We start from the raw sequence: 57671 nt of genomic DNA on the forward strand, positions 1-57671 counted from the left end.
GTATCTCTCCGCCGTCGATTTCACCGGCTCCAAATATCGATTTCATAAGTTCTGTCCGACCCGAGCCGACCATTCCGAAGAACCCTACTATTTCTCCCTTTTTCACTTCAAAAGAAATATCCTTCAAGCCCAGTTTCACTGAATTGAGATTGGATACTCTAAGAACTTTCTCTTCTGCTTTGTACTCCTGTTTTGGGTATTGATCAGTTAAATCCCTGTGCGTCATCAACTTGATCAGGCTTCTTGTAGAAAGTTCCGAAGAAGCATAAGTCCCTTCGTAGTGGCCGTTTCTGAGAACAGTGATTCGATCGCATAGATTAAATACTTCGTCGAGATGATGAGAAACGAAGATCACGCTGATACCGACCTTTTTGAGATTCCTGAGAATCTTGAAAAGGTTGTCCGTATCACTCTGAGTTATGGAGGCAGTCGGCTCATCAAGCACCAGCACCTTTGAATTCATGCTAAGGGCCCTGAGAATCTCTACCATCTTCTGCTTGGCTACACTGAGAGTTCCGACTGGGACGCGAAGGGGAACTTCAATTCCGAATTCTTCACATAGTTCTTTAGTGTCGGATCTTGTCTTCTTCCCCTTAAGCACAGATAGCTTGGACGGCTCCCGCCCAAGCCAGATGTTCTCCTCCGAAGTGAAGTAAGGATCAAGAACTGTATCCTGATAGACAACTCCAATTCCCCTCCTCAAGGCGTCGGATGGGCTGCTCAATCGCACAGGTTCTCCAAAAATTCTCATTTCTCCGGAACTCTGCTGAAAGACACCCGCTAGTACGTTAATGAGGGTAGACTTCCCTGCCCCGTTTTCACCAACAAGTCCATGAATCTCGCCTTCTTCGAGAGCAAAGTCAATATTGTCAAGAGCGACGACCCCGGGGAATTCCTTCCTGATCGAGATCATCTCAACAATCTTCATTACTTTCTCCCGAAATGCTTTGAGTGAGCTTCTTCCGCATTGACCCCTTCATTTACAACTTCCTTCAGTGCCAACAGCATTTCAACGGGTTTTTCATGCTGCCAGACATTTCTCCCCATGTCAACCCCAAGAGCCCCAGCCTTTACCGCATTTTCGGCGATCTTCAGGACGTCTAGAACTGAATCCATCTTCGGACCTCCTGCAATAACTATCGGAACTCCTGCGCTCGCTTCCACTACCTTCTCGAAATTCTCATCACAGTAGTAGGTCTTGATGATGTCTGCGCCCATTTCTGCCGCTACTCTTACGGCCAACGCAAGGTATCTGGGATCTGTCTTCCTTTCTCTATCCTTGCCAATCGCTGTTACAGCTAGAACCGGAAGCCCGTAGGTCTCACATTCATCACAAAGAAGCGAAAGCTCCCTAATTGTCGAGTGTTCATTCGGAGTTCCAACATAGATGGAAGTAGCAACGGCGTCTGCCGAAAGTCTTAGAGCTTCCGTCACGGTGGTGGTAATGCTTTCCCTAGTAAGATCTTCACCTACAATGGTTGCCGCACCACTTATCCTGAGAACTATTCCTACATGTCCATCGGGAACGTAGCAATTCTGCAGGATTCCCTTATTAAGCATGATGGAATCAGTATATGGCGTTAGTTTTTTCAGAACTTCGCCCGGTCTCTCAATACCCTGCATTGGGCCAAGGGCCATTCCGTGATCTAGCGCTAACATGATCGATTTTCCAGACTTGTTGAAAATCCTAGATAGTCTGTTTTTCTTGCCAAACAACTCACTCACCAACCTTTATTCCGACTTTTATTGATCTGCCTTCGACAGCATCATTGAAGGCTTCCTCAAAATCCGAGAACTCGTAGATTCTATTTGTGAAAGGTGTTAGAAGGAGCTGACCGCTATTCATTAGCGAAGTTGCGGCCGCGAAGTCTTTTGGCGCGAAGCCCGTGGTTCCAGTCATTCTAATTCCGTTGTAATGTATTATGTTGGGATCGAAAGATGCCTTTATCCCTTTTGGATAGCCGCCGAACAAAACGATATTGCCGAACAGCTTGACCATCGGTAGGTATCTATCTATCAGTTCTGGAATTGGTGCTGTAAGAACAATTGAGTTGAACTTACCCGAAGCTTCAAGGGAGGTGGAAAAACCCATCTCTTCCGCGAACTTCAGTCTGTCTTCTCTTGTATCGACTATCTTTACGATCTGACCGTAGATGTCTCTCAGAGCCGTTGCATTTAGCATTCCCATGATACCTGCACCTACGACTAGAACAGATTCCCCCGGCTGAAGCTTCATGTTTCTGCACGAAGTCAACGCGCAGGCCATCGGTTCGGCGAGAGCAGCTTCCTTAATTTGCGATTCAGATACTTTCCAAACACCTTTCCTCGCATAACTCATGTCTACGGAAAGATATTCAGTCATAGCGCCGTTACTTGGAAAACTCCTATTTCTACAACCCTCGGGATTCCCGCCAATGCACTGTTCACATTCCCCACAGTTTACGAAAGGAGCCACCGCAACACATTCTCCGACTTCGAAACCCTCCACCTTCGATCCAACTTCCACAATCCTTCCCGAGCATTCGTGACCGAGAATAGTAGGAGGTTTTATCATAGGATGGCCCTGTTTGAAGGTCTTTATATCAGTAGAACAAATGAATGAATACATAATCTTCACAAGGATTCCGTCTTCCCCGATCTTTGGCTTCTCGACGTCTCTGATTGAGAGCTTTCCAATTCCTTCGTACATCACTGCTTTCATACACAAACCTCCTGTTAGGCAACCAGTCTCTGGGCAGTCCTGATGTCAGTAAATAATGTAGTTATATATCCCCTGGAGAGAGCAGCGCGGATTCCGTCGGCTTTATGCTCTCCAGCGCTTAAACATATCTTTTCAGGCACTTTCAGCAATTCGTAGAAGGGTATACCCAGTAAGATATCTTCGATATTTCTACAGATGATATCTCCGTCCTTGTTTAGAAATCTCGAAACGATATCGCCCACCGCGTGCTTTCGAACAAGCTCGAGGATGATTTCTCCGGGAAGGTTTGAATCCAGTACCGCAGACATACCGGCGGGGGCACCCAAACCAAAGATCACGGCTTCAAGATGAGCCCATTCATTCACGACATTCTGAACTGACCCCACTTGAGTCATCATATTAAGCTGTTCGGCATTGTTGACGATTGCCGGAGCGGAAAGAAATACCGGTGTCGCACCCAGAGAGTTCGCCATCTTCTCAACAATATTGTTGATCTGATATGTTTTTTCCGACTGACCAAGACCTCCGAGAAGAGGAATGATCTTCGTATCGGGAAGCTGCCCCAATTTGTTAGGAAGACTCATTACTGCCTCATAAACAGTGGTTCCCCAGCCTAGGCCAACGGATTTCTTCCCTTCGATTATTTTCAAGATGTTGTTTTGAAAGGATAGTGAAATTCTCTGTTTGATTTCCTTTTCTGTTCCTTCTACAGATGCAACGATATGTGCTTCTCTAATTGAGAATTTTCTGCAGAGCTCTTCCTCGAGTGCGCTAAGGTCAAATGAGTCCGGTTCTACGAGTTCGATCTTTACCATTCCAAGTTTCCTGGCACTTGTAAGCAGTCTAGAGACCTTTGACCGAGAAATCCCAAGTTCCGAGGCGATTTGCTCCTGGTTCATCTCATTAACATAGTACATTTCTGCGGCTCTGTAAGCGAGACTAACTTCATCTGTCTTCATCTCCTTACCTCCGTTTGAATACCTCTCTTGCTCTCTTGACGAAGCTGGGCCTATCCGTATCCAAATAAAGGTTTCTTCCAATGGCTGCACCTGCAGCTCCCGCGGCCGCTGCTTCCTCAAGAGAGGCGAAAAAGTCCTTGGTCTTTTCACCACCGGCTATGATTACTGGAACGGGACAGGATTTGATTACATACTCATAATCATCCGTGATGTTTGTTTTCACTATATTCGCACCAAGTTCGGCTCCTATTCTTGAGATATCTGCAATCACTTTCTTGGAGAAATACTCCTCTTTCCTGTATGGCAGCATCTCTGCAATCACAGGAATTCCATATCTTCGATACTCCCAAATCGCTTTGCTAAGACCGTGCAATGCCTCGGAATCACATTTCTGGCCTACAATTCCCATGACAATTACTCCGTCTGCTCCCATTCGAAGCGCCTCCTCGGGTTCCAGAAAATACTTTGTATTTTCAATATCGCCGGAAAGCGCCGAACCGGCATGAGTAACTCTCACTATAAGAGACTTACGACAGTCGAATTCATCAACGAGAGAGGCTATCCCGGGATTGAGAATGATACCGTCCACATCCAGCTTCTCAACCTCCCGAACATAACTTTCTATGTCTTCCAGCCCTTCAGGCACACCTGCAAATTGCCCGTGATCAGCCGCTGCAAGAATGAACGATTCGCCACATAGCAATCTATTCAGTCTTCTCTTCAGTCCGTTCACCAAAACTCCTCCACTTCTTTGCACAAACGTGCATCACGTTTTCTCACTTCAAACAATGCTATCACTTTTGCATTATAAAAGTCAACTCAGCAATTCAAAGATAGGAAATGCTCCGCAGAAGGCGAGACGATTAATAACGAACTGGTTTAGGTGACGCCCGAAACGGTATTCTCTTCTCTCAAGGCAGCGGACGCGTATGGAAGTACCGCTTGCAGGAATAGGGACAAGTTTACACCTCATTAAGCCAAAGTCGCCGGGCCCATAAATCAGCCCGGTTTCAGCTATGAAATAGTAGAATTGACGTTGGAAATTGATGTGGTGGAGAGATGAAAATGGATTACAGAATGCGGAGATATGAGAATGAAGAGGATTATTGGAAGCTGAGAGAGTTCCTTAGGAAAGTTTTTAGGGCCAACGGACTGCGCGAGTACTCCTGGCATGTTGCTAGACTCGACTACTGGCGTTGGCATGTGATGGAGAACTGTTTGAAAGTCTATTCACTGAATGAGCATATAATATTTTGGGAAGACGGCAATAAGAAGATTGTAGCGGCCGTCAACTGTGAGGGGTTCGGCGAGGTCCATTCTCAGGTGCATCCGTCTTTTGACTGCGAAGAGCTGGAAGAAGAGATGCTTGAAGTCTCGGAGAAGCATCTTTTTAGTGAGAAAGACGGAGTTAAGAGACTCTTGGTGTTCGCCGATTCTCAGGACAGAAGAAGGATAGAGATTTTGAAGAGAAGAGGTTATTCGCAAGTAGCTTGGCCAGAACATCAGCATCGACGAGACTTGAAAGGTCAACTTGCAGAAGTCTCGATCTCTAAAGGTTTCGAGATACGCTCTCTTGGAAATCCAGAAGAACTACCTTCCAGAAGCTGGGCCTCCTGGAGGGCCTTTCATCCTTCCGAGCCGGACGAAGAGTACGAGGGCTGGGAATGGTATCTCAATATCCAGAAACAACCCCTGTACAGGAGAGATTTAGATATTGTCGCAGTTGCTCCCGGTGGCGAGATAGCCGGCTTCTGCACAATATGGTATGATGACGTCACCAGAACCGGATATTATGAGCCGGTTGGGGTTGTACCGGAGTACCACAGGAGAGGTCTGGGAAAGGCAATGTTAACTGAAGGACTCCTCAGGTTAAAGAGAATGGGTGCGGTGAGAGCATTTGTTGGCGGATATTCAGAGGCAGCAAATGCACTTTATGACTCGGCAGTCTCGACGATCTGCGACTTAAACGTACCCTGGTTGAAAGTGTTATAAGACTTCACCACTGCAATACTCTTTATTTCCTGCCAATATTCTAGAGGACTCTAAAACAGGTAATGTACTTCTTTGCCTACAATCAAGTCTGGATGTATAATAATAATCCAAAACGGTTGCTGCATTAACTCACATAGTAGAAAGCAGCCAGTATAGTGAAGGAGGAGAGGTTAGATGCCTGAAAGAAGAAAGGTTCTGTCGCTTGTTCTGCTTATTCTGGTAGCTTTTTCGAGTGCGCTGTTTTCCGCTGCTGGCAAGTCTGTCCATAGCCTTGTCATAATGGGTACAACAGACATGCATCAATACATAATGCCCTATGACTACATGGGGGACAAGCCGAATGAAAGTATAGGTCTTGCAAAGGTTTTCACGCTAATTGAAAAGTTTAGGAGTGACAATCCGAACACTCTGCTCTTCGACACAGGTGACTTCATTCAGGGAAGCCTTGTCGGAGATTACGAGGCCGATGTGAATCCTCTTAAGGGATTCGACTTCCAGACCATCGTTCGCGCCTACAACTACATAGGATATGACGCAGTCTCTGTCGGAAATCACGATGTTACTGACTTTGGCCTGGAATTTTTTGAACGAGCGAAAAGCAATTCGGTTTTTCCCTGGGTGTCATCAAACATAAGGCTTGCAGATGATCCCAAGGGATTCTTGACCGACCCATACGTAATTCTCGACCGAGAAGTTGACGGAATCCCGATCAAGATCGGTGTGATCGGGTTCACGCCGCCACAGATTATGAGCTGGGGAAGACGTCATCTTGAAGGCAACGTCTTCACACAGGCCATTGTCGAACAAGCAGAAAAGTACATTCCTATCCTCAGAGATCAGGCAGATCTCGTAATTGCAGTTGCCCACACGGGAATCTCCACAGATGAAATAACCAGTTATGACGCTCAGGAGAACGCCGCCTATTATCTCGCTCAGATCGAAGGTATTGACGCAATGATTCTTGGTCACCAACATTCTCATTTTCCGGGTGATTTCGCAGACATCGAGAGCATCGATAACGACAAAGGCCTAATCTTCGGTGTTCCTACTGTACTTCCGGGTTCTTGGGGTTCACACTTAGGTGTAATAAGTCTCGACCTCGCCTATGACTGGAATACGGGAGAGTGGGAAGTGTTAGATGGTTCGGCAGCTCTTGTTCCAGTAGACGCCGATGTCGAAACCCATCCGCTTCTGGCTGAACTCGTTTGGCCGAAGCACGAAGCGACGATTGAGTATGTAAGAACTCCCATCGGCTGGACCGATACAGAGATAACGTCTTACTTCTCAAGAATAATGGACAATCCTGTCACTCAGATCATAAACGAAGCTCAAATGTGGTGGGCGGAGCGTGAATTTGCCGGTTCCGAATATGAATGGCTCCCAATTCTCAGCGCCGCTGCTCCATTCATTGCCGGCAGACAGGGACCATCGTATTTTACGCACGTACAGGGCGATATTTCTATCGGATCGATCACTGATATCTACATATATCCAAATACCGTCTATGTTGCAAAGCTAAACGGTGAGCAGATAAAAGACTGGCTAGAGGCGGCCGCAAGCAACTTCAATCAGATTGATCCGTTGTCTACAGAGCCGCAGCATATAGTCAACTACGATTTTAGGGAATACAACTTTGACGTAATCGAGGGAATTGATTATGTTTACGACATAACCAGACCTGCTGGCCAGCGCCTGATTTCTGCGACCTTTGAAGGCAATCCGCTTGATGAATCAATGGAATTCTTGGTAGTGACAAACAACTACAGAGGGAGCGGAGGAGGAAATTTCCCACATGTGGCAGACAACGTAATTCTAGCGACAACCGAGATAAATCGTGAAGCCATAATCAAGTACATACAGTATATAGGTGAAGTTGATCCAGTTCCAACAAACAACTGGAAAATCCTGCCGATTGACACGACCGGGCCGCTTCTCTACCGTTCTTCTCCCGAAGGCGTAGGATACATCGAGAGGAATGCAATCCGAGGAATAGATTTCCTTGAAGTTGATGAGGCAGGATGGGGAGTCTACAAAGTAGATCTGGTAGAACTCGCTGAATACATTGAAGAAGCAGCGCTGCAGGAAGTCAATTAGCTTGCTTTCTGAATGAAGGGCCCCGAAAGGGGCCCTTCTTATTGTATTACCGCTGCATTTGGTTTGGAATTATTCGCAGTCGGGCGGTTCTAGGTTTCTGCTAGAGAGATGCTTACCAACTCCGAAAGAAAGTAGTTCTTGTCCTGCTCGTCGGTAATGAGATCGGCCGCTTCTCTTGCTAGTTTAATAAACTCATCCGTAGCGTCGCGTTTCCCTGCGATCATGTAGGCTCTTGCAACGGCTTCATACCCAAAGGCAAGATCGAAACCGCTTATCGCGTTGTCGGTGCAATATTTCAGCGATAGCTCTCCGTGATACAATGCCGACTCGGCCATGTTGAGCAAAGAGTAAACTCTGGACACCTGCCACTCACCCCTTGCAAATTCGATCGGGGTACCCACTACTCCCCAGTGGAAGCGAGACGCATGAGAGGCATGTATCATAAGAAGGTCATCTTCTGCGGTTCTTTCTTTCTTATCTATTAGGTCCCATGTGAGGTTGAAGTTTTCTATCGCTTGCTTTTTGTGCCATTCCTGCTCCGTAAGCTTTTCAGAATCCATAGATAACCATCCTTTCCGGGGTAGTTTTGCCTTCCTCCCGCGTGCCAATTCTATCACTGGAAAAAAGGTTAGCAATGAGCCGCAGCAACTCACGAAGAATTAAGAGTACCTAAAGAAGCTGTATTTTTATCGATACCCATTCGGCGAATCTGAACCATTATTGTGCAAGAGAAATATCCCAAGGGTGATTCGCATTGCTCCAATATTGAACAACGCGGTATACTTAATCCCGTTCTGTACTCAATCCCCCAAAAAATCGATTCATGAGAAATATAGCTCTATTCAGAGCTAATCAAAGCGATTTCAAACTGATCCAGTAGACTATTTTTCAAGCATTGCATCACGATCCACCCATTGAGAATAACAGTTCAAGAGCATCTACGATTCTTTCCGCCTTATAAACAACTATCAGTTGTACTCCGGTTTCCTCCGAGAGCGCGGAGAAATACTCACTCGGCCCTTCCGGCGATACCAGGATTATGTAGTCGGCTTTGGGCATAAGCAAGTCGAATGACTGCCTCGGATCGTTGTCTGGAGAAGTGAAGCCTCCTTCAATGTGAATGGCTACAACAGGAACTCCTCGCTTCTTGGCAATTGATATTAGGTCCTCAATTCTGGAAATCTCCTGCCCTACATCGATTTCCTCAACACCGCATACGGTATATAGATCTCCCTCGACCATGGCACCAGGGGCAATAATGAGAGTTCCGGGCGCATTTTCCGAATCGAGTCTCTCGGTAAAGTCTTCGGGTTTCAACTGAAGAATGTTTTCGTAATCAATTCCGTGCATTTCACAGACTATAGCGAGAACATCTGATGCTGCACCGTCGCCTATCGCCGTTGCAATAATCGGGGGCTTTGCAATGGGTTCAAGATTCGCTGCAGAAAGTGGCGATATAAGAAACGCAACAAGTATGGCTGTAAATAGCATCGATATTTTTGGTTTCATGGATTCCCCTCCAAAGATTTAAGAGTTCTGACCAGATGAATCTTAAAAACTCTTGCTTCCAATATCTACAACAGGATTCTTAATATGACTAATTTTATCAAATTTAATCATTCTTTGCATGAGCCCCCCTTCTTTCTGGGTCTCCGCAATGTTCGTCTTCTCCAAAGATTCTCTGCACATTTATTCTAGAGAGTTTCTTAGTCTTCTCTAAGAAAAACGGAAAATTATATAATGGAAACAAGTTTTGTCGGATTTATTTGACGATGTTGGGAGGTCTATATGATATGAAGAGTTTGATAGCATTATTGGCATTAGTCTTACTTGCGACGGCACCAGTCTCTGCTCTTGAGAAGAGCTCGGATTACTACACCACACAGAACGAAACAAAGTCTAAAATGGAATTCACAGTTACATTCGATGAGGCCAAAAACACAATCCGGATGTACTATCCTCAAATTAATGCGGATGAGCTGTTTTATGAGTTCATTGAAGAAAGAGACATTCAAAGAAGGATCGTGGATGGCTCCGAGATGTTCTTCACGGGCTTCGAAAGCAATCTCTTCTACAGAGATCTCGATCTGGTGGAGCAGAATCCAGAATGGGCAGATCACTTCACAGAAGCCGTAAGATTCGTTCTTTCAGAATATGGACGGGAGAGACAGGCAGGCTTTGCGGAGTTCAAGCAACCATGGAGCGCTTTCTTCGATCCTCGGGAGTTTCTGGTCGAATACTCGATCGAGGTTCCCAGGTTAGATCTTCCAGATGAAGGCGATCTAAAGATCTGGCTTCCCCTTCCGCTGAACAGGTTAGGGCAGGATATGATAGAGATAATAGACATAGTCCCGGCCGAAAGCGTTGTTGGCTTTCCCAGAATCGATGGGGAGATTGCTTATATGCTTCTTTCTTTTGAGCTTGTCTCTCTAGAGGAAGATCTAAACATAAAGGTGTTATTTTCTTTCAGGCATTTCAGGCAGGAATTCGACATCGATCCTTCGCAAATCGGAGACTATGACTGGGAAAGCCCTCTATACATAGAAAATACCCTATCTACCGAATCCATATACTACAATGAAGAGATGAAAGATCTTGCCGGAAGGATCATCGGAGAAGAGAAAAACGCTTATCTTCAGGCCAGACTCCTTTACGATTATGTAGTCGAGAACATTTTCTACAGTCTAATTGCCCACGCCTCTCTAGAGGCTGAAGGTATTCCCGAAAGCCTCTTTGCTATGGAACACGGATATGGAGATTGCGGAATGCAGTCTATGTTCTTTGCAGCTTTATGCAGGTCTATTGGAATACCGGCGAGAACACCCGGGGGTTTTCAGCTCTTTTCCGGACAGCTCGGCACTCACTTCTGGGCTGAGTTCTATCTCCCGAATTACGGCTGGATTCCAGTAGATACGTCAGTCGGACAGGGTGTAATGTACTCTGTCGGAGTAACTGAGGAAGAAAGCAGAATCTATAAGGATTTCTACTTCGGGAACCTCGATCCACTGAGAATGGTAGTTCAAAATTCAGTCGACATGATGCCAGAAGAAAGGCCGAAGGACATTCAGCCTCTGGAGAAGGTAATGCAGTTCCCGTTTGTGGAGAGCGAATTCGGAAACGAAAACCTTGAACTTAGCGATCTGATAACCGACAGTTTCACGATCAGGGCTCTACCGCTGAGATAAAACCTCCAACGCCTTGAAATGGTATTCTGATATTATGGACCTAGACTAGATAAAAGTCTAATGCCCGTTGGACATAAGGAAAGAGGTGGAGATTGTGAAAAAGGGAGTTTTTCTCTCTGTTATCGGAGCGGCAATGATTATAGCTGGTTTGTTCCTGCCGATAGTACGTTTCCCTGGAGGAGGCGAAGCAACCTTTTTCAACGGCGGAGATCTATATGGCGCACTAACACTGGCAATTGCTATCTTTGCAGGTATCATGGGAATCGTGAAAGTGAGATCGATGGTCTTTCTTTCCGGCCTTGCTTCGATTGGCATTGTAGTAGCGAGGCTGATTACAGTGATTAAGGACCTTCCCGATGAGAACTCCTTGAGAACTCAATTCAAAGAGCTTATCCAGAGCAATGTTCCCGGTAGCTCTGGGGAGGAAATAGCAAATATAATAGGCGGACCGCAACTTCACTGGCTTGGGTGGACAATCCTATTTGCAGGAGGAGTTGTGGTTCTTTTCGCCGCCTTTGTCTCTTCAAAAGAGTGAAAGGCAAATCTCCTGCCGGATTGGGAGTTTTAGAGTGCAATAATATGACCCTCACAACATAAGTGAAAGTTTGTTGCGAGCTGACCATCAAAGCGTTCTAGAAACAAGGGCAAACGAAGAATATTCAAGACAGGCATTTCTATTTGACGATATTTGCTTGTACAACACTGAGCATTTCGATTTTTAGAATCGATTGGAGGGATCCGATGATTCGAACGGACAAGTGCCCAAACTGTGGCTCACTGGACATTGGAAAGGGTTACTGGTCAGGTTATGCAGCCCTTATGCCTTTAGGAAAGCCTCTTTCGATGGGATCTAAGGTTATCGTGCGCGTTTGTAGAGAATGTGGACATATTTTCGATCTCCAAGCAGAAAAGCCAGAGAAGTTCTGATCTTTACTCTTTAGGGGCTCCATACAAGCTTTAGATTAAACTTCTATTCAAGAGGCTTAGTAAGCTTCGCGGAGATAATCCGATATCTTCGACCAAATCTCTTTCACTCTTTCGAACTGCTCGTAGTGTTTCTCGACAGACTTATGATACTTGTTAAGCTCTTTAGAAATGTTGTAGAACGAATCGGTACCAAAGTAAGATGAAATAGAAGGTAATGTTTCCCTAAGCTTGATCTTCATCTCTTCAATCTTCTCTGAATAGTTGTCGCGATCTGTTATGTAGAGAAGCAGAGGCTTGTATCTTATCCATCCAATGCATGATCTGTAGAAACGCCTTACTATCTCTCTCGAATCGGCTCTTATTGGTCTGAGACTGGTTGGAAGAACACCCATTAAAATGTGGTTGTACGTTGAGAAAGCGTTATGAAAGGCGTAACTTGGCACTTTCAGAACCCTCCTATCACTGAGGCAGGTGCTCAAGAAAGTATCTTCACCACGTGCTCCAGGGGGATTATAGAAGGGAAATAGCCTGCTTGGATCCTTCATATTCAAACAGAGGTTCGATCCCGAGATAAACTTCGCATGATTTATCTCTTCAACTTCAAAGACTTCATTGCTGTTCAGCATCTCCGGATCGGCATAGGATACCCCTCCGGCTTGAATAAGCTTCCTAAGAGTATCCCATTTGACTATGTCGTTGCTAATCGCCTCAATGAAGAGTCTGAAAGTCTCTTCGGGTAGTGCCGGCGAAAACTCTATGAATGGGATCGGTGAAATGTATCCGCAGTGATAACCGTAGGTGATATCGGCCTGATCAATGCTATTCAAATGCGTTTTCAAGACATGCTGGCCCATCCACGAAACAGAACCCATGTCGTTCGTAACGGCAACTGGATACTCGTCATCATCAAGATAGAGAAGGCAATCAATGTGATTCTTCAGAGCACTGTAAAGAACAATGTTCCTCTGGGAAGCGTATCCTTTTCCAAAAACCAACGAAGCTTCTTCCGAGTCAACAATTCCACGCTTGATTAGCAATCTCTTCTCTTCTTCAACTTCCTTATGACCTATGAAATGTTTGGAGAAGAGAAATTCGTCCACGCTTGAACTGATCTTGGTGTAATTTGCTTTCTTTGTATTCTTGTAGTTCAGATCATACGCAACAAATAGATTCAAAGTCAGCTCTTTGCTGTCAACCAGTTCGGATTCTTTCCAGTTGTAGACGTAGCTGCGCAAAACTCTCTGAAAATGCCTGCGCCCGGTCGCAAAACCTATTCCAACCTCTATTCTGCCGTCATTCAAACAAGTCTCTCCCTCTAGAAAGTAGACAACTACCTCACATCGATAATCATCCTAGTTCGATTAATTTTAGCATGAGCATTACTTCCGAAGAGATGCTAACAAAGTGAGGAAGCCTGAAGAATACACATTGAAACCCAGACAAAATTCATCCCAAAGAGTTTGCCCAGACCATTTCGAATTGCTCACAGACTAACATCACAGCTCCCCTTACAGCTAGAGAAGAATTATCTCCTGTGACACCCAGGAGAACAGTATTTGCAGCCGTAAACGTTCGGATAGATATCACTTGCCTTCCTAATCGCATCCTGACAGTTATCATAATAGCCAAGATAAGTCTTTGACTCTACTCTTGCCAGCTCAACACAATCGCCAGTGTGAACCTCGTAGTCACCCGTTGGCAAAACGGAGTCACCAACATAATAGTGCTTGTAAGACATCTTAGATTCCTCCTAGTCCTGACGAATAAGCCGAACCAATTCAGCATCAGGACGCCAATTCAAATACATCGTGGCTAATGCGAATCTCTTTCGAAACGAAGAGACTCACCTATCTGCTTTTCATATAAATTTTAACACCAATTAACATTCTATTATCATTCTCTACTGTGATGTTTTCATTCAGAACTTGTACTTCACGTAACATTAGTCTTCGCGAGTTTCAAATCCTACTATTCTTATCACTGATCAAGGTTTCTTCAAGTTAGATGTAACTCTGAACATGAAGAAACCAGTTATTACATAGAGTTTCAGTACATTGTGTTGTAGAATGATTATGAGACTCATTCTCAACAAGCAAATGTTTGTGCGACTTTCTTTCTTGATTCGTGATCTGGAATTGTTGCTGCAGCTTTATGAAATGAAAAGGCTGCAGAATTAGAGGGGTCTGCTATGGAACAGTGCGTCCTGGACATCAAAGAACTAAGCAGCAATAATTCGGGCAATATCAATCTCAAGGAGATCAATCTGGAAGTCAACTCTTCCGAAGTTCACGCACTTGTGGGGGAGTATGGCGCCGGAAAGGAACTTGTCGTCAGCATCCTCACTGGAGCTGAGAAGAAGATTTCCGGGAGAGTATTTTTTGATGGAATAGATGTTACGGGCAAAATGAAGGTTGGAGGTTCGACAGATGTTCTGTTCCTCCTTGAAGAACCGATGGTCGCAGAGGGTTTGACCGTGGCGGAGAACATGTACGTGTTGAGGAGTCATAGCAATGTGATCAAACTGATCAACCATTCAAAGATAAATCGTGCTGTGAAAGAGCTCATTGCAAGATTCGACCTCGGCATTTCAGAGAAGACTCACGTGTATAAGCTTTCTACCGAGGAGAAGAAGCTTATAGAGCTTCTGAGACTGTGTATTTACGAGCCACGGCTAGTGGTTCTGTATGAACCCACTGCTAATCTTGGCTCCAAGTCTCAGGACCTTCTTCTTAGAATACTGAATGAACTTAAGGGGAAGGGGACTGGAATACTTTACGTTACAAATAAGTGGGACGAGGCACTGAAGTACTCAGACAGAATCAGCGTTCTGTCGGAGGGAGTGCTTTGCGGAACTCTAAGCTCAGAAGAGGCAAAAGACAAGCCGGAGAAGCTTTTGAAACTTATACTTGGCTGGAAGAAATCAGATTCAACGAAACGCGAGGCCGAGGAAATAGAAACCGAAGATATAATTGATGCAGTTTTGAGGGCGGCCGAGTACCTTACTTCGAACTATGAAATCAACGATGTCTTGAAAATGCTTGAAAATTATACCTGCAAGATAATGGAATCTGATTCGTGTTATGTGTACCTGGTTGACGAAAAGACCAGGACAATCATGGATACAATAAAACATAAGGAAACCGAGTCAATAGAAGCCGTTCTCAACGATGAAGTTGTTATGCGAATAATGGACAACAAGAAGCTATTTGTTTCCAATTTTGACGATGTTCTCTTCGAAAAGCTCTTCAAGAGCATTCGAAATACCGAGACAATCGTTTGCGACCCAGTCTCCGTTAGATCTCACCACACCGCTTTGTTTCAGGTGGGCTATCGTAAATACTATGAACCAAATGAAAAGCAGAAGAAGATATTTCATACGCTCTCGAGGCAAGTCGCTCTTGCAATAGATAATACGAGACTTATGGGAAGCTCGGTGCTGCTTCAGGAAAGTCACCACAGGATAAAGAACAACCTTCAGACTATTGTAAGTCTCATAAATATTCAGAAAAGGAGTTTCGAAAAAAAGACAGACAACGAAGTCGAGGATCTGCTGGACAATGTCGTTTCCAGGGTGAAAAGCATAGCCGCCGTTCATGATCTCCTTTCTAACGACGAACTGGGCAGAAGTATAATAAACCTGAAGAGTCTTGTAGATACTATCGTACGTTTCAACATAGTTGACGGCACTCTCCAGGTAAGGAAAGATCTTGACGACATCTTCATACCGTACGACAAAGCTAGCGGAATCTCACTGACAATAAGCGAACTGATAAACAATTGTGTGAAACACGCTTTTAAAGATATTGATAGCGGGTTGATATCGATTTCCTGCAAGAGCTTTGACGATAATGTGGAAATAATCGTGGAGGACAACGGCGCGGGATTTCCCAACAGATCCTTTTCAGCAAAAGACGAGAAACTGGGGCTTTCGCTTGCGAGATCCATCGTCGAGAATCAGTTCGACGGTACTCTTGAGATCGCCTCGGAAAAAGGAGCAAAAGTAAAGATCTTAATTCCAAAAGAGAGCCTGTTGCTCACGAGAGGCTCATAAGAATTATTGGCGATTATGTGCTAGACCTAGCCGAAAGGGGAGTCAATTGCTATGGACAATTCTTTAAACATACTTATTGCAGAAGACGAGTACATAGTCCTGAGAGGTCTTAAGGAAACACTAATTGGCCTCGGTCATAAAGTTATAGGAGAGGTTATGGATGGAGAGACATTTGTGAAACTGGCACTTGAAACGGATCCAGACTTACTGATAGTAGATGTAAACCTACCCGCACTAAGCGGAATCGAAGCGATTGAAAGAATTGGAAAAGTGAAACTCGTACCCTCGATAATCGTTACGGGTTACAGCAGCGAAGAAACCGTTAAGCGCGCGAACTCTGCAGGGGTCTTCAACTATCTCGTAAAACCCGTTGATGAGAAGGAACTCAAGCCCGCAATTGAGATTGCTATGGGTCGATTCAAAGAGTTCATGCTTCTCAAAAAGGAGCTCCATGAGCAGGAAGAAGCTCTAGAGGCTAGAAAACTTATAGAAAGGGCTAAAGGGATTTTAATGGACCGTAACGGAATCAGAGAGTCAGAGGCAATGAAGTTGCTACAGAAGATCAGTAGAGACAGGAATTTGAAGCTCGTTGCAGTTGCAAAGGAAATCATAGAAGCCGACAACACTTTGCATTACGGAATCTAGGTTCGCAGTTCCTGCTATTCGGAATACGCGAATGATTGAGCTTTTCTATCATAATTGCTGTTAAAGACTCTTAGATCTAATAGAGCTCGCGAGATCGGATTTTGTATTGGGTGTTCTTCTGTGCATAATTGTCTCGTAGATATCTGAAAAGCGAATATAGTTGCGGCGATACTTATGGTTGGTATTGCTTAGCAAAGGAAGATAAAGGTTATGGGTGCCTGATTACTGCAGGCACCCTTTTTTGTTTTGGAAGTCTCTGAGATTCAGTTTTTGGAAAATAGATAACTGTTCACTGTGTGAGCAAAAGAATCTAAGAATGGAGGAGAGAGATTATGGCAGTAGTTGATGTAAAACTGGAAAAACTGAGTGAAGTAAGTATGAGAGATTTCAGTACCTTTGGCAGAATCATTGGTAGAGATGAAGACACGGAAGAAGGCAAGTATGAGTTGCATCCCGTGGACGCAAAAGCCGCAGTCGAAAATAGCATGATCAAGGCTTACTGGGATCTAGTTCCTTTCAAGGACAACAAAGAAGACCGATTCTCAATGGGAATGCTTTTCGTTTATCCAAAGCCAATAGGGGAAATCCTTAACTGGACAGAAGTTCATTATGAAACTCTTGAGTTCTTTTTCCCTCTGGGTGGAAAACAGTTCATATTCGTTCTTGCGCCGAAATCGAAGATCCCCGAAGCCGAAAAGACCAGAGCCTTCCTTATAGGACCGAATGAAGGAGTCCTTCTGAACAAAGGGACATGGCATTACCCGCCTTTCGCAATTGATGGTCCTACCCCCGTTTTGATGCCTCGCTTTGGAAAACTTGGAGAAATCACGGGCGACGTAACCGAGGCCTATGGAAAGAAATGGGAGACTCCCGTTGGAAACCGTTATTTCAAAGGACAACTGCACGCATTGAAGACCGATTACTACGGCGAAGGTTACGGAGGCGAATACAAGATAAGAATCATTCTTTGATTCCTTTGTTTGAAGGGAGGTTGGCACAAAGAAAAAAAGCTATTCGTGTGAATGTTTCGATCTATGAGAGTACTTCTTTTGAAGGAGGATGGTACAGGTGAAAAAGCTCAGTGTTCTGTTAATTGTTGTTATTGCTTTGTTTGGTGTTACTGCACTTTCAACGGAAACAATGGTATGCACGTATTCACAGATGGCAAACGACTTCTTCCTTACCTTTGACAAAGGCGCAAGGGAGGCTGTCGAGGCTCTTGGAAACATGTACATAGCAGCCAGCGACGACAGGAGCCCCGAAAAGTTCCTGTTCCAAATCGAGTCTTTCGCTGCCGCCGGTGTCAAGATGATATTTGGTTACTCCCCAACAATCGAATCTGTTATTCAGGCATCGAACTTCGTTAACAGAGAGAAAGTCTATTACGCAAACATTCTCGAGATAGCCGACTGGTGGACTCCGCTGGATGCAGGCCCATACTACGGTCAATTCATTGGACCTGACGCTTATGTCGATGGTTATCTTGGCGGACTAGAAATGGGCAGACTTCTCAACGGAGAAGGCGAGACCTGCATTCTCTGGGGATTCCCCGGTTCCAAAGCAGGTAACGACAGAGCAAGAGGTTACAAATCCGCTCTTATGGAGAACTTCCCGAACATCACGGTTATCGGTGAGGAATATGCAGACTTCATAAGAGACAAGGGATACTCTGTTACCAAAGACTGGATCGCAAAGTTCGGTGACAGGATAGACGGTATTTTTGGCACTGCGACAAGCATGAATGTTGGCGCGGCAATTGCCTGTGAAGAGGCCGGATTGGACCATGTTTTCCAGGTCACAACCGACGCTAACAAGTCCAACCTCGTCGATATCCAAGATGGAAGTCTCGACGTTGTCGCTGGAATCTACGGATTCTGGATGGCCGGAAGACAGGCCGTTACTGTATACGACATGAAGAACGGCTGGAAACCAACCATTCCTGAAACGATGATGTCAACTATGCAGACCTTCATTACTCCTGAAAACGTTGACTGGTACATCGAGACTTTCGGACAGGAAGGACCATACGACTACGACTGGAAGATGATGTCAAGAACGCTTCATCCAAACGACTGGGATCCACAGGGTCTTCTCGTTCCGATATACCCAGAGAGATTCACCAACTGGATTTACCTAGACAAGCCCAGGGGTTACGAAGTTCCCAAGGAATACAAGGACGCTATGGAATCCGGTCTTTACCAGGAGATCTACGAGCTTTACCTTGACAAGTTCACCGCTGCATGGGTTGTCCCTCCATTCGAGAGCTCCCCATACAACTACGTATTCGTAGCGAACAACCTGGAAGAGGGTCTCAGAGCAGATATCGTTAAGAGAATGGAAAACGATGTGCTTGTTCATGAAGTGATTGACGTTCCTTACCGCTTTGATATTCCGGGTTTTGGAGAAGGATGTAATAACTAAGCACCTTATGATTCTAAAAAAACACTTTTGAATGCTGGAGTAGACTGTTCCAGCTCACAGGGAATCAGTCTACTCTTTCTGGAAGGATGAGGAATTTGGCTCTCAAAAATCTCTTGAAAAAAGGACTTAAAACAGAGAACCTTATTGAAGTACTTCCTTACTTCTTGCTTGCTGGAATCTTTGTGTTTTTCGCAATCTCATATCCGCCGTTTGCAAGAATAAGGAACATCACAGGCATTCTGACAGTCTCGAGCGTCTTCCTTCTGGTGGCCGCCGGAGAGACTTTTCCCATACTCATGGGGAGCATAGATCTCTCTGTGGGCGCCATGCTTTCATCGTCAGCGATTGTTGCCGCTTACTTCTTTCCTCAGGGTGGATTAGGGATGATAGTTCTTGCGATAGTCGTAGGATTCCTTTCGGGACTGGTTAACGGTCTACTGGTAGTACTTCTGAAACTTCCGTCTTTCATCGTTACACTGGCGATGATGTATGTCTATGTGGGAATAGCTACTGGTCTAACAAATGGTTATAACATATCCATTAGAAACAGGGACTTTGCCTGGATTTCGACGGGACAGATGATTGAAGGCATTCCAAACGTCATTATTTGGTCTCTGATAGTATTTGCAGTTTTCGTATTCATAAGCAGGAAGACAGTAGTGGGAAGATACATTTTGGCAATAGGAAGCAACGAAGAATCCGTGAAGAAAATGGGAATCAACACCAATAAATACAGGATAATCGCGTTTATGTTTTCAGGCTTGTTGGTTGGCATTGCCTCGGTTTTGCTCTCTTCATTATCTGGGAATGGCCCCGTCCAGACTTGGAGACAAATATCTCTTCAATACTCTGATAGCCGTCGTTGTAGGTGGAACTTCTATCATGGGAGGTTCCGGTGGTTTAATGAAGACACTCATAGGGGTTCTTCTCATCAGTATGTTCGATAATGGAATGAGTCTAATTGGAAGTACATCGAATGTACAGAACATTGCAAAAGGTATACTGTTAATCGCCGCAATTTCACTCGTAATGCTTCCTCACAGAAGAGGAAGATTACTTCTTACTAAGTAGGCAGGGAGGTGGATGAAGATGGATAATCAAAACAGGAAGCTAAAGTTCTCACTTTCTAAGTTATGGACTCCCTTACTGCTTGTGGTTTTGTTCTTGATATTCGGTTTGCAGTATCCTACGTTCTTGTCCGTAAAGAACTTCAACAACTTGCTCGTACAGATGGCTATTCTGCTGATTGCATCGATGGGCATGTCCATGGTCGTTCTGATGGGAAGCATAGATGTCTCTGTCGGAGCGACGATAACGATTACCGCCGTGGCTTCTGCAATGGTCAGCTCGGCACTGGGTGGAGCATCGATTGTCGTGGGGATGCTAGTGGGGGCTCTGGTAGGTCTGATAAACGGTCTTCTGGCTACTTTCCTCAAAATTCCGACGTTTCTATCTACTATCGCTATGATGGGAATCTTAAATGGAACTGCAGTCTTAATACTTAAAGGTTCTCCTTACAACGTCCATTCAGAATCCTTTTTGGCAGTCGCAAGAGGCAGCTTTCTAGGTGGCATATCGAACTTGATCACTATACCAATCATTGTAGTGCTTATAACCATAATAATAACCAAAAAGACAGTGCTTGGCAGAATGATTTACGCTATTGGCAACAACGAGTATGTATGCCAGTATTCAGGGATCAGTGTTGTAAAGATTCAGACTTTTGTATTCATGATTCATGGTTCGCTCGTAGGGCTAGCCGGTGCTCTTGATGCATCTATGCTTGAAGCCGCTTGCCCATACTGCGGGGATACCTATACCTTGCCAGTGATTGCGATAGTTGTCATGGGTGGCATTCCTCTTAGCGGAGGCCGGGGAGGACCAATCGGCACAGTCCTTGGAGCGATGCTGGTTACCGTTCTGATAAGCGGCTTGAATTTCATGGGCGTTACACCCGAGTTCAGAAATGTCGCCATGGGCGCTCTAATAATTGCCGGTGCGCTCATGTCCAATGTCGGAAGACCAAAGATAATCACCGTTAAGTAATCTTTGATTCCAATAGGTGAGACAAAGAATGCGAGGTTTATCTGTATGGATGAAAACATAAAAGGAAACAACAAAATCCTCTTCGAGATCAAGGGAATTGAAAGAAGCTATCCAGGTGTGCAGGCACTAAAGGACGTTACTTTCAATATCAACAGGAACGATGTTATTGGGTTCGCCGGAGAAAATGGAGCGGGAAAGTCAACTTTGCTTAAGCTGATAGCAGGAGTTGAACCACCCGATAAAGGAGAGATGTTCCTAGAAGGAAAGAAGTATGCTCCTCAAAGCTTCCGGGAGGCCAATACACTCGGAGTCTCGATGGTCTTTCAGGAGCAGAACCTTGTTCAGAGCCTGACTGTTTACGAGAATCTCTTTCTATCACACGAGAAGCGATTCCAGGTTGCCGGTACTCTCAAGAAGAGACAGATGATCTCCGAAGCGAAACGTTACCTGGAGAGTTTTGGGCTCGACATCGACCCCAGAAAGGAAGTTTCCCGATACTCTTTTCACGAGCGTCAGATGCTTGAGATAATCAGAGCGTTTGTTATCGCAGACATGTACAAAGTTCAGACGCCTCTAATACTTCTTGATGAGCCCACCGCGGCGCTCCCTGAAAAGGAGAGAGAGATTCTCCTTGAAAGAGTGAAAAGCTTTTCGAACAAAGCAACATTTGTATTTGTCTCACATCGGCTTTCAGAATTGATGAATGCCTGTAACAGGGTCCTGATTCTCAAAGACGGCCAGCTTATAGGAGAAGTGGACCCCGAGCTCTCGGAAGAGAGAGAGATTCACCCGCTCATGGTCGGAAGAGAGTTGAGCGCCGATACATACAGAGTTGAAGATCAGAAGGAATTCAACGGGGATGAGGACCCTGTTTTGAGAGTAAGAAATCTTTCCAAGAAAGGCCTTTACAGCTCCGTTTCTCTGGAAGTGCGTCGAGGCGAGATACTTGGAATAGGAGGCCTCATAGGCTCTGGAAAGAAATTCCTTGGGGAGACGCTCTTTGGAGTGGACGAACCAACAGAGGGAGAGATAATCATTGACGGACATCCCGTGTCTAAATCAACAATTAGAAACATGACCAAGCTTAGAGTCGGGTATGTGCCTTCGGAGAGAAAGGAAAACGGAATAATCGGACTGTCAACTGTGGCCGACAATCTCACTATTACCAGATTCGACGAGTTCAGCAGTCGCTTTGGCTTCTTGAACAACAAAAAGGAACTCAGACTGATCAAAGAGGGAATAGAGAAATTCCGAATAAAGGCAACAAGCGAAGATCTGTGCTTTTCATTGAGTGGAGGAAACCAACAAAAAATCGTGTTGACCAAGTGGATTATGAAGAATCTCGACATTCTGATTCTCGACAACCCCACCAGAGGCATAGACATCGGAGCTAAAGAGGAGATATACACCTTCATAAGAGAAGCGGCAAATAAGAACCTCGCCATCATCTTAATAACAGACGACTTGCTCGAACTCATTGGATTGAGCAACAGGATAGTCATTATGAAAGATGGAAACATCTCGCTTATCGTTGATGCTGATAAAAAGCGTAAACCAACCGAGCAAGAACTAGTAAGAGATATGGTATAAGAATAGCTAAGGTGGTGTAAAGAGATGAAGAAGCTTATCAATGATCCCAAGAGTGTGGTAATCGAAATGTGTCAGGGAATGGTAAAGGCCTTCCCGGATAATCTCGCACTTAACGAGGAATTCATGGTGATTTCAAGAAAGAATCCCGACAAGAACAAGGTCATTCTAATCAGTGGCGGAGGAAGCGGCCATGAACCTGCTCATGCAGGGTTCGTAGGCAAGGGAATGCTTGATGCGGCCGTATGTGGTGATGTCTTTGCTTCACCGTCTGTAATACAGGTTTTCAACGCCATAAAACACAACCATTCGGAGCAAGGGGTTTTGCTGGTTATAAAGAATTATTCTGGAGATGTCATGAACTTCGAAAGCGCTGCTGCAATGGCTGAAGATTACGATATTAGGGTTGATAGCGTTTGTGTAAATGATGATATCTCAATCGAAAAAAAGGAAGACAGACGGGGCGTGGCTGGAACGATCTTCGTTCACAAAATTGCTGGAGCTCTGGCCGAAAGGGGAGCTTCTCTCAGGCAGGTGAAAGAGATCGCCCAAAGAGTTATCGACAATGTTAGAACAATGGGGATTGCACTGACTTCCTGTATAGTCCCAGCAAGGGGAAAACCAACTTTCGACCTTGAAGAGGACAAGATCGAGGTTGGCGTCGGAATTCACGGAGAAGCCGGAATATTTAGAGAGCGATTGCTATCAGCTAAAGAAACTGCCGACCTGATCATTGAAAAAATACTTGGCGAATTATCCGTATCAAAGGAAGAAGAGGTTGCCGTACTGATAAATGGATTCGGTGGAACTCCTCTTCAAGAGCTTTTCATACTTAACAACGAGGTTGCCTCGATTCTTAAGGACAAGGGAATAGCGGTGGCGAAAACTCTAGTTGGAAGTTATATGACGTCCATAGATATGGAGGGTGCGTCAATCTCAGTTCTTAAGCTCGACGAGCAGATGAAGAGACTTCTCTCTGCACCCTGTGAAACCGCTGCCTGGAAGGAAACGGAGGCTTAGAACATGACTGTAATCTCGAAAGATGAATTCATAGAAATCGTTGGAATCGCTGTCGACTCTATACTGGAAAACGAACAGTACTTCTGTGATCTCGATTCTGTTGCCGGAGACGGTGATTTTGGAGCTTCTTTGGCGAAAGGCTTCTCTGAAGTCAAGTCAAAGTGGAAGGATCTCGAAAAGAGCAATGTTGGAACCTTTTTGAGAGACTGCAGCATGATAATAATGGAAAAATGTGGTGGAGCCTCCGGTCCAATCTGGGGCAATGCTTTTTTGAGCGCTTCTAGAGCTTCGAAAGGAAAGGAGAGTCTCGAAATTGCAGACATCGCCGAACTCTTCCAGGCGATGGTAGATGGAGTACAGAAGGTCGGTAAAGCTGAACTAGGTGACAAAACTCTTCTAGATGCGCTTATCCCCTTCAAAGAATCTTTGAAGGAAAGCGCAAAGCTGAATGAACCAATAGAAGCGGCCTTTGAAAAGGCCGTAACCAGAGCAGAAGAAGGAGCCGAATCTACAAAAACGATTGTTGCGACGAAAGGAAGGGCCAGATATCTGGGCGGCAGGAGCATTGGCGCATATGACGCGGGTGCTAGAGCGGTTGCAGTCATTCTCTCAGATATTCAAAATCGCTTCTTCAACAAAACGAAGTGAGACTTTTGCCGATGGAAGGTGATTAATTTGTTGTCAAGCATTTTCAGACTCTGTCGTTTCTTGTTAGTTATGTCCATGTTCATCGGAAGCTTTTGTGGAGCCTTCTGGGTCGATTCTTATCTGGATAATATTAGCACAACCGGAGTAAAAAGGATTGAAATAAAAAACTATAATACTCAGGACGGGGAGTTGTGGATAAAATTTGCCACTCTGACCGCTGAGTACGATGAATCGGGAAACACCATTCGTGAGAGCAAAGTAGCCGGAGATGGTGTTCTGGAGTTTGAATATTCCTATCAGTACGATATAGAAGGTAACATGATCACGATGCAGGGGAAGAGGATAGTTGAGGACTCTGTATTAGAACACAGTTATGAATACAAATACGACGAGAACGGGAGACAGATCGAAGGAATTCAGTACTCCACAGATGGTTCTATAACCTCGAAATACTCTGCAAAGTACGACGAAGGAGGAAACTTCGTCGAAGGAAATGATGTTCAGTATGATTCAACAACCAGCACAAGATACTTAGCCAGCTATAACGAACTCGGTTACATGACCGAGGAAACCAAGTATATTGTTTATGAGTACAAAGAAGAGGAAGGACTTCAAACTGAATTCAGAAACGAGTATCAGTATGATGACCTTGGAAACTTACTTCTGGAGATCGGTTACGGCAAATACGGAGACTTCTCCTACAAGTACGGTTATGAATACGATGAAGAAAGTAATTTGATAAAGGCATACAACTACAACGCGAGCGATACGCTCATTTCTGTCTACGAAGCTTCTTACGATGATGAAGGGAACCTGATAAGGTTCATCCTATCCGACGCAAATGGAAAGATACTCTCTAAGCATGAAGCTCAATACGAGAATGGCAATATGGTTCTCGAGGTCGACTGTCTTTCGGTGTCGCGTAATCCCGTCTACTCGGCCGAATACAATAGTGAAGGACTGAAGCTGAAGGAGACTAACTATAACAGAAATATCGGCGGAAGTCCGCTCACTTACAGTTATGAATACCTCTACGACGATAGAGGGAACTGTATTCAGGAAAGATACTTTGTTTACTTCGAAGATGAAGATCTGTGGAAACCGATAACGAAGACAGTTTACCTGATTACCTATTATGAGTAAGAAGAAACTTTGACAAAAAACCATTACACTGTTTCCGAAACCAAAACCTGTTCTAATTAGCTGCGCTAGAACCGCCGGGAATACGAGAACTAAAATTTAATAAAAATCCTTCGCGCTCATGGTTGGTGCGATGGAAAAGCATAGAGCTTAGAGGTTATGGGTGCCTTGAGTTATGGGGCACCTTTATGCTTTTTTCTTTGAGAATTTGATCACAATTTTGCATTAATGAAGAATTTTTCAAATAAAGGCCCGTTGGTGACCTAATTCAAAATCAAAAGGAGGTATTTTCGTGCTTAAAGTATTCTATTGTGGAGATCAGGTAATGCTGATCACAACGTACGTAAAAGGTATGAATTCCTGGACAGATGGAGTTGTACATGATGAAAGTTTCCATCTGAGAAAGGCTCTTGAATCGGATTCTGAAATCGATCTGACTTACTTGCCTACAAGCGAGGTCCAGAGAAACTTCCCGAAGCCGGACGAGCTTGGACAGTACGACGTGATACTTTTCAGCGACGTTGGTACAGATACGGTAATAATGTACGAAGACAGATTTAACAACTGCCCCATGGGGGTCGACAGACTTGGTGCACTGAAGAAATGGACGCGTGATGGCGGCGGCTTCTGTGGTGTAGGCGGCTGGCTATCCTTTGGAGGCATGTTTGGAGTAGCCAAGTGGCACAAGACTCCCGTTGAGGAGATACTTCCCGTCACCTGTTATCCATACGACGACAGAGTCGAAATTTCCGAAGGTATGACTCCTAAAGTCCTCAAGAAAGACCATCCGATCTTCAAGGGAGTAGACTTCGATTCGGCTCCCCCTCTCTTCTCCGGATACAACGAAGTAAAGGCAAAGCCCGAAGGAGAAGTCCTGGCAGAACACAACGGAGATCCAATAATCGTGACCGGTCAGTATGGAAAGGGTAGAACGCTTGCATTCGCAACCGATCCAGCTCCTCACTGGGGCCGCGGGATGGTCGAATGGAAGGATTACGGTCAATTCTGGGTAAATGTGGTGAAGTGGCTTGGAGGCAAATAACCATGAAGAAGATCATTAACTCCACTGACAATTTGATCACGGAAATGCTCGATGGAATTGTTATGGCCTTCCCAAAGGATTTCAAGAGAGTCGAAGGCTTTGACAAAGCCTTGATCACACCAAGAGCACCCGTGAAAAACAAGGTAGGCATCGCAACCGGTGGCGGTTCAGGTCACCTGCCACTCTTCCTGGGATATATTGGCGAAAACCTTCTCGACGGCGCCGCAGTCGGCGACGTATTCTCATCGCCTTCGGCCGAGACTATGCTTGCGATCACAAAGGTTATCGACAGCGGGAAAGGCGTTCTCTATTTGTATGGAAACTACGGCGGAGACATCATGAACTTCGACATGGCCGCAGAAATGGCAGAAGAAGAGGGAATCCGGGTTGAAACGAGTATCGGTTGTGACGATGTGGCATCGGCCCCGGCAGATGATGCCGGTTCAAGAAGAGGAATAGCAGGGCTGATCTTCGCATATAAGATTGCCGGCGCAAAGGCTGCCACGGGTGCCTCTCTTGAAGAAGTAAAAGAAACAACCGACAGAGCTCTGAATGTTATCAGAACAATGGGAGTCGCCCTTTCACCATGCACGATTCCTGCAGTCGGATTGCCTACTTTTGAGATTGGCGATGATGAAATGGAAATCGGAATGGGCATTCATGGAGAGCGAGGTATAAAGCGTGAAAAACTCAAGAGTGCCGACGAGATTGCTAGTTTCATGACGGGGAGAGTAATCGACGATCTTCCATTCGAATCGGGAGACGAGGTTGCAGTGCTTATCAACGGGCTAGGTGCGACAGCACCTCAGGAACTCTATGTTACCTTCAGAAAGGTCAAGGAGATACTCGATCTGAAGAAAATCAATATATACAAGTCATTCGTGGGAGAATACGCAACTTCAATGGAGATGAAAGGTCTTTCGATAACTCTCTTCAAACTTGACAGGGAATTCAAAGAGCTCCTAGATATGCCGGTTCATTCGCCGATGCTTCTGCAGCAATTCTGAGGGGCGGTGGTCAAATGAAAGAAGCCATTAGTGCAGCAAAGATCTCAGAGATTCTCTTAGGTGCCTGCAATTCACTTGAAAAGAACCATATCGATGAATTTAGAGCTCTTGACGCTGCCATAGGTGACGGAGATCTAGGCATCACTATAAGAAAGGGCTGTACAGCGATAATCGAAACACTAAAGACTTTTCAGACTGAGGATACTGGGGCTCTGATAAAGAAGTGTGGAATTCAGTTTAATCAGGCAAATCCCTCCACCTTCGGAGTTCTGACCGCAAGCGCGTTCATTGAGGGAGGCAAGAAGGTTTCGGGAAAGGAATCTCTCACTCTGGATGAAATCGCCGGTATGTTCAGGGCTGCACTAGAGGGAATTATGAAGAGAGGAAAGGCAAAGACGGGAGAAAAAACGATGCTCGATGCTCTTGAACCCGCTGTGGAAGTTCTTGAAAAGGCCGCTTCTGAAGACAAATCGATTAAGGAAGCCTTCGAGAAAGCTGCAGAGGCCGCAAAAGATGGACTGGAAAGAACTAAGGACATGGAAGCAAAGAAGGGTAGAGCGAAAGCATTCGGCAGCCGCACGGTCGGCGAGCAGGATCCCGGAGCAACAGTTGTTTACCGCTTTCTGAGGGAAGTTTCAGAAGAACTAAACAAATCTTGAAAAGGGGTGAAGGAATGAAGAAGCGTTTTATTATTTCGATTCTTGTAATCATGGTTCTAGCGCTTTCAAGTATGACGTTCGCAGGAACTGAATATGCGAAAGACGTGACGGTCGCAATCTGTGGGCATGGACTTGAGGCAGAATCCTGTCAGAGAGATTTCCAGCAGGTGAAGATCGAATGCGCTCACAGGGATTGGGAGTTTATCGATGCAATGACCGTAAGAGATCCAGCCCAGCAGCGTGAAACTATGGAGACCTTGATCCAGAAGAAAGTAGATGCCATCGTAATCATCTACTGGGACATGGAAGCTATCGCAGACCTCATTCTCAAAGCAACCGAAGAGGGTATTGGTGTCTACTGTGTTGACACTGAAGTTAAGCCTGGAGTCATTGTCAGTTGTACACAGAATAACGCCGTTGCCGGAGCTCTAATGAGTTACTGGGGAATCCAGAGGCTAAACGAGAGAGGGAAAGTGGCGATTTTCAGTGGTAAGTGGCATATTATGAGACGAAGAGCCTATGTCGCCGCAACGCTCTTCGAAAGAGATTGGCCGGCCATTGAGCTTGTTGCCGAAGAATTTCTACCTCTCGTTGGATACGAAGACAGCGCTTTCAACGTTGCAGTCAACTGGATGACAAAGTATGGAAATGACCTCGACTGGATATTTGCCGGTTGGGACACTCCCGGTCAGTACGCCGCACGTGCAATTGAACAGGCGGGATTCGACAAGGACGATATTTTCGTTACCGGTATTGATGGAGGTTCGGCCGTTTACTCTATGATAAGAAGTGGATCTCCATTTGTTGCCACAGTAAGTCAGCCATTCGAATACTACGTTCACACAGTATTTGAAGTCATCAACCAGGTAGAAATGGGAATTGGTCCTGATCATCCAGACTCTCTCGTACCTCCGGGAAGAGTCATCTATGCAACTCCGTACGTAACAGATGAGACAAATGTTCCCGAACCAGGAAGTTCTATCCACGCTGTTTTTGGTTATTACGGAATGGATCCCGACGACCCAGATGCATGGTTCAACTGGCAAGACGCTGGCGGTCCATACAAGATTCAGTAATCGACCTGCTTTAGAAGCCAATATCGGGAGAGAGAAGCCTCTCCCGATATTGATTCGAGATTACCTGGTGAAAGAAGGTCTAATATGACGGACAAGAATATTGTTTTGAAGACTGTATCGATATCTAAATCCTTTCCGGGGGTCAAAGCCCTGAACAACGTAGACTTCGATTTGCTCGAGGGTGAGATTCATGCTATTTGTGGTGAAAACGGAGCAGGAAAGAGCACTTTCTGCAATGTCTTGACCGGAATAGTCAGACCTGATGAGGGAAATGTCTTTCTCAACGGTGCGGAAGTGAGACTCACTCACCCTTCCCAGGCCCTCAGACTGGGGATAAGAATGGTTTATCAGGAGCGGAACCTCATCCCGTATCTCACCGGCGCTCAAAACATCCTTTTGAGAGAGGAACCCGTCAAGGGAGGTTTCCTGATAGACGAAAAATCAATTCTTTCAAAGGCAGAAGAACTATCTGAACTCTACAATCTAAGAGTACCTCTCGGCATCCCCGTTGCGCTTCTCAGTTCCGCGCAAAGACAGGCCATAGAGATTCTTCGTGCTTTCCTCTACAAGCCGAAGATATTGATTCTTGACGAGCCTACTTCAAGTCTTACCGAGTCGGAAGTCAAGTCACTGTTCAGTGCAATCCATCAGATAAAAAATGAAGGTGTTTCCGTAATACTAATTACTCACAAACTTGAGGAAGTCTTCGAAAACGCAGACAGGATTTCGATTTTCAGAAATGGTGAGCGAGTAACCACAAGGGATAAGAAAGCCCTTTCTGAGGAAGAGGCGATAAGACTTATGGTTAACAGGAATATTTCCAGCCTCTTTCCCGAAGTGACGGATCATTCAGGGGACACGATACTACAGGTCGAAAACCTTAGCGGTTCGGGATTCCTTAAGGATATTAGTATTCACTTGAAAAAGGGAGAAGTTCTTGGATTATATGGTCTTATTGGTTCTGGAAGAACCGAGCTAATAGAACACTTGTACGGTCTGAGAGAAACAAAGACCGGCAGAGTAATTGTCAAAGGCAAAGAAGTCCAGCCTAATGTCCACAAAATGATTGAGAAAGGTGTCTTTCTTGTACCGGACGACAGAAGAGAAAAGGGACTACTTACAAGTTTGAATCTGAAGAAGAATTTGACAATATCATATATTAATGAGTTCTCAAAACTCCTTGGAGTTGTCTCGACCAGGAGAGAAAATGCTCTGGTTAAGACCATTCTTGACAAGAGCTCACTAAGTCTCAAGTACTCGAATATCAATCAGGACGTCCAGGTTCTGAGCGGCGGTAATCAACAAAAAGTCGTAATAGGCCGATGGATCTCAAAGGATCATATGAGCATATTGATTCTCGACGATCCGACAAATGGAATCGACGTTGGGACGAAGTTCGAAATCTACAAGATGATCAGAAATCTTGCTGAAGAAAAGAGCGTAGGCGTGATTTTCATTTCTTCTGAACTCCCAGAACTTATAGGAGTTTGTGATAGGCTTTATGTCTTTAAAGAAGGGCGAATCTCTGGTGAGCTGTCTCGGGAAGAATTCGATGATGAAAAGATATTATCCATGGCTCTTTAAATCGAAGATTGCTAACTGCCAATTCAAGGGTGAATACCTGGAAGGGCTAGATGAGGAGGATAGGTCATGATCTCAAAAGAAAACCTGGCTTCAGTAGTGAGAAGATACGGTGTGTTATTTGCATTGATCGCCGTATTTGCCGTATTCTCATTCATGGAACCTACCTTTTATAGTGTAAGAAATATTCTATCGATTATTAGACAGGCAAGCATAACGGGAATCCTCGCTATCGGGCTAACTACTGTTGTAATAGCCGGTGAATTCGATATGTCGTTCGCATCACTTGCAGGGTTCTCCGGTGTTCTCAGTGTAATACTGATGGGAAAACTCTTCATGGGAGCAATTCCCGCGTGGATCATCTCCCTCCTGGCAGCTTTGGGAGTCGGTGCTCTGAACGGACTGGTAATACTTTTCATTGGGGTTCCGTCGATAATTACAACCATTGGAATGATGACGCTTCTTGCCGGATTTACGAAATGGCTTACGGGAGGATCGACCTACTACTCAGCGAAGTTCCCGGAAATATTTCCATTCCTTGGAAGGTCTTTTCTCTTTGAGACAATTCCAATGCCGGTAGTAATATTCGCAATCATTATAGCAATTTATGTGGTTGTTCTTGAACATACGAAGATCGGAAGATTCTTTCACGCAGTAGGTGGAAACCCAAAAGCATCTGAGCATGTAGGTATTAAAGTTCGGAAGGTGAAGTTCATTGCCCTGCTGATTTCGGGATTCATGGCTGGTCTCGCCGGAATAATGATTGGATCTCTTCTTGGATCGGGCACACCGGCCATGGGCGACGGATACCTTATGCCAGGGATAAGTGCAATGTTTATTGGAGCAGTCTTTCTACGTGATGGAGTCCCAAATATCTGGGGAACCGTTATTGGCTCTCTTCTACTGTCAGTTCTGACAAATGGATTTGTTATGATCAATCTTCCTTTCTACATGAAGGAGATAGTGCTTGGAGCGGTTCTAATTGGATCAGTAAGCATGGTAGCGATTTTCAAGAAAGGTTCTATACCAGGAGTGAATCTCCTTTAGGAGCATTCCGAAAAAAATCCTACACTTGCGTACCGTCTTGAGCGGGAACGCTAGTCTTTTGAACGGAATTTCGAAAAATAGTGAGCTGATTAATATAACTGACGTGCTCTCATAAAGGGTTATCCGTATCTAACGATCTTTACTGAGAGCACTTTGCAGTTGATCAGCCATATAGTTTTCGTACATGAACACTCTACAATTTGCATAATGAAGTAAATCAGTTCTCTCAAAAAAGAGTAATACAAAGGCCACCCGGTTCAACGTAAGTGAATTAACCTACTTAAGTCTGTTTCATCAAGCCAATCTCACGACACAGAATTCTACTTCGAGAAATTTATACTTTGACTAAAAATGCGCACTGAACTGATTAATTGACTTCCTCCAGATTTCATAGGCCAGCTAACCAGTTAATAGTATTCGTAAGGACTTCGTAATTTGTGTTTTGACAAGAGTCGGTTTTTTTGAAAACTCCAATGCTAAGCCGATATTTTGACGCTTCAACATACGAGACTCTGCATTTATATGACATAGAGACCGGTAGTATGATCATTTCCGAAACACATATTGCCAAGCAGTCCAGGTGGCATACTACAGGGCTTTCCATACCAAACTCCTAAAAACCTTGTACTCTAAGTTGAATGTAACCGAAAACAATACTTAGCAGAAGTGTTATTGCGCTTGAAACCATGAAGATGGTGAGATACTTCAAGTTTTGACCTCTATCTTTGACGTAGATTCTATAAGCTATCAGATTAGCCAGAGAGGCAATAATTGTGCCACTGCCTCCAATATTCACGCCCAGAAGAAGGCCTTTGTAGCTCCCGGTAAATGATGAAAAGAGAATCGCTGCAGGCACGTTGCTGATAAACTGCGATAGAAGAGCGGAGCTGGTCATTGTCCTAATCTCACCGTTTGTTGCAGACTTCATCATAGTAGCTATTATCTCCATTCTTGAGATGTTGTCAATAAAGACAAAGAACAGCAAGAAAGTACCCAGCAAGAAGTAATCAATCTTTTGAAAGAACCTTCTTTCAAGAACTAAAGTAACTACCACAGTGAGTACAAGTCCCACTCTGAAGTCGATGATTCTGAAGACGGAAAGCATAACAACAAGGAAGCAACCAATGAAAATACCAAGCCTTATAGGTTCACGGATCTCCGAAGATGGAACATCGAAAACAATCTTCCTCTTGGTGTTCAGAAGATTCATCAAAAGAGTCCAGCAAACACCAAAGACAACAAATGGCAGCAGGAGGCTGCCAAATTCCCAGATACCAATTTCGTACTTTTCGAAGAGAAAAAGATTCTGCCGATTTCCTATCGGCGTCAGTGCGCTGCCAATATTAGCGGCCTGACTCTGAATAATGACAATCCACATCGGCTCGAATTTCGCCTTTTCAGCTATTGTCAATGTGAGTGGAACAAGTGCGATAAGGGCAACATCATTTGTAATCAAAGCCCCCATGAAAGCCGTTAGAATTACAATTACGGATCCGATGCTTCTAGCGCTTCTTAGATTTGAGAGCGAGATAGTAGCTATCTTCTCTAGAACCTTGTATTCCTTAAGAGCCTGAACAACTATCATGAGGCTTAAGAGCTCGGCAATTACTCGCCAGTCAATGCTTTCAATACGAGGGGGAATAATTATCGATGTCATCAAAGCCAATAGTAGAGATATCCAGAACATCATCTCCTTTACGAGATGTCTCTTAATAAAACGCTTGTTCAATATAGTCTTATAAATAGCTGCTGAAATATTGGGCACTGAGAATGACCTCCGATCACCAAGGGAGATAATATCACCGAAAAAGAGATCAAATTAAGTATGTTCTGCTAAATGGAGGTAACCGCAGTTATGCGAATCAAAATACGTCACGTTTCTTTCGTTTCGGTACTCTCCATAAAGTATCTATTAATGTCGAAATCTCTTTGAATAGCATCCTAAGTGAGGAAGTACGATAAGGCTTCTCAATGTAATATACTCAAAGGGGTCGATCGGATTTATTCAAACAAAAATGAGTAGCAGAGAATCTTTTTTTGCCGGAGGGTGGGTCGTTTGTTGCGAAGAGTTCATTCTAAGCATTATGGACATGAATGGAATGTGGCCGCTGCCGTTCTCAGAGGCTGCAATACGAAGGAATTACTGAAAGAGCACTTCTCAGTGATGGGGAGAAGGTTCGGCATTTTCTTCGAGGTCTTCCCCTATGGCAAGAGGATGCATGAAGCCACTGAGCTAGATTCATTTCTGGATTCCGCTATAGAAGACATGAAAGAAGATAAGTGGTTAATTCAGAATGGCGACACATTTGAACTGACTGAGAGGGGAGAGTTTGAGGCTAGGAAGATGCTCGCCGAACTCGAGAATAGCGGCAGACTTCTGGAAAAAGCGACAAGAGCCGAAACTGTCTCGAGAGTAACGATAGTAGTTCACTTCATCCTTGCTGCCTTGAAGCTTCCCACCGCTATTCTTTCTGGCAGTGTCGGCCTTCTAAATGATTCATTCGATACTCTTCTGGACGGAATCTCAAGTGTCTTCGTGTACTGGGGAGTGAAGAAAAACCATGAACATCTGGTCAGCCTAATTCTTCTATTATTTATGGGAGTAACTGGTGTTTTTTCATTGATAGAGGCTATGTTCAGAATCATTTCCGGTGATATCCCTTCTCCTGATCTCCTTACTTTTACTGCAGTGGCAATTTCGGGAATAGTCTGCGCTCTCTTGTGGTTCTATCAGAAGTACTCAGGCCTCAAGAACCGATCCTTCCCACTGATTACCCAGTCGGCGGATTCAAGAAATCATGTTCTAGTAGCTGTTAGCGTAGCAATTGGCCTCATCGTATCTCTCATGAGGATTCCCTACGCCGACGCGATTGTAGGGCTGATCGTTTCTATTCTGATTCTCAAAGGGGCGGCAGAGTTACTGATAGATCTTATAAGATCTGCCAGAGGAGAGGCCATCGACTTCGAAAGATATGGCTTTTCTCTCTTCAACAAGTTCAGAGCGAAACAGCTAAAGCGCTGGTTCCTTTTCATGATCGATCAAGGGAAGATACAGACTCGCGATCAGCTCGAGTGCGAAGCAAAGGCATCTATGGCTTATCAAGATATAGAACCACTCAGAGCCTTAGGAATTTCCGGTTCGCAGTCTGACGAATCGATAGTTAAAACCGCCCTCGAGGCGCTAGATAAGGAAATGTTGATAACCGAGTACGAAGGACACCTCAAGCTTACCGAAGAGGGCTCCTTCGAGTTGAGATCTACCCGTATGTGATTGCCAATTTGAGGAACCGATCAATGTCTTTTTAAATCTCACTTCCAAAGTTGCTTATCTCTTGTCAACTACTAATCTTTCAAGATAACCATCATCATCGAAGTAAAGCATAGATTAAGAATTAGTTAAGCGTTCGTATGATTATTTTGTATTGCTTTTTCGAAGAGCCAAAGAGAAATCAAAGTCAATGATTTTTCATTGTGCACAACCCTATTGACAACGATTAAGTTGGCAGAGTAAAATCAAATTGTCAACGATTTAGTTTTGAAAAATGTAGTACAAAAAATTCTGATTGAGGTGATTGTGATGAAAAAGGTTTTTCTGGTATTAGTTTTAATAGGGTTAGTTTTCACTGGTTTCTCCAAGAACATAGTAGAAGTAGCGGTTTCAGCAGGCAATTTCAGTACACTCGTAGCAGCAGTTGAAAAGGCGGGTCTAGTGGAGACTCTAATAGGAGATGGACCTTTTACTGTGTTCGCTCCAACTGACGAAGCATTTGCAAAGCTTCCGGAGGGAACTGTTGAAAGTCTCCTAAACGATATACCGGCACTTACAAGAATTCTTACATATCATGTGATCCCTGGAAAGTACATGTCTTCAGACGTGGTCTCTCTTGAATCGCTCAAGTCAGTAGAAGGCAGCTCTATACCAATAAAAGTAGAAGAAGGAAAGGTTTACGTCAGTAATGCAATGATAACGGCAGTTGATATTGAGGCAAGCAATGGAGTAATTCATGTTATTGACACGGTCATCCTTCCCCCGGAAAGAGAGACAAGGAGAATCCCTGAAATTGCTATCGATGCGGGCTCCTTTACAACACTGGTAACAGCACTTCAAGAAGCCGGTCTAGTCGAAGCGCTTATGGGTGATGGGCCTTTCACAGTCTTCGCTCCAAATGATGAAGCCTTTGCAAAATTACCCGAAGGGACTATCGAATCGTTGCTCAAGGATATACCGACTCTAAAGAACATCCTCCTATTCCATGTCGTATCGGGAGAATACTTGGCTGAAGATGTACTAGGTATGAGATCTTTGACTGCTCTTAATGGCGGTCAGCTGATGATAAACCCAACCGAAGTCAAGATTCAAGGATCTGGGATAATTTTAACGAATATAATTGCGGCAAATGGCGTAATCCACGTAATAGATACGGTGATGATTCCTTAAAGTTAACCTCGTACCACTATCAAGCAATAAGCAGATCTTTCAGGCGGAGCGTTTGCTCCGCCTTTACTATTCCTTATCCTCTGCCAATCTACTTTTCCGAAGCTGCATAAAACTCTAGGAGATGGGCATTCCAATAATTTAGAATTCTAATAGATAACATGTATGGATTAATAGGGGGTGTATATGAACGGTAAGTTCTTTCCCGAAAGCAAATACGACGTTGCGGTAATTGGATCTGGACTCGGAAGTTTATCGGCTGCCTCTCTGCTGGCTAATAAGGGACTAAGAGTGCTCGTTGCGGAGCAGCATTATCTTCCCGGAGGATGTTGCTCGATCTTCAGAAGAAATGACTTCACGTTTGATTCTGCTGTCGGCATGGTATTCGGATTTGGAAACCGCGGCTTCAATTCTCACAGGTTTGTTTTCAACGAGATCGGTGAAGACATTGAAATGGTAAGACACGAGGCCCTATACACTGTGACTTTTGGAGAGAAGAGAATCGTCTTTTGGCCGGATCTCGACCGATTTATTGAGGAGCTTGGAAATAACTTTCCAGGTTATGAAGAACAGCTAAGAAAGTTCTACAACTATCTAGCCGACTTATATCATAACGTGATTGTTGCAGATCCTGTAATTGTCCCTCCCACTGAAATAAAGAGAAGCGACAGTCTCAGATCTCTGCTGAAGCATCCTGTACGACAGGCCAAAATGATCAGGCTTCTATTCAAAAGCACTGAAGAACTTATGAGCAGTTTTATAGACCCGGAAGCGAAGGAGCTTTATCAGTTTTTCGATGTTCTAACTTCCACCTACTGCTATACGACTGTAAAGGAAACCCCCGGCGTCCTGGCCGTAACTATGTTTATTGACAATCACGAAGGAGGTGGCTTCTATCCCGTAGGTTCTTCTCAGATGATACCGAACAAACTTGAAAAGGCGATCGAGAAGAACGGCGGTTACATGCTTTACGAAAATCGCGTTAATGAAATACTCTTTGATGATGGGAAGGCATCGGGGATAAGGCTCGAAGATGGGAGCGAAATAAGATCTGACTTCGTGATTTACGGAGGAACGGTCTGGAATCTCTATCGAGGAATCGTTCCCAAAGAGTATGTTAGTCAGGAAAGAGTTAAATGGGTGGAGTCCCTTGAGCCGACTTTTCCCGCCATGGTCGTGTACGCCGCCGTTGATTCTTCTGCTATCCCGGCTGGAACGAATCCGGTGGAAATGTTTGTCGAGGAATTTGACGAAATAGCCGAAAGCGATGTCACAGTATACATACCTTCGATTGACGAACCCTCTATATGTCCAGAAGGAACTCACGTGATGTCAATGATAGCTCCCTCAAAGAAGAGGTGGCCGCCTCGCGGCACAAAGGAATATCGTGTGATGAAAGAGGACGAGACCGAGCGGGTTATTAAACTGATAGAAAAGAGATTCCCCAAACTGAGAGAGTCCTTGAAACATCTGGAGTCGGCAACTCCGCTTACAATCGAAAGATATACCCTCAAGAACGAAGGTCGCGTTGGCGGTCCGAAGCAATCCATAGGTCAGGAATTGCTGAAGAGACTACATGCCAAAAGCGAATGGGAAAACCTCTTTATCTGCGGAGATTCAACAGTTATGGGAATGGGGACACCTGCAGTTACGGTCTCCGGGATCGGAGCTGCAAATCTTGTTCTTAGAAAGCTAAAGATGAAGGAATACAGCTACAGGGAGCCTGAAGTCGAGAGAGTTCACTACACTGCAGGAAAGAAAAGGGTTCCAGCAGATCTTGAGAATACAGTTCTAGACAGAGAGACCGTTCCATTGATTAGCAGTTCCTGTCAGCTCTGCGACATTCCGAATTGCACATTAAAGTGCCCCGATGGAAAGGATATTCGAGGAATTCTCAGGCGTCTCGAAGCGGGCAATTTCATAGGTGCTAAGAAGCGGTTACTTGAGACTACAATCGGCACACTTTGCTCAGACTGCGCCGGTTTCTGTGAGAAAAGCTGTAAGAGACTTTCCTTCGATAGAAAGCCCGTACCAATTAAAAGGCTCTTGAGCTGGCTTGAAAAGGAAGTGATTGTATGAAATTCGACTGTATTGTTATCGGTGCGGGAATAGCTGGCCTCAGTTGTGCCGCCTTCTTGTCCAAGGCGGGAAAGAAAGTTGCACTTGTTGAGAGAGCGGAAAAACCCGGCGGCTGTTTCTCGTCATTTCAGTACAGAGGTTACCATTTCGACAGCGGAATCAAGGCGGTGGAAAACGCTGGGCTTCTATTTCCAATGCTCGAGAACTTCGGTATCATGGATAAGCTGGATTTCGTAAAGAACAGAGTGTACGCTGGTTTCGAGGACAAAGTATTTTCTATGGAGTCTGACGAAAGCCTTCTGGCGTACTTCGACTTCCTCGGCGAACGTTTCCCCGAAAGCAGATCCGGCATAGAGGATCTACTTAAGGAAATGGAAGAACTGAACAGCTTCATGGGTTCGTTATCGGGAATGTCGGGACCGCTTTATGGAAAGACTACGTTTCTGACTAAGTTGAAATCAATTCCCTGGTTTTTCAAGAACGGCAAGAAGCTTCTAGGCTTCTTGAAGAAACTCAAATACAACAATGTGCCGTTCAGGGACTTCTTGAGAGCCAGAATACTCGACGACGAGCTGGTAAGTATCATCGATGAACCCTTTTTCGACGGGACTCCTGCATTCTTCGGTCTCGCCTACCCAACTGTCTTCAGGGATTACTTCTACCCCAAAGGTGGGATAGAAAGGATACCCCTCGAAATTGCAGAGTTCGTGAGAAATACCGGAGGGACCGTCCTTACAAACACCGAAGTTACGAAGATTCTTCTCGAACGCAACTTGCCGGTCGGGGTGGTTACAGATAACGGTGACGAGTTGAAGGCATCCTTCATCGTTAACGCTGCAGACGCTAAGCGTTTGTACAACAGGCTGCTTCCTGAGAATACCCTCGACAAAGACTTCATGCAAAGACTCAACAGAGCGCAGGTTTCCGACTCTGTCTTCTCCGTATTTATGGGAGTTGATACACCTCCGGAGAATCTCGATAAACATGTAGAACACGTAATCTATGTTCCCGTCGCTGCAAAATACTGCGATTATGAATCTCCAGATTACTTCAAGACAGCGGGAATGGAGATCAGCATTCCCTGCCTTAGAGACCCGTCTCTCGCTCCAGAAGGCAAGACAGGAATAATTCTGAACTTGAATACGACTCAAAAGGCAATGAACGGCTGGGGAAAGGGGATTTCTGTGGAGGAATATGAACGTACGAAAGAAGAGGTGGCGGATGATGTAATGGCCAACTTCTTTAGACCATACCCTTCACTTAGAGAGAAAGTTGAGTTCAGGATCGTCGCCACTCCTTTCACGATGGAAGAGAAGACCTTGAACAGCGGTGGTTCGATTACTGGATGGAATTATCATCCTTCCGAGACCTTTCCTTTGAGAGACTTCATGAAGATGAAGAAATCGATCAATACGCCGGTGAAGAATCTCTTTCAAGTAGGTCAGTGGAGCTTCGATCCGGCCGGTCTTCCTGTATGCCTTATTACAGCAAAACTCGCTGCTGACAGGGTGGAGAAAGCTCTTGGCTAGTTAGTTCTGCAATTCCTTTGATAATGTCTTGATGTTGGTCTGCCTTTTTCCGTGAGAATGATATAATCTCTCAAATACTTTGCGGGGGAATTCCATGAAGAGAATCGGGGTGGTACTTCTTTTTGCTTTGCTTTGTGCAATTATCTACGCACGAGAGTTCAGAAGCATCGAAGAGATAAGGAAATCCGGCGTATTACGGATTTTGCAGACAGAAGACTACTGGTATCCCTTCTATTATCTTGACAGCGACGGCAATCTCTCGGGTATCGACATAGAACTTGGAAGACATATCGCTTCTCAATTGGGCGTAGAAGCGGAGTTCATTCGAACTGCTTCAGGTCATGAGACTCTTGCAGAAAACCTTCGTACCGGTGAGGGCGATATTATTCTCAGTTATTACTCATATTCGCCCCGCAGAGCATCACAGATATTCCTGTCACGTGCCTATCTTACGGAGAGACTTTCCGTGCTGGTCAACACTCAGCTTTTCGAAGAGATCAAGAAGAACGATCCTGAAATGTCCGTTGAAGAAGCATTCGAGACTCTTAACAGACCAGTGGTTTCAATAATGACTGTAGCAGACACGGTATACGAATCCCTTGCCGAACAGTATTTCCCAAATGCAAGAGTAACGGCCGTAGATAGTACCGAAGAAGCTTCAAGAAGGTTAGTTCAGAGAACGGAAGAAGCTTTCTTCCTGAACAATCTCTGGACTGAGTCCTTTCTCGTCAGAAACACCTCTCTTCTCCTCCATTACTCTCTTTATCTATTACCTAACGAGGATCAGATTGTAATCGGTGTAAGCCAGAATAATCCGGAGCTTCTCGAGTGGATCAACAGATTTTTGAGCAGCGAATACAACCGGACAAAAGAGTTTGTCTCTAAGTACATTGACTTCGATCTCGTTTCGAAGCTATACGATCCAGTTGACAAAAAAGAAGAGATTCTCTTGGTCGGCGATCCATACAGATGGATAATTCTGGCTCTGCTGATCGTTTTTTCCATTGTAGTCGTTCACAATAGCCAAAATAAGCTACGAAGAAATAATTCACCTGAGAATATTCCACACTGGCTACTGAATATATGGACAATTCTCTTTTCAATGGTATTGGGATTCTATGTGGGTGGCGCATTTCCCGAGATAATTGATTTTCTAAGTCCCATCGGAACTCTCTTTTTCAATTATCTTCTGTTCTGCGGTCTTCCGATTTTGTTCTGCGTCGTTACGCTAAACTTTCTAAAGCTCATTGAAAGATCAGATGGAGCGCGTTTCATTAAACGATTCGCTATGGTAATAATCTTCTTCTTTGTCATTGGGGCGGCAATCGGACTTCTTACGGCATTAGTCCTGAAACCCGGCGTTGGAATCCCTACCGAAGCTCAGGAAGCTCTCGTTTCTTCGATGAGAGAGACAGATCCGTATGAAGAAGTGGATCTCTCGGCAGGCTCCATAATATGGGCCTTACCTTCAAATATGATTGGTAATAGCGTGGTTAAGGCATTTTCAGAGAACAGAACTCTGACTATTGTCTTCTTTTCAATAATCTTTGCCTTCGCAGTGAGGTATATTCAATCTTCTAAGAGAACCGGCATCGTAAATTCAGTAGAGACAATAAATGATGCCTTCCTCTTTCTCTTCAGGCTTTCCTACTACGTTCTTCCAATAGGAATTTTCAGTCTCATGCTTGGGCAGGCCTCGATCTTCATCAGAGATACTGAAGTGCTGATAGCTCTAGTAATGCTCATAGTATGTGAAATCGTATGTTTCATTATCTGGTTCTTCATCGGAACATTCCTTGGAGCCAGAAAGGCTTCTCTCTCTCCGAAAAAGTATCTCGGAGTAATAAAGAAGCCGATGATGCTTTTGTTCGCCCTTCTATCTTCTGTTGCCGTTATTCCCGAAGCGGTGAAGACATGTGAAAAAAGCGAAAACTTCAACGATGAGAATCAGAAAGGCGTCATTCCTTTGCTTCTGGTTATGTTTCAGCCTCAAACGGTTTCCCTTTTTGTGGTCGTAGCTATCTTCAACATGCAGCTTCTCGGAAAGTCTTTGAACGCTGGAGATTACCTGTACATAATGTTTTCATCTATCATTGCCGTATTTGCATCGATTGGCGTTCCCAGCCCACTAGACCTCTTCACTATCTCGATGGTTGTGCTTCCGTTCAACATCCCTCCGGCCCAGGTAATCTTCTTTCTTCTGCCCTGGATGTACACAGGGAGAAGGTTAGATACGCTTGCAATGGTGACAAATGATTTTGCCGTAGTACAGTTTTTCAGGAAGAAGCAAACTAAGACTTCAGATTACGAAGCTTTATAATGACCGATTTTCCTTTGCTTCACGGTAGATTTCGCACTCTGAATCTTTTCATCTGCTGAGGTACCACACACTCTAGACTGCCTTGAGTTGGCACTCGTATATCATATAATCCACTTGTTTGGGCTCCAATAATTTCTACGGGGGGATTCTTAGTGAGAAAAGTACCATTGGTCATTTTGATTATTTCGATTCTCTTTTGCTCTCATATGTTAGCTACTAAGATAATGGTTGTCCAGAGCTACGATAACGATTATAGCTGGTCTAGAGAGCTTCTTGATGGTATTCAAACCGTATTGTCCGATCCTTCGTTCGAATGGAAAGTCTTTTACATGGATACCCGCCTTCAAACTTCGGAAGAATGGAAGATCAAGTCTGGAGTCTTAGCCTCAGAAGAGGCGTCTGCATTCAAACCGAACATATTGATTGTCTGTGATGACAATGCGATGGAATACTTCGCAAAAGATTATCATGATGCGCCGGTTGTCTTTTGCGGTGTAAATCTCGATCCTTCGATCCATTATTCAGCCAACGCAAATCAAACTGGTGTAATAGAGACAATCTTCGCCAATGGAACAATCTCTATGATCCTTGAACTCTTTCCAGAAATACAATCCGTTCGATTTATCGGAGATGACAGCGAGACATTTGAAGGAATGAAGGAACAGATACAAAGGCTCGATTTTGGAGATACATCGGTAGAGATAGAAGGGTTCAAGGTTTTCGAGGATTGGAAAAACTACATAGAAGGAGTTTCCCCTCGCGAAGCGGTAGTGCTTCTATCAGTCAGGACTATAGAAGACAGATCTGGCAATACAATCGGCGCTCACGATATCACACAGTGGACGGTGGAAAATTCCTCTGGTCCAGTCTTCGGTGTATCTGACTTCATTGTTCGAGACGGAGCTGTCGGGGGAGTCGTAAATTCTGGTTTCGAAGAGGGAAAACAGGTAGCGATTCTGGCATCCAGGATCCTCTCGGGAAGTTCCGCATCAGAAATCGAGATAGAGAGTTCGAAGAATCCGAAAACACTTCTGAATACCGAAGCTCTCAGTATGTGGAATATAGAGCTAGATGTTGGCTGGACCGACATAGTTGATGAAGTTATCACAGACTGGTCGATCCCAGCTCAGAGTATTCTGAACCTTATCATGACGTCTTTTGAAGAGCGGCTGTTAGGAATTATTAGTTCACTGAGGATTTTAGCATCCTGCGCTGAAGTTGAGTCTGGAGACTGGTCACTAATCCGACCCCTGCTTGAAAAATTCAACGTTAACTATGAAGGGCTTGCTCTATATATCCTCCCCGATGGTGGATACTATACCGTTCAGAGAGACTGGACCGGGTTGAATCTGTCGAATCGCGGTTACTTTCCGGATCTTTTGGAAGGAAAAGAGGTTCTGGGCTATCAGGTACTTAGTCGATCTACGGGAAAAAGATCGGTAGTTTTCGCAGTTCCTGTTATGGATAACGGTAAGATTTCGGCTTTCGTAGGTCTATCTGCCTTTTTTGAAAACTGGAATTTCTCATTGATAGAACGTTTAGTTCTGCTTCCAGATATTCACTTCTACGTCTTCGATGCACAGAATTCACTTGCTATGACAGACGATACCGCACTTCTCCTCGGTTCTCTTGACTACCCGGTGGTCGGTTTAAGCAAGAGATTGGGAGGACTCTCAACGGATGACGGGAGTTTGATCTATTCGGACGGTGATAGCTTGAATACTGCGTACTTCAAGAAATCAACACAATGCGGTTGGACATTTGTGATATCCAAACCGATAAATGATGTTGCAGAAGAGAAGGACATGGATCTCATTCTAAATAGTGTACAGAAAAGCATTCAGGAGCAGTTCAATCTCATGGACAGTTCCCTTGCAAAGGGAGCGGAAGAGATAAGGAGCGTTCTTCAGGACCCTTCCGGCATAAGGAAAATTCTGAAAGATCTGTACTCAAACAATCCTCAGGTTGTAAACGTATCTTTCATAGACATAGAAGGCGTTTTGAAGTACATATACCCTGATGAATTCGATTATGTGGAAGGAGACTGGATTGGAGATCAAGAGCAAATAGTTGAACTCCACAGGAGGGGATTACCTGTATTGAGCCAGAGTTTTGTTGCTGTTGAGGGTTTCCCTGCTCTTGATCTTGAATGGCCAGTATTTACGAAGGAGGGTGAACTATCCGGTTCTCTAAGTTTCTTGATAAAGCCGGAAACCTTCCTTGCACCCCTAATAATTCCGAAAAACTATGAACCTTATGAATTTTGGGTAATGCAGCCAGATGGGTTGATATTCTACGATCAGGATGAAATGGAAATGGGCAGGAACCTCTTTACTGACCAGCTTTACGAGCCCTTTGAGGAGCTAAGAGTATTGGGTAGTGAGATATCTCAAAAGGAATCCGGGTGGGGAGAATACAGATTCTTTTCACGCGGAATGGATACGGTTGTTGTGAAAGAAGTCAAGTGGAGTTCGGTTGGGCTTCATGGAACACAGTGGCGTCTGATACTTACGAAGAGCAATTGATTTACAATAGACCCGTTATATGCTAACGGGTGAAGGTGGTGGATAGCATGGCAGAAGCAAAGAAGTTCGACTGGATCTCTCTTCTCGTAGGTTTCGTGCTCATAATTGGAGGTATTTTTTCTCTGAGCAATCCTCTTGCAACGTTCCTTACCCTTGCAATAATGTTAGGTATCGTTGTTCTTGTTCGTGGAATTATGTTGATAGTGGTCTTCTTCAAACTTGAAAACCGAACCGGAGCTAAGGTTTTCTTCGCGCTAATTCTAGGAATATTGTTGGCCATTACGGGGGTAATATTTCTCTTCAGACCGCTTTTTGCCGCAAATGTATTTGCTTTCATAATAGCGATATGGTTTATTGTGGATGCCATTAACAACCTGATAAACGCCGATCGGCTGAAACCTGCGGGAAAGGGAATCTACTTTATGAGCATTGTCTTCAATGTTCTTGTTCTTTTTGGAGGAATAATACTCGTTCTACACCCGCTCATTGCCGGTCTGTCGGTTGCCGTAATGATTGGGATAACTCTCCTTGTTTTTGGTGTAAACCACATTGTTCTAGCGTTTATGGGCAAGGAGTCTGCATAGAAGAAGCGATTTCTTAGTAATTAATACTGGATGAGTTCTTTGAATTTGAGATGGGGTAAGGATGCATCAATCTATATCCCATCTTTTCTTTTGCTCTTTTACTGCTGAGAAATTCCAGTTCGGGTATAATGGTTATGTATGGCTCCTGATATAGTTTATACTTCATAGTCACACTCTTGTTTTCTGCATTTGATTTCTGGAAACCTCTCATGGAGTTCATGGTCATATCGTTGCTGCAGTTGTCAGATTTGCCGCAAAAAGGAGGTATTTAGGTGAGAAAAATCGCATTGGTCTTTCTTCTTTTGTTAGCTTTTATTTCCGCTTCGCTTGGATGTACTGAGTTTCTTCTTTCGCCTGAAAAAAACAATGGTTTAGTTATCTCAGGTAGAAGTATGGAGTTCTCATATCCTCTGAACTCGAAAGTTGTCTTCTTCAACAGGGGTGACAGTTTTAGCAGTCATATGCCCGATGGGTCTGAAGCGGCCTCGTGGGAAAATAAATATGGATTTGTGGGATTGAATGCTTTTGATATTCCCACAGCAATTTCAGATGGATTGAATGAAATGGGATTGTCTTTGAGCGCATTGTGGTTGCCAGGAACAGAGTATGAACGGGTCTCTCCTGAATCAGATCCTACAAAGGTTATAGAGCTGTTCGATCTTCCTTCCTGGATTCTTGGAAACTTTGACAGACTTGAATCAGTAAGAGAAGCTCTTGAAAGTATGACAATTTGGGGTGAAGAAAATGAACTGCTCGGTGAAGTGCCCCCTCTTCACCTCTCTTTGCATGACAAGTTTGGTGGAAGCATGGTTGTCGAGTTCATTGATGGTGAGATGAAAATCTATGATAATCCAAATGCAGTTCTTACAAATGCTCCTGAGCTTTCATGGCATCTCGAAAATCTGAGAAACTACGTTAATCTTAGTCCATATATGAAAGAAGGTGAAATAAACGGAATAACATATAAGGGAATGGGTTTTGGTAGTGGATACGTTGGAATTCCCGGTGATGGAACTCCTCCCTCTAGATTCGTTAGGATAGCTCTGTTAAGAGAGTTTTCAAATCCCGTTGAAACGGAAGAGGAAGCAGTAATGCTTGCCCTTCATCTTCTAAATGCAGTGGACATTCCTGCCGGAGTTTCAAAGAGAGAAGGAGATGGACCTGCATCTTTCGAGAACACTCAGTGGGTTACCATTAAGGACAATAAGAACCTCAAGTTGTATTTCAGGTCTTATGATTGCTCCACTCTGTTTCTTGTAGATCTAAATAAGGTTGATTTCTCTGATGGAAGTGAGCATGAGTCGATAATTGTGGATAAAGAATTTTCAGTCATAGATGCTTTTTGATTGGCTGGAAGTCTACTATATTTTTCAGATTTGTGTAATTGATTATGGTGAGTGATTTTCAATGTGGGTGGTTTCGATGGAGTGTATTTAGGTCTTTTTCTTATTATATATATCTTTATAGATAATAATAATTAGGTATGTTCAAAACTCGTCGAAAACTTACAGACTTCTTTTCTGCTAAGTGTTTGGAGTCATGTTCAAAACTTTTTCGCTTTGAACATTGAATGTAGATAACCTTGAGATGGCTGTTTAGAAGAGAGTTTTGGGGTTGTTCAAAAGCGTATAAGTTGTAATTAGCCATGATGGCTGGATACACAAATAGTCTTCATTAATTGTTGAGAATTAGTGGAGCGGTGATGTTCAAAACGAGGTTAGCAGAAGGGAAAAATGGAGGAAAATGATTCAGTAATTGACCTAGGAGACAACACTTTTGAACATGCGTGGGAAGCCATTTCAAGGTGATTCCTGTCGAAAAACAAGGGTTATGAACTTAGTATGTTCAAAAGATAGGTTTGTTCAGGAAAAGAATTTCCCTACATTGAGGGCTTTTTTGAAGAAGGTTTCCAGAAGGAAGAAAAGAACAGGGTGTCGCAGCCATTATGCTAAAAGATCCGCGACACCCTGTTTCAGTACAACTCCCGTAACGTTAGCCTAACCCCTTCTGACTCCATTAAGCCCTTCAAATGTCTTCTCTAGAGCAAGATATGATTCTTTGAACAGGTCGTAGAGTCTCAGGTAATCTTCTTGCTGTTCCCCGCTCGGCTCGATTTCTTCGACATCAACGACGAAATTCCGAACCGCGGAGAAATTAAAAAGACCGGCACCTACTCCGGCAATCATTGCCGCCCCGATAGAAGTAGCTTCATCGACGTTTTGCGGAATGGTGATAGTCTTTCCGAGAATGTTTGAGATCATTCGCTTCCAAATTCTGCTTTTTATTACTCCTCCAATGACCCTGATCTTACCTATAGGCAAGGATTCTTCCAGACTTTCCAGAATCCATTTCAGATTCATAGAAACGCCTTCGATTACCGCTCGCACGATATCGACCTTATTGTGGGAGGCCGACAATCCTATGAAAGTACCTCTTGCATTGGAATTCCATATCGGACTTCTCTCTCCAAGCAGATACGGAAGATATAATATTGATTCACTATGACGTTGAGATTGGCAGAGTTGGGTGTCGAGATAAGAATAGATATCACGATCGCTTTCTTTCATGGATCCATCACAGTACATAGTATCCTTAATCCAGCTGTATGAGGTTCCGGCGGCCTGCATAGTGCCGGACGGAAAGTAGAGGCCTTTTACTGCATGCGCCCCGGAAAATACTCTCATTTCCTTCTCAAGTAGAGGCTCTTCAGCAATTGTGGAAATCCAGGCCGAGGACCCGAGATAAAGGTAAGTATCGCCCACTTCAACGGCGCCTGCCCCCACGGCCGCACTACAACCGTCTCCTGCCCCGAGTATTACTCTGCATGAGTTTGGAAGGCCAAGGTCCGCAGCCACTTCTTTCTTTATTTCTCCAAGGTCGGTAATGGAGGCTTGTACATCTGGAAGCTTTGAGCTCTCAATTCCGAGAGCGAAAATCAGTTCTTCAGACCACTCTAACCTCGAGATATCAAATAGAGCTGTCATGACGGCATCGGAAAAGTCTGTCGCAAACTTACCTGTCAGGCGAAGGTTTATGTAATCCTTTGCCTGAAGAAACTTGAAAGTTCTTTCATAGAGATCGGGTTCATACTTTTTCAGCCAGGCTATTTTCAACCCCTGATACGTTGGTGAGAGCCTGGAACCGGTTATTTTGTACAGATTGCTTGCCGGAACTTTCTCTAGGAGTTCTTCTACCTGTTCGGTGCTTCTCGAATCTGCCCAAATCATTGACCTTCTGAGCACTTCGCCCGATCTATCTACAGGCACTACTGCCATCATCTGGCCGCTAATACTGAGTGCAGAGATTTCTTTTCTGTCGATTTCTGCCTTCTGAACGATTTCGGAAGTTGTCTTGCAGAAGGCAGTCCACCACTCCTCGGGATCTTGCTCAACCATTCCGGGTCCGGTGTAGAAGGTTTCATAACCGGCGAAGGATGAAGCGACGAGAGAGCCTGTTTGGCTGAACAAAGTCGCTTTATCTCCAGTTGTTCCCAGGTCATGTGCCATTATGTACTTCAAGGAAAAACCTCGCTTTCAGAGAGAATGGTATCTCATGATCTCAGAGGAACCCATTCACGGTCTTCAATAGAATCCCAATCGGCCTCGAAATTGTCGATCGCCTTCAATGTGCCGCTGTGTGAGAAAAACTCGTTGTACATACCTACAGGAAGCGACATTCCGTAAATAGGTAGCTCGGCCATCTTGGATATCTGAGTTAGAGTCTTGAAGCTTGCGGCAATCAACTTCGTCTCGTAGTCACCGTTGGACAAGACTTTCTGCATACTACCGACAACAGAGAGATCTATTCCCAGGTTTTCGATCCTGTTCGCATATGGCGCCACATAGTCGGAACCGGCTTCTGCAGACATCAGCACTTGAGGAACAGAGAAAACACCGGTAATCAAAGTATTGATATTCATCTTCTTGAATTCTCTCAATACCCTAATGCCCGTTCGCGAGAAGGGGATCTTGAGAATTATCCTTTCGGGATCTAGCCTGAAGAGTTCCTGTCCCTCCTTGAGCACTTCATCGTGACCTCTAGAGGCACACTGGACAAAAAGAGAGCCCGTGAACCTATTCAACATATCCTTTATGACTTCGAGCGGTTTTCTTCCCGTTCGCTTCAAAATACTTGGATTAGTGCTTATCCCGGAAAAGAAACCTAAATCGAACAGTTCGCTTATCGCCTGTACATTTCCATCATCTATAAAAAGCCTCATTTATGCCTCCATTCATATTCCTTTCATTTAAGATCGGCTATACCAGGGTATTTTTCGGTAAATTCCCCGTATATTGCTATCGCACTGCTGGAACCGAAAATATCCGCTCCTGCAGCCATGAAATCCTCAACCTGAGAGAGAGATTTCACACCTCCCGATACCTTTATTCCTTTCTGATCTCCAACAACTCTCTTGATTATCTTGACATCCTCTACCGTGGTGGCTCTGGAACCGTAGCCCGTACCGGTCTTGACGAAATCGACGTAAGGAAGCTTCATCAGAATAGAGCAAGCCTTTTCAATTTCGACTGTATCGAGATAAGATACTTCGATAATTACTTTGCAGGTTACATCCTTCAGGAGACCGGAAAGATAAGAGATCTCCCTTTCAAAGTAATCCCATTCTCCGGACTTCATAGCGGAGATATTGGCCGTTATATCGATATCTCTCACTTCGGGACCGAGCCTAAGAGACTCTCTAATCATATACGCCTTGGTTTCTGTCGTCTCGAACCCGAAAGGAAAACCCGACCCGCAGGCCGCCGAGATATCCGTACCTCTGACCTTCTTAACCACTCTGTCCATCAAATACCACGGAACAACAATCGCCCTGAAATTACAAGATACGCTATCGTCTATAAAGACTTCTGACTCTTTTATTGTAGCGGTCGCTTTCAGAAGAGTACTGTCGAACCTTTTAGAGAATCTGTCAATCCTTTCCAAAGGGGCACCTCCGTAATCGAAATGAGCGAGATAATCACACAAAACTCATCGAAATATATGATAGCGGTATCATAGTTATTGTAAATCAATTATATAACACAAAACTCGAAAAAATTGAACACCTATCTATGAGCTAATTCGAAGCATTAATAAAACTTGACATAATATTAGATTTTGAGATAGAATAGACATGAAATATGATAGCGGTATCATAAAGAACCATGTATTCGGACATTTGAGCAGGTGATGAGTTATGGCAGCAACGCTGGATGACATTGCGAAAGAGACGGGCCTCTCGAGGGCAACGGTAGCGAGGGCGATCGGGAAATATGGATACGTCAGCAAGAAAGCGAGAGAAAAGGTCATAGCGGCTGCAAAGAAACTTAACTACAAGCCAAACTACATTGCCAAGAGCATGGCTACCGGTGAGACGAAAAATATAGGTTTGATTGTGGGCGATATTCAGAATCCCTTTTTCTCTACGATAGCGAGAGCGATAAGCGATGTTATTGTCCCAGAAGGGTACAGTTTGATTGTCACAAGTACGGACGAAAAAGTGGAGGTCGAGAAGACATCTATAGATCGATTTTTTCAGAAGCAGGTAGATGGCTTGATTCTCGCTCCGGTTTCGCGTAGCAATTCCGATCATTTGAAGGATCTTGTGAAGTCCGAAATTCCCATAGTTCTAATTGACAGAATCATTGAAGGTCTTGATGTTGATATGATTGTCAGCGATGACGTTGGTGGAGGCTTTGAGGCGGCTGAATATCTTCTGGAGCTTGGTCACAGGAGAATCGGTTTCCTTTCGGATACGCTTGACATTAGCACAAACTACGATAGGATTGCCGGATACAGCAAGGCCCTTTCAAAGTACGGCATAGCTGAAAAGCAGTCGTGGGTAAAGCTTGGCGGCTTCAGGGTTGAGGGAGCTTATAAGAGCGGAGTCTCTCTCTTGGGTCAGAACAAAGATATTACAGCGGTAATAGCAACAAACAACTATATGGCGGCGGGACTCCTTCTTGCTGCGAAGGACATGGGAATTGAGATTCCGCGAGATCTATCGGTCATAAGCTTCGATGATATTGTTTGGTTTGATCTATGTAATCCTCCAATAACATCAGTGGCTCAGGATACGAGAGAAATCGGCAGTATAGCCGCAAAAAGAATATTGATGAACATAAAGGGTCAGCGATATGAAAAGGGGCTAACCAGACTGCCTACACGACTGATCATAAGAGAATCATGTACCTCACCAAGAGACTAATTAAACTTCTTGATAGATATTTGGAGGTGTTTGGATTGACACTGGAAGATTTTTTGACTGATGCAAAACAAAGCGTACTCTTTACTGCCCCTTCTCTTGAGAAGGATCTTTCCGCCTTCCTTGAAGAGCATACAGAAAGGATCAAGAATCTTGCGAAGACTGCTTTAGATAAAGGCTATAAGCAGATTTACTGGGTAGGTAGCGGGAACTCCTGGTGTAATCTCTATTCAGGAGACTATATACTCAACAAGATGACGGATCTTCCCTCTAATTACTTCAAGAGTTATGATTTCATATGGACGAATCCTTCAAGACTTGACAAGGACGCATTGGTAATACTGGCCTCCTTCTCTGGAAATACCGAAGATACTGCGGCAGCACTTAGATTTGCCAACGAAAAGGGAGCGACAACAATTTCATTTACAAGCAAACCCGACAGCATTTTGGCAAGGGAAGCTGACGAATCGATAGTCTACGATTCTAATGGACTGTTTATACTTCCACTCGCCGGAGCCTTCATTTTCAGTCTTGAAATGGCCAGGCTAAAAGGGAGAGACGTTTCGAAGTTATACGAGCAGATAAAGATAATGCCTGAGCTGCTGGGCAGAATATACAAGGAAGAGGAATCAAGAGCTTACAGACTAGCCAGGAAGTACCAGGAGAGTGATCTCTTTTACGTGTTAGCAAGCGGAGCGGCCTACGCTATAGGCTATAAGTTCGGACTGACTGTCTTCATGGAAAACATGAGAGTCAATGCTTCATTCATGGAAACGTCGGAATTCAGGCACGGACCTGCAGAAATGCTGGACGGTCACAAGCCCTTAATGGTCTTCCTTGTGGGGAGCGACGAATCTAGAGACATGAGCGAACGGGTCATGAAAATCGCTGAATCTAACGGTGCAGAGATAATACGCTTTGATGTGAAGGATTATGGCGACTTCGATCCACTCTTCGCCCCCTTCCTTCTGATGATCCCTCTCCAGTGGTTCGCAGTATATTCGGCGTACTACAGGGGCATCTTCGATCTCGATGAGAGGGTCCTTATGGGAAGAGGAAAGATGTCAACGGGTAATCAAATAACCTGGCCATGATTTTTTTCATAACAGGGAGGATTGAAGGCAGATGAGATTCGAGAATGTACTGGTTGTTGATCCTATCGATGGAGAGTTTGTAGGAAGTGTTGAAACTGAAGAAAACGTAATCTCGAGAATTGAGCGAATTCAAGGGGCTCAAGAATTCGAGAGAATACTGATGCCGGGATATGTCGATCCTCACACTCATGGCTCAGTAGGTGTGGACACTCTTTCCATGAATCAAAAAGATCTAGAAAAGTGGGAGAACTTCCTTTACACTCAGGGAGTAACTTATTTCCTGCCTACTACTATGTCATCGACTCCTTCGGCAATCCTTTCTCCTGCTAGAGTAGTAAGAGATTACATAAAGAATAACAGTATGACTTCAGTTGGGGGCATTCACTATGAAGGCCCCTACCTGAGTCTGAAAAGAAAGGGAGCTCAGAATCCAGAACTCATTCGAAGCATAGACCTTAAGGAAATTGAGGAGACGCTAATCGAATCGGTGAAGCTCATTACTATGGCCCCGGAGCTCGAGGGATTCTCACACGCGCAAGAACTGATACAGAAGCGCGGTATAACTCTTTCGTTGGGACATACCGATGCAACTTACGAAGACATGGAGAAAGCATATAACCAAGGCTGCGATAGAATAACCCACTTTCCAAACGGGATGAACACTCTTCATCATAGGGAACTGGGCTGCGTTGGAGCTGTTCTTTCGCTGCCTTTTTCGGTAGAGATGATAATTGACGGAATTCACTCTTTGCCGGGTTTTGTGAAGCTAATCTTCGGAATAAAGGGCCCGAAGAAGATTATGATAGTCACCGATACTATAGATGCGACAGCCATGCCCGATGGAGAGTATGAACTGGGCGGACAGAAGGTCATTCTGAAAAATGGAAGACCTACTCTTGAGGACGGAACAATTGCCGCGGCCGTACTTGTCTTCAGCGGAGCTGTAAGAAATTTCAGAGAATTCACAGGATGCTCACTGAAGGAGCTTGCAATGGTATCCTCCCTCAATTCTCTGAATTCTATTGGCATAAAGGATCGCGGAAGAATCTCCGAGGGTTATCGCGCAGATATGGTATTACTGGATGAAAATCTTTGTGTTAGGGAAACCATTCTGAATGGGAAGACAGTGTTTCAATCCTGAGTAGGATTTCTTTCTACCCAGTAATGGAGGGGTCGTGTGGAGCCAATTAAAGTGTACATCGTTGACAACGGTACGGCGGAGATCAAGACATTATCTGAACGGATTTCAAAGCTGAGATGGAACATGCACGTGGAGACGGTTTCAGAAGATCCCTTTGTCGGAGAAACCTCGAGGTCCAATCAATTCTATACACTGAACAAATATCTAAAGAGCAAGTATGAAGGTTTCTCCAGCTTGATTGACGACATGATCTTTCTCGTAAGCCTTGACGATCCTTTGAGGCCCGGTAGAATAGTCGAAGCCAATAACAGCGTGGTTCAGAAGCTTGGATTTTCTTACGAAGAGCTTCTTGAGATGAGTTTTTATTCGGTGGCTGGCGATCTTGATAATGAGATGAAGAAGATCAGAGCAGATCTTCAAATAAAGGGAATGTGTACGACGGATTCATTTCTTACGATGAAGAGTGGCGAGAAGCTTCAAGTTGAGATTTGCCTGAAGGTTCTCGACTTGCAGAACTCCATAGTAACAATGGTTGTGGCTCGAGACACAGGCGCCTACCGGAAGATAGCGGCAGAGCTTCAGTGGAGAGAGAATTTCGAACGGGTCATTTCAGAGGTTTCCGGAGCACTCAAGGAGTACGAGAACATAGATGACGCGATAGAAAAGGCGCTTGGACAACTTGGAATGCTCACTTCTGCAGACAGGTCCAATGTCTTCTTGCTGGACTACAGAACTAATTCTACCAGAAACACCCACGAATGGTGTAGAGAAGGTGTAATGAGCGCCAAACCCCATCTTCAGAACATGCCGTTCGACGATTTCTCGTGGTGGATGAAGGAAATGAAAAAAGGCGGGGTACATTCTTATGTAGTCAGTGATCTCCCTGAGGAGGCAAGCAGAGAAGCCGAAGTTCTTTCGCAGCTGGGAATCGTTTCACTTGTCGTCATTCCAATTTTCTCTCGTCAGAGGCCCGTAGGTTTTGTCGGACTTGAAAGGCTTAACGGCCAATTTGATTGGAGCAGGGCAGACATAGAGCTTCTAGAGGTCTTCGCCGGATTGATATCCGGAGTTATCGAATACTCGAGATTCATGTGAAGGGAAAAAATCAACCTGAAGGTCAGAGGCGTCAGGATAATTAAGGAAAAACCGCCTTGGTCCTTTGGGAAGAGCAGTTACAAGCTTTAGGCGAGAAGAAGAATAAAAGACTCGACGCAAGGCGCCGAAGAACATGGGCGGACGCAATGCACTGAGGAGCGTCAGTGGACGCAAGGCTGGACTAGAACATTTCAAGAAGTGATGCTGGGAAGAGCATCTCAGGAAGTGATGCGCCGAAAGATCCCGGCGGAAGTGATGCCCGGAGGATCGTCCGGGGAAGTGAGGCTGCTTCGCAGGAGGCAAAAAGGGGCCAGTCTGCTAACCGAGGCAAGTTAAAAAGCGAGAATCATCGCCGCCAGTGAAAGCTTCGCTTGCCGAGGCCAGTTCCGCTTCGCGGGGAAAGAGCAGATGAACGCCGCTAAGAACCACGTTATCCGTCAACGGTCCTCCGAAAAAGAAGAAGAATAACCAGAGCAGAAGTGATGCCGCTTCCAGATCCTACACCCGACAACCCCAGGCCCGGCTCTTCCTGGCTCTTGATCTTAAATCCCCGCTCGAGCGGGGGGGACCGCTTGCGGTGGGGTGTGTGCTCTTTGAACAACGTTTAGAATAGGTTGGCTCCTCGCAATTGAACGACAAATTTACTCTTCACGTTATTTGGTCTGTGATCCATATGTATGGTTTTAAAAGCAACCAAGAACGCACAACGAATAACCGTTATCAGAGCATTATTTCAGGCGGCAGCTTTTCCATACTTTAGATACTCGTGCACACCCTCCGCCACTATGTGGCCCTTCTCCCTCAAGGGAGGACTTAAGATCAGGATCATCAGGAGCCAAACACAGCATTCGCACGAGAACCAGCATATTAGTGGAATTTAACTCCCTGACTCATGGGTAATAATGAGCTCTCGAGAGCGGATTAAAGAGCTTTTCAATATCGCGGAACCTTACCAGCCCTCTTTGCTTTTCCCTTCTCTCTACTCTCTGAATAATGGTTTGACCAAGAACGGTTATTCTGAAAACTCCCAATTCCGTCATTCCGACAAAGCTCCTGGTCGGAATCTCTATGGTATTTCTTCACGGCTCTCCTCAACGAACGGATAACCGTCCAACGGCGAAATAGTCTCTCCAAGAGTTTTCGTCCCCGCGAAGCGGGCCTTGCGTCCCCGGATGCTTCTCCGGGCATTGCGACCTGGCGTGGTCTTCGCCAGCCTTGCGTCCACTGATGCTTTTCAGTGCAATGCGTCCCACCGAAGGTGGCATCACTTCCTCGCGCCAGCGAGCCTCACTTCCTGCCGGAGGCAGCATCACTTCTGATCTTGATGCCACCAACCGCCACCCCTGACCCCGGCTTAAGTTTGCTTCTTCGCTTCTTATTTCGTAACTGTTGTGTTATAAATGAAATAGTACGTAATCGAAATCATGGGAGCAGAGATGAAACGAGTCAATATTCTAAATGAAAGCATGATGAGCGCCCTTCTTAAACTCGCCTGGCCGGCGGTTCTTACCATGCTCTTCCAGACCGTTTACAATATGGTCGACGCTTACTGGCTCGGGAAGTTGGGGAAAATTGAGATCTCCGCTCCCACAATTGCTTGGCCTGCAATCTTCTTGCTGATCTCTATCGGTGGAGGGCTGGCAGTAGCGGGACTGGCTCTCGTCTCTCAAAATCTTGGGGCAGGAAGAAAGGAAGAGGCCTCTCATGTAGCCGGACAGGTGATTTCCATAAGCTTAGTTGTCGCAGTGATTCTAGGTCTTCTCGGTGCGATCTTTTCCGAGGCCGTATTGAAGCTTCTCAGTATTCCGCCAGAACTGCTTTCAGTAACCAATATATACATGAGAACGATCTTTCTAGGAGCTCCCTTCACCTTCACGATGTTCACTTTCAACTCACTCTTCACCGCTATCGGTGATACAAAAACACCGATGTACTTGATGGGTTTCTCTGTAACGGTAAATGCGTTTCTCGATCCTCTCTTGATATTCGGTATAGGCTTTCCGAGACTGGAGGTCTTCGGAGCCGCTCTCGCAACTGTAATATCAAGAGGATTTGTTGTGATCGTTGCGACAGTCATTCTATTCAAGGGAAAGAGAGGATTCAAAGTCAATTTCAGAGATCTGAGACCGAAGTGGAAGACTCTTGCCCGCGTCTTGAGGATAGGTCTCCCCTCCTCTGCCGGACAGTCTATAACGGCTCTCGCATTTCTAATAATCACTTCGATGGTTGCTGGCTTCGGTTCGGTGGCAACCGCTGCCCTGGGTGTGGGGAATAGGATAACATCACTTGCAACTATGTTCTCTTTCGGCCTTTCACAGGCAACGTCATCGATGGTCGGGCAGTATCTTGGCGCCGGAAGGAAGAATGATGCTTATTCAGTTGTATGGAAGGCGACCGGAATAAACGTGTTGATTGTTGGAGTGATCTGCACCGGTACGTTCTTCTTTGGGAAGGAAGTGACGGCTTTTTTCATCAATGACCCGCTTGTCTTGATTGAAGGAGAGAAGTACTTCAGAATAGTCTCCTTTTCAATACCGGTCTTCGCAAGTTACAACATCTTCGACATGGCTCTAAGAGGCTCGGGCCATACGATTCAGTCGATGATTCTCAATATCACCAGACTATGGGGAATACGCCTTCCCCTGATATACTTCTTCGGTCTGTCCATGGGAACCACAGGAATCTGGTACGCAATGCTGGCGAGCAATCTTGTGATTTCGTCTGCGGCAGCCATGGTTATCTTCATGAAGCGGTGGCTCAAACCGGTTATCTAGTACAGACTATGTCAAGTCCAATGTGAGGCAATTACTACCGTTTACAGATGATGTCTTCGATATGT

The 57671-nt window shown here is 44.7% G+C and carries 49 protein-coding genes (1 of these 49 only partly in view); 34 read left to right on the forward strand and 15 right to left on the reverse strand.

The window, feature by feature from the left end; translation table 11 throughout:
- The 5 genes in view from Y697_RS11940 to Y697_RS11960 are tightly spaced (at most 14 nt apart) and all read right to left on the reverse strand, a layout consistent with a single transcriptional unit that may run on beyond the window.
- Window positions 1-928 carry the 5' portion of a sugar ABC transporter ATP-binding protein gene (locus Y697_RS11940; RefSeq protein ID WP_121551853.1) on the reverse strand. It extends 587 nt beyond the left edge of the window, so the window shows 928 of its 1515 coding nt (coding positions 1-928); it begins with the start codon at window positions 926-928; the stop codon falls past the left edge of the window.
- Window positions 928-1725 carry a 3-hydroxy-5-phosphonooxypentane-2,4-dione thiolase gene (lsrF, locus tag Y697_RS11945; protein ID WP_220665749.1) on the reverse strand — a complete coding sequence of 266 codons (798 nt, stop codon included), beginning with the start codon at window positions 1723-1725 and terminating at the stop codon, window positions 928-930. The genes Y697_RS11940 and lsrF overlap by 1 nt, the downstream gene beginning before the upstream one ends.
- Window positions 1718-2701 (reverse strand): alcohol dehydrogenase catalytic domain-containing protein, encoded by a 984-nt coding sequence (locus tag Y697_RS11950; RefSeq protein ID WP_121551857.1) that lies wholly within the window; start codon window positions 2699-2701, stop codon window positions 1718-1720. The genes lsrF and Y697_RS11950 overlap by 8 nt, the downstream gene beginning before the upstream one ends.
- A 14-nt stretch (window positions 2702-2715) precedes the next feature.
- Window positions 2716-3660, reverse strand: a complete 945-nt coding sequence (locus Y697_RS11955; protein ID WP_121551859.1) for a sugar-binding transcriptional regulator — start codon at window positions 3658-3660, stop codon at window positions 2716-2718.
- Between the two features lie 4 nt (window positions 3661-3664).
- The gene (locus Y697_RS11960; RefSeq protein ID WP_183083808.1) at window positions 3665-4393 is read right to left on the reverse strand and encodes a class I fructose-bisphosphate aldolase; all 729 of its coding nucleotides are present in this window, start codon (window positions 4391-4393) and stop codon (window positions 3665-3667) included.
- A 332-nt stretch (window positions 4394-4725) separates the two neighbouring features.
- Between Y697_RS11960 and Y697_RS11965 the strand changes: the two genes are divergently transcribed.
- Together Y697_RS11965 and Y697_RS11970 are read left to right on the forward strand one after the other, a co-directional pair.
- Window positions 4726-5652: a GNAT family N-acetyltransferase gene (locus tag Y697_RS11965; protein WP_121551862.1), complete on the forward strand. Its 927-nt coding sequence runs from the start codon at window positions 4726-4728 to the stop codon at window positions 5650-5652.
- A 174-nt stretch (window positions 5653-5826) separates the two neighbouring features.
- Window positions 5827-7746 (forward strand): bifunctional 2',3'-cyclic-nucleotide 2'-phosphodiesterase/3'-nucleotidase, encoded by a 1920-nt coding sequence (locus Y697_RS11970; RefSeq protein WP_121551864.1) that lies wholly within the window; start codon window positions 5827-5829, stop codon window positions 7744-7746.
- Between the two features lie 89 nt (window positions 7747-7835).
- On the opposite strand, the gene Y697_RS11975 is transcribed toward Y697_RS11970, so the two are convergent.
- Both Y697_RS11975 and Y697_RS11980 read right to left on the reverse strand, forming a co-directional pair.
- The gene (locus tag Y697_RS11975) at window positions 7836-8306 is read right to left on the reverse strand and encodes a hypothetical protein (protein ID WP_121551866.1); all 471 of its coding nucleotides are present in this window, start codon (window positions 8304-8306) and stop codon (window positions 7836-7838) included.
- A 340-nt stretch (window positions 8307-8646) separates the two neighbouring features.
- Window positions 8647-9255 (reverse strand): DUF6305 family protein, encoded by a 609-nt coding sequence (locus Y697_RS11980; RefSeq protein WP_121551867.1) that lies wholly within the window; start codon window positions 9253-9255, stop codon window positions 8647-8649.
- Window positions 9256-9539: 284 nt separating this feature from the next.
- Here Y697_RS11980 and Y697_RS11985 point away from each other — a divergent pair, with 284 nt between their 5' ends.
- The 3 genes from Y697_RS11985 to Y697_RS11995 all read left to right on the forward strand — a co-directional run bounded on the left by Y697_RS11985 (window position 9540) and on the right by Y697_RS11995 (window position 11858).
- Window positions 9540-10931, forward strand: coding sequence for a transglutaminase-like domain-containing protein (locus tag Y697_RS11985; protein ID WP_121551869.1), 1392 nt, complete (start codon window positions 9540-9542; stop codon window positions 10929-10931).
- Window positions 10932-11025: 94 nt separating this feature from the next.
- A complete protein-coding gene (locus Y697_RS11990; protein ID WP_121551871.1) occupies window positions 11026-11466 on the forward strand; it encodes a hypothetical protein in 441 nt (146 codons plus the stop codon).
- Window positions 11467-11672: 206 nt separating this feature from the next.
- On the forward strand, window positions 11673-11858 hold the full coding sequence (locus Y697_RS11995; RefSeq protein WP_099772344.1) for a transcription initiation factor TFIIIB: 186 nt from the start codon (window positions 11673-11675) through the stop codon (window positions 11856-11858).
- 56 nt (window positions 11859-11914) lie between these two features.
- Here the strand turns inward: Y697_RS11995 and Y697_RS12000 are convergent, their stop codons facing one another.
- Both Y697_RS12000 and Y697_RS12005 read right to left on the reverse strand, forming a co-directional pair.
- On the reverse strand, window positions 11915-13159 hold the full coding sequence (locus tag Y697_RS12000; protein WP_121551873.1) for a hypothetical protein: 1245 nt from the start codon (window positions 13157-13159) through the stop codon (window positions 11915-11917).
- Window positions 13160-13383: 224 nt separating this feature from the next.
- The gene (locus tag Y697_RS12005) at window positions 13384-13596 is read right to left on the reverse strand and encodes a hypothetical protein (RefSeq protein ID WP_121551875.1); all 213 of its coding nucleotides are present in this window, start codon (window positions 13594-13596) and stop codon (window positions 13384-13386) included.
- Window positions 13597-14046: 450 nt separating this feature from the next.
- Between Y697_RS12005 and Y697_RS12010 the strand changes: the two genes are divergently transcribed.
- The 16 genes from Y697_RS12010 to Y697_RS12085 all read left to right on the forward strand — a co-directional run bounded on the left by Y697_RS12010 (window position 14047) and on the right by Y697_RS12085 (window position 31828).
- Window positions 14047-15909, forward strand: a complete 1863-nt coding sequence (locus Y697_RS12010) for an ATP-binding cassette domain-containing protein (RefSeq protein WP_121551877.1) — start codon at window positions 14047-14049, stop codon at window positions 15907-15909.
- Window positions 15910-15960: 51 nt separating this feature from the next.
- A complete protein-coding gene (locus Y697_RS12015; protein ID WP_121551879.1) occupies window positions 15961-16554 on the forward strand; it encodes an ANTAR domain-containing response regulator in 594 nt (197 codons plus the stop codon).
- A 332-nt stretch (window positions 16555-16886) separates the two neighbouring features.
- Entirely contained in the window at window positions 16887-17525 is a 639-nt protein-coding gene (locus Y697_RS12020) for an ureidoglycolate lyase (RefSeq protein WP_006489540.1), read from the forward strand.
- Between the two features lie 88 nt (window positions 17526-17613).
- Window positions 17614-18975 (forward strand): sugar ABC transporter substrate-binding protein, encoded by a 1362-nt coding sequence (locus tag Y697_RS12025; RefSeq protein ID WP_259462544.1) that lies wholly within the window; start codon window positions 17614-17616, stop codon window positions 18973-18975.
- Window positions 18976-19061: 86 nt separating this feature from the next.
- The gene (locus Y697_RS12030; protein WP_259462545.1) at window positions 19062-19922 is read left to right on the forward strand and encodes an ABC transporter permease; all 861 of its coding nucleotides are present in this window, start codon (window positions 19062-19064) and stop codon (window positions 19920-19922) included.
- Window positions 19923-20064: 142 nt separating this feature from the next.
- On the forward strand, window positions 20065-21021 hold the full coding sequence (locus Y697_RS12035; RefSeq protein ID WP_259462546.1) for an ABC transporter permease: 957 nt from the start codon (window positions 20065-20067) through the stop codon (window positions 21019-21021).
- A gap of 45 nt (window positions 21022-21066) precedes the next feature.
- Window positions 21067-22611: a sugar ABC transporter ATP-binding protein gene (locus Y697_RS12040; RefSeq protein ID WP_121551885.1), complete on the forward strand. Its 1545-nt coding sequence runs from the start codon at window positions 21067-21069 to the stop codon at window positions 22609-22611.
- A 24-nt stretch (window positions 22612-22635) separates the two neighbouring features.
- Complete coding sequence (gene dhaK, locus Y697_RS12045) at window positions 22636-23628, forward strand: dihydroxyacetone kinase subunit DhaK (RefSeq protein WP_121551887.1); 993 nt, start codon at window positions 22636-22638, stop codon at window positions 23626-23628.
- Between the two features lie 3 nt (window positions 23629-23631).
- Window positions 23632-24276: a dihydroxyacetone kinase subunit DhaL gene (gene dhaL, locus Y697_RS12050; protein ID WP_121551889.1), complete on the forward strand. Its 645-nt coding sequence runs from the start codon at window positions 23632-23634 to the stop codon at window positions 24274-24276.
- Between the two features lie 75 nt (window positions 24277-24351).
- Window positions 24352-25419, forward strand: coding sequence for a hypothetical protein (locus Y697_RS12055; protein ID WP_259462547.1), 1068 nt, complete (start codon window positions 24352-24354; stop codon window positions 25417-25419).
- 289 nt (window positions 25420-25708) lie between these two features.
- Complete coding sequence (locus Y697_RS12060; RefSeq protein WP_006489531.1) at window positions 25709-26458, forward strand: glutamine amidotransferase; 750 nt, start codon at window positions 25709-25711, stop codon at window positions 26456-26458.
- A gap of 2 nt (window positions 26459-26460) precedes the next feature.
- Window positions 26461-27465, forward strand: a complete 1005-nt coding sequence (locus Y697_RS12065; RefSeq protein ID WP_121551892.1) for a dihydroxyacetone kinase subunit DhaK — start codon at window positions 26461-26463, stop codon at window positions 27463-27465.
- Between the two features lie 14 nt (window positions 27466-27479).
- Window positions 27480-28124: a dihydroxyacetone kinase subunit DhaL gene (dhaL, locus tag Y697_RS12070; protein WP_121551894.1), complete on the forward strand. Its 645-nt coding sequence runs from the start codon at window positions 27480-27482 to the stop codon at window positions 28122-28124.
- A gap of 14 nt (window positions 28125-28138) precedes the next feature.
- Window positions 28139-29200, forward strand: a complete 1062-nt coding sequence (locus Y697_RS12075; protein WP_147433201.1) for a sugar ABC transporter substrate-binding protein — start codon at window positions 28139-28141, stop codon at window positions 29198-29200.
- Window positions 29201-29284: 84 nt separating this feature from the next.
- Window positions 29285-30784, forward strand: coding sequence for a sugar ABC transporter ATP-binding protein (locus Y697_RS12080; protein ID WP_121551898.1), 1500 nt, complete (start codon window positions 29285-29287; stop codon window positions 30782-30784).
- 66 nt (window positions 30785-30850) lie between these two features.
- Complete coding sequence (locus Y697_RS12085; RefSeq protein ID WP_121551900.1) at window positions 30851-31828, forward strand: ABC transporter permease; 978 nt, start codon at window positions 30851-30853, stop codon at window positions 31826-31828.
- 613 nt (window positions 31829-32441) lie between these two features.
- Here Y697_RS12085 and Y697_RS12090 read toward each other — a convergent pair.
- The gene (locus Y697_RS12090; RefSeq protein ID WP_121551902.1) at window positions 32442-33593 is read right to left on the reverse strand and encodes an SLC13 family permease; all 1152 of its coding nucleotides are present in this window, start codon (window positions 33591-33593) and stop codon (window positions 32442-32444) included.
- 291 nt (window positions 33594-33884) lie between these two features.
- Between Y697_RS12090 and Y697_RS12095 the strand changes: the two genes are divergently transcribed.
- The 7 genes from Y697_RS12095 to Y697_RS12125 all read left to right on the forward strand — a co-directional run bounded on the left by Y697_RS12095 (window position 33885) and on the right by Y697_RS12125 (window position 45300).
- On the forward strand, window positions 33885-35099 hold the full coding sequence (locus tag Y697_RS12095; RefSeq protein ID WP_121551904.1) for a cation diffusion facilitator family transporter: 1215 nt from the start codon (window positions 33885-33887) through the stop codon (window positions 35097-35099).
- 306 nt (window positions 35100-35405) lie between these two features.
- Window positions 35406-36266, forward strand: coding sequence for a fasciclin domain-containing protein (locus Y697_RS12100; RefSeq protein ID WP_259462549.1), 861 nt, complete (start codon window positions 35406-35408; stop codon window positions 36264-36266).
- A 183-nt stretch (window positions 36267-36449) separates the two neighbouring features.
- Window positions 36450-38342, forward strand: a complete 1893-nt coding sequence (locus tag Y697_RS12105) for an NAD(P)/FAD-dependent oxidoreductase (protein ID WP_121551906.1) — start codon at window positions 36450-36452, stop codon at window positions 38340-38342.
- A complete protein-coding gene (locus Y697_RS12110; RefSeq protein WP_121551908.1) occupies window positions 38339-39871 on the forward strand; it encodes an NAD(P)/FAD-dependent oxidoreductase in 1533 nt (510 codons plus the stop codon). The genes Y697_RS12105 and Y697_RS12110 overlap by 4 nt, the downstream gene beginning before the upstream one ends.
- A gap of 94 nt (window positions 39872-39965) precedes the next feature.
- On the forward strand, window positions 39966-42191 hold the full coding sequence (locus Y697_RS12115; protein WP_121551910.1) for a cation:dicarboxylate symporter family transporter: 2226 nt from the start codon (window positions 39966-39968) through the stop codon (window positions 42189-42191).
- A gap of 152 nt (window positions 42192-42343) precedes the next feature.
- Window positions 42344-44716, forward strand: a complete 2373-nt coding sequence (locus tag Y697_RS12120; RefSeq protein WP_121551912.1) for an ABC transporter substrate binding protein — start codon at window positions 42344-42346, stop codon at window positions 44714-44716.
- A 47-nt stretch (window positions 44717-44763) separates the two neighbouring features.
- Window positions 44764-45300 (forward strand): HdeD family acid-resistance protein, encoded by a 537-nt coding sequence (locus tag Y697_RS12125; protein ID WP_121551914.1) that lies wholly within the window; start codon window positions 44764-44766, stop codon window positions 45298-45300.
- 13 nt (window positions 45301-45313) lie between these two features.
- Here Y697_RS12125 and Y697_RS14740 read toward each other — a convergent pair whose 3' ends face one another.
- On the reverse strand, window positions 45314-45466 hold the full coding sequence (locus tag Y697_RS14740) for a hypothetical protein (protein ID WP_183083809.1): 153 nt from the start codon (window positions 45464-45466) through the stop codon (window positions 45314-45316).
- 106 nt (window positions 45467-45572) lie between these two features.
- On the opposite strand from Y697_RS14740, the gene Y697_RS12130 reads away from it, so the two are divergent.
- Window positions 45573-46646, forward strand: a complete 1074-nt coding sequence (locus Y697_RS12130; RefSeq protein ID WP_121551916.1) for a linear amide C-N hydrolase — start codon at window positions 45573-45575, stop codon at window positions 46644-46646.
- 651 nt (window positions 46647-47297) lie between these two features.
- Here the strand turns inward: Y697_RS12130 and Y697_RS12135 are convergent.
- The 3 genes from Y697_RS12135 to deoC are packed head-to-tail and all read right to left on the reverse strand — an operon-like array spanning window position 47298 to window position 50241.
- Window positions 47298-48818, reverse strand: coding sequence for an FGGY-family carbohydrate kinase (locus tag Y697_RS12135; RefSeq protein WP_121551918.1), 1521 nt, complete (start codon window positions 48816-48818; stop codon window positions 47298-47300).
- A 32-nt stretch (window positions 48819-48850) separates the two neighbouring features.
- Window positions 48851-49519 carry a transaldolase family protein gene (locus tag Y697_RS12140; protein WP_121551920.1) on the reverse strand — a complete coding sequence of 223 codons (669 nt, stop codon included), beginning with the start codon at window positions 49517-49519 and terminating at the stop codon, window positions 48851-48853.
- A 23-nt stretch (window positions 49520-49542) separates the two neighbouring features.
- Window positions 49543-50241, reverse strand: a complete 699-nt coding sequence (gene deoC, locus Y697_RS12145; protein ID WP_121551922.1) for a deoxyribose-phosphate aldolase — start codon at window positions 50239-50241, stop codon at window positions 49543-49545.
- A gap of 253 nt (window positions 50242-50494) precedes the next feature.
- Between deoC and Y697_RS12150 the strand changes: the two genes are divergently transcribed.
- Genes Y697_RS12150 through Y697_RS12165 form a run of 4 tightly spaced genes read left to right on the forward strand, consistent with a single transcriptional unit; the run spans window position 50495 to window position 54832 of the window.
- Entirely contained in the window at window positions 50495-51505 is a 1011-nt protein-coding gene (locus tag Y697_RS12150) for a substrate-binding domain-containing protein (RefSeq protein WP_121551924.1), read from the forward strand.
- A 26-nt stretch (window positions 51506-51531) separates the two neighbouring features.
- Window positions 51532-52596, forward strand: a complete 1065-nt coding sequence (locus Y697_RS12155; RefSeq protein WP_259462550.1) for an SIS domain-containing protein — start codon at window positions 51532-51534, stop codon at window positions 52594-52596.
- A 31-nt stretch (window positions 52597-52627) separates the two neighbouring features.
- Window positions 52628-53737, forward strand: a complete 1110-nt coding sequence (nagA, locus tag Y697_RS12160) for an N-acetylglucosamine-6-phosphate deacetylase (protein ID WP_121551928.1) — start codon at window positions 52628-52630, stop codon at window positions 53735-53737.
- Between the two features lie 36 nt (window positions 53738-53773).
- Window positions 53774-54832 (forward strand): GAF domain-containing protein, encoded by a 1059-nt coding sequence (locus Y697_RS12165; protein WP_121551930.1) that lies wholly within the window; start codon window positions 53774-53776, stop codon window positions 54830-54832.
- Window positions 54833-55722: 890 nt separating this feature from the next.
- On the opposite strand, the gene Y697_RS14745 is transcribed toward Y697_RS12165, so the two are convergent.
- A complete protein-coding gene (locus tag Y697_RS14745) occupies window positions 55723-55872 on the reverse strand; it encodes a hypothetical protein (protein ID WP_183083810.1) in 150 nt (49 codons plus the stop codon).
- 396 nt (window positions 55873-56268) lie between these two features.
- Between Y697_RS14745 and Y697_RS12175 the strand changes: the two genes are divergently transcribed.
- On the forward strand, window positions 56269-57606 hold the full coding sequence (locus Y697_RS12175) for an MATE family efflux transporter (protein WP_121551932.1): 1338 nt from the start codon (window positions 56269-56271) through the stop codon (window positions 57604-57606).
- Window positions 57607-57671 lie beyond the last annotated feature (65 nt).

Origin of the sequence: Mesotoga sp. BH458_6_3_2_1 (assembly GCF_003664995.1) — a bacterium.
Classification (GTDB): domain Bacteria; phylum Thermotogota; class Thermotogae; order Petrotogales; family Kosmotogaceae; genus Mesotoga.

Excerpts from the sequence above, each read along its gene's own strand:
- Y697_RS11950 (WP_121551857.1), bottom strand. The coding sequence starts at position 2,701 with ATGAAAGCAGTGATGTACGAAGGAATTGGAAAGCTCTCAATCAGAGAC.
- Y697_RS11955 (WP_121551859.1), bottom strand. The coding sequence starts at position 3,660 with ATGAAGACAGATGAAGTTAGTCTCGCTTACAGAGCCGCAGAAATGTAC.
- Y697_RS11965 (WP_121551862.1), top strand. The coding sequence starts at position 4,726 with ATGGATTACAGAATGCGGAGATATGAGAATGAAGAGGATTATTGGAAG.
- Y697_RS11970 (WP_121551864.1), top strand. The coding sequence starts at position 5,827 with ATGCCTGAAAGAAGAAAGGTTCTGTCGCTTGTTCTGCTTATTCTGGTA.
- Y697_RS11975 (WP_121551866.1), bottom strand. The coding sequence starts at position 8,306 with ATGGATTCTGAAAAGCTTACGGAGCAGGAATGGCACAAAAAGCAAGCG.
- Y697_RS11980 (WP_121551867.1), bottom strand. The coding sequence starts at position 9,255 with ATGAAACCAAAAATATCGATGCTATTTACAGCCATACTTGTTGCGTTT.
- Y697_RS11985 (WP_121551869.1), top strand. The coding sequence starts at position 9,540 with ATGAAGAGTTTGATAGCATTATTGGCATTAGTCTTACTTGCGACGGCA.
- Y697_RS11995 (WP_099772344.1), top strand. The coding sequence starts at position 11,673 with ATGATTCGAACGGACAAGTGCCCAAACTGTGGCTCACTGGACATTGGA.
- Y697_RS12005 (WP_121551875.1), bottom strand. The coding sequence starts at position 13,596 with ATGTCTTACAAGCACTATTATGTTGGTGACTCCGTTTTGCCAACGGGT.
- Y697_RS12010 (WP_121551877.1), top strand. The coding sequence starts at position 14,047 with ATGGAACAGTGCGTCCTGGACATCAAAGAACTAAGCAGCAATAATTCG.
- Y697_RS12015 (WP_121551879.1), top strand. The coding sequence starts at position 15,961 with ATGGACAATTCTTTAAACATACTTATTGCAGAAGACGAGTACATAGTC.
- Y697_RS12020 (WP_006489540.1), top strand. The coding sequence starts at position 16,887 with ATGGCAGTAGTTGATGTAAAACTGGAAAAACTGAGTGAAGTAAGTATG.
- Y697_RS12025 (WP_259462544.1), top strand. The coding sequence starts at position 17,614 with ATGGTACAGGTGAAAAAGCTCAGTGTTCTGTTAATTGTTGTTATTGCT.
- Y697_RS12030 (WP_259462545.1), top strand. The coding sequence starts at position 19,062 with ATGAGGAATTTGGCTCTCAAAAATCTCTTGAAAAAAGGACTTAAAACA.
- Y697_RS12035 (WP_259462546.1), top strand. The coding sequence starts at position 20,065 with ATGGATAATCAAAACAGGAAGCTAAAGTTCTCACTTTCTAAGTTATGG.
- Y697_RS12040 (WP_121551885.1), top strand. The coding sequence starts at position 21,067 with ATGGATGAAAACATAAAAGGAAACAACAAAATCCTCTTCGAGATCAAG.
- dhaK (WP_121551887.1), top strand. The coding sequence starts at position 22,636 with ATGAAGAAGCTTATCAATGATCCCAAGAGTGTGGTAATCGAAATGTGT.
- dhaL (WP_121551889.1), top strand. The coding sequence starts at position 23,632 with ATGACTGTAATCTCGAAAGATGAATTCATAGAAATCGTTGGAATCGCT.
- Y697_RS12055 (WP_259462547.1), top strand. The coding sequence starts at position 24,352 with ATGTTCATCGGAAGCTTTTGTGGAGCCTTCTGGGTCGATTCTTATCTG.
- Y697_RS12065 (WP_121551892.1), top strand. The coding sequence starts at position 26,461 with ATGAAGAAGATCATTAACTCCACTGACAATTTGATCACGGAAATGCTC.
- dhaL (WP_121551894.1), top strand. The coding sequence starts at position 27,480 with ATGAAAGAAGCCATTAGTGCAGCAAAGATCTCAGAGATTCTCTTAGGT.
- Y697_RS12075 (WP_147433201.1), top strand. The coding sequence starts at position 28,139 with ATGAAGAAGCGTTTTATTATTTCGATTCTTGTAATCATGGTTCTAGCG.
- Y697_RS12080 (WP_121551898.1), top strand. The coding sequence starts at position 29,285 with ATGACGGACAAGAATATTGTTTTGAAGACTGTATCGATATCTAAATCC.
- Y697_RS12085 (WP_121551900.1), top strand. The coding sequence starts at position 30,851 with ATGATCTCAAAAGAAAACCTGGCTTCAGTAGTGAGAAGATACGGTGTG.
- Y697_RS12100 (WP_259462549.1), top strand. The coding sequence starts at position 35,406 with ATGAAAAAGGTTTTTCTGGTATTAGTTTTAATAGGGTTAGTTTTCACT.
- Y697_RS12105 (WP_121551906.1), top strand. The coding sequence starts at position 36,450 with ATGAACGGTAAGTTCTTTCCCGAAAGCAAATACGACGTTGCGGTAATT.
- Y697_RS12110 (WP_121551908.1), top strand. The coding sequence starts at position 38,339 with ATGAAATTCGACTGTATTGTTATCGGTGCGGGAATAGCTGGCCTCAGT.
- Y697_RS12115 (WP_121551910.1), top strand. The coding sequence starts at position 39,966 with ATGAAGAGAATCGGGGTGGTACTTCTTTTTGCTTTGCTTTGTGCAATT.
- Y697_RS12125 (WP_121551914.1), top strand. The coding sequence starts at position 44,764 with ATGGCAGAAGCAAAGAAGTTCGACTGGATCTCTCTTCTCGTAGGTTTC.
- Y697_RS14740 (WP_183083809.1), bottom strand. The coding sequence starts at position 45,466 with ATGAAGTATAAACTATATCAGGAGCCATACATAACCATTATACCCGAA.
- Y697_RS12140 (WP_121551920.1), bottom strand. The coding sequence starts at position 49,519 with ATGAGGCTTTTTATAGATGATGGAAATGTACAGGCGATAAGCGAACTG.
- Y697_RS12150 (WP_121551924.1), top strand. The coding sequence starts at position 50,495 with ATGGCAGCAACGCTGGATGACATTGCGAAAGAGACGGGCCTCTCGAGG.
- nagA (WP_121551928.1), top strand. The coding sequence starts at position 52,628 with ATGAGATTCGAGAATGTACTGGTTGTTGATCCTATCGATGGAGAGTTT.
- Y697_RS14745 (WP_183083810.1), bottom strand. The coding sequence starts at position 55,872 with ATGACGGAATTGGGAGTTTTCAGAATAACCGTTCTTGGTCAAACCATT.
- Y697_RS12175 (WP_121551932.1), top strand. The coding sequence starts at position 56,269 with ATGAAACGAGTCAATATTCTAAATGAAAGCATGATGAGCGCCCTTCTT.